46 protein-coding genes (1 of these 46 running past the window's edge) are annotated in these 56,752 nt (G+C 71.3%); 23 read left to right on the forward strand and 23 right to left on the reverse strand.

Annotated features, from left to right (window positions below):
• Nucleotides 1-504 precede the first annotated feature (504 nt).
• The gene (locus tag ISG29_RS09440) at nt 505-2,070 is read right to left on the reverse strand and encodes an HNH endonuclease signature motif containing protein (protein WP_194503159.1); all 1,566 of its coding nucleotides are present in this window, start codon (nt 2,068-2,070) and stop codon (nt 505-507) included.
• Nucleotides 2,071-2,440: 370 nt separating this feature from the next.
• Nucleotides 2,441-5,740, reverse strand: coding sequence for a hypothetical protein (locus ISG29_RS09445; RefSeq protein ID WP_194503160.1), 3,300 nt, complete (start codon nt 5,738-5,740; stop codon nt 2,441-2,443).
• 541 nt (nt 5,741-6,281) lie between these two features.
• Here ISG29_RS09445 and rpsA point away from each other — a divergent pair.
• Complete coding sequence (gene rpsA / locus ISG29_RS09450) at nt 6,282-7,775, forward strand: 30S ribosomal protein S1 (RefSeq protein ID WP_194503161.1); 1,494 nt, start codon at nt 6,282-6,284, stop codon at nt 7,773-7,775.
• A gap of 87 nt (nt 7,776-7,862) precedes the next feature.
• On the opposite strand, the gene ISG29_RS09455 is transcribed toward rpsA, so the two are convergent.
• Nucleotides 7,863-8,027: a hypothetical protein gene (locus ISG29_RS09455; protein ID WP_194503162.1), complete on the reverse strand. Its 165-nt coding sequence runs from the start codon at nt 8,025-8,027 to the stop codon at nt 7,863-7,865.
• Between the two features lie 94 nt (nt 8,028-8,121).
• On the opposite strand from ISG29_RS09455, the gene ISG29_RS09460 reads away from it, so the two are divergent.
• Entirely contained in the window at nt 8,122-9,081 is a 960-nt protein-coding gene (locus ISG29_RS09460) for a GlxA family transcriptional regulator (RefSeq protein ID WP_194503163.1), read from the forward strand.
• Between the two features lie 726 nt (nt 9,082-9,807).
• Here the strand turns inward: ISG29_RS09460 and ISG29_RS09465 are convergent.
• The 5 genes from ISG29_RS09465 to ISG29_RS09485 all read right to left on the reverse strand — a co-directional run bounded on the left by ISG29_RS09465 (nt 9,808) and on the right by ISG29_RS09485 (nt 15,277).
• On the reverse strand, nt 9,808-11,103 hold the full coding sequence (locus ISG29_RS09465; protein WP_328828590.1) for a class I adenylate-forming enzyme family protein: 1,296 nt from the start codon (nt 11,101-11,103) through the stop codon (nt 9,808-9,810).
• Complete coding sequence (locus ISG29_RS09470) at nt 11,100-12,251, reverse strand: DNA glycosylase AlkZ-like family protein (protein WP_194503164.1); 1,152 nt, start codon at nt 12,249-12,251, stop codon at nt 11,100-11,102. The genes ISG29_RS09465 and ISG29_RS09470 overlap by 4 nt, the downstream gene beginning before the upstream one ends.
• Nucleotides 12,239-12,742 carry an SRPBCC family protein gene (locus ISG29_RS09475; RefSeq protein ID WP_194503165.1) on the reverse strand — a complete coding sequence of 168 codons (504 nt, stop codon included), beginning with the start codon at nt 12,740-12,742 and terminating at the stop codon, nt 12,239-12,241. Before ISG29_RS09475 ends, ISG29_RS09470 begins: the two co-directional genes overlap by 13 nt.
• Nucleotides 12,743-12,777: 35 nt before the next feature.
• A complete protein-coding gene (locus ISG29_RS09480; RefSeq protein ID WP_194503166.1) occupies nt 12,778-13,173 on the reverse strand; it encodes a response regulator in 396 nt (131 codons plus the stop codon).
• A gap of 184 nt (nt 13,174-13,357) precedes the next feature.
• Nucleotides 13,358-15,277: a S8 family serine peptidase gene (locus tag ISG29_RS09485; RefSeq protein ID WP_194503167.1), complete on the reverse strand. Its 1,920-nt coding sequence runs from the start codon at nt 15,275-15,277 to the stop codon at nt 13,358-13,360.
• A 100-nt stretch (nt 15,278-15,377) separates the two neighbouring features.
• Between ISG29_RS09485 and ISG29_RS09490 the strand changes: the two genes are divergently transcribed.
• Entirely contained in the window at nt 15,378-16,148 is a 771-nt protein-coding gene (locus tag ISG29_RS09490; protein WP_194503168.1) for an endo alpha-1,4 polygalactosaminidase, read from the forward strand.
• A gap of 28 nt (nt 16,149-16,176) precedes the next feature.
• Here ISG29_RS09490 and ISG29_RS09495 read toward each other — a convergent pair whose 3' ends face one another.
• Complete coding sequence (locus ISG29_RS09495) at nt 16,177-16,713, reverse strand: CGNR zinc finger domain-containing protein (protein ID WP_194503169.1); 537 nt, start codon at nt 16,711-16,713, stop codon at nt 16,177-16,179.
• Nucleotides 16,714-16,751: 38 nt separating this feature from the next.
• Here ISG29_RS09495 and ISG29_RS09500 point away from each other — a divergent pair, with 38 nt between their 5' ends.
• Both ISG29_RS09500 and ISG29_RS09505 read left to right on the forward strand, forming a co-directional pair.
• Nucleotides 16,752-17,741: an EamA family transporter gene (locus tag ISG29_RS09500; protein ID WP_194503170.1), complete on the forward strand. Its 990-nt coding sequence runs from the start codon at nt 16,752-16,754 to the stop codon at nt 17,739-17,741.
• A 61-nt stretch (nt 17,742-17,802) separates the two neighbouring features.
• Nucleotides 17,803-18,201: a GNAT family N-acetyltransferase gene (locus tag ISG29_RS09505; RefSeq protein WP_194503171.1), complete on the forward strand. Its 399-nt coding sequence runs from the start codon at nt 17,803-17,805 to the stop codon at nt 18,199-18,201.
• Nucleotides 18,202-18,222: 21 nt separating this feature from the next.
• On the opposite strand, the gene ISG29_RS09510 is transcribed toward ISG29_RS09505, so the two are convergent.
• The 4 genes from ISG29_RS09510 to ISG29_RS09525 all read right to left on the reverse strand — a co-directional run bounded on the left by ISG29_RS09510 (nt 18,223) and on the right by ISG29_RS09525 (nt 23,181).
• Complete coding sequence (locus tag ISG29_RS09510) at nt 18,223-19,407, reverse strand: AI-2E family transporter (RefSeq protein WP_194503172.1); 1,185 nt, start codon at nt 19,405-19,407, stop codon at nt 18,223-18,225.
• On the reverse strand, nt 19,404-20,690 hold the full coding sequence (locus ISG29_RS09515) for a coiled-coil domain-containing protein (protein WP_194503173.1): 1,287 nt from the start codon (nt 20,688-20,690) through the stop codon (nt 19,404-19,406). Before ISG29_RS09515 ends, ISG29_RS09510 begins: the two co-directional genes overlap by 4 nt.
• Before the next feature lie 230 nt (nt 20,691-20,920).
• Entirely contained in the window at nt 20,921-22,261 is a 1,341-nt protein-coding gene (gene ccrA / locus ISG29_RS09520; RefSeq protein ID WP_194503174.1) for a crotonyl-CoA carboxylase/reductase, read from the reverse strand.
• A 215-nt stretch (nt 22,262-22,476) separates the two neighbouring features.
• Entirely contained in the window at nt 22,477-23,181 is a 705-nt protein-coding gene (locus tag ISG29_RS09525; protein WP_194503175.1) for a GntR family transcriptional regulator, read from the reverse strand.
• A 72-nt stretch (nt 23,182-23,253) separates the two neighbouring features.
• Here ISG29_RS09525 and ISG29_RS09530 point away from each other — a divergent pair, with 72 nt between their 5' ends.
• The 9 genes from ISG29_RS09530 to ISG29_RS09570 all read left to right on the forward strand — a co-directional run bounded on the left by ISG29_RS09530 (nt 23,254) and on the right by ISG29_RS09570 (nt 31,430).
• On the forward strand, nt 23,254-24,498 hold the full coding sequence (locus ISG29_RS09530) for an NRAMP family divalent metal transporter (RefSeq protein WP_194503176.1): 1,245 nt from the start codon (nt 23,254-23,256) through the stop codon (nt 24,496-24,498).
• Nucleotides 24,499-24,545: 47 nt separating this feature from the next.
• The gene (locus ISG29_RS09535; RefSeq protein WP_194503177.1) at nt 24,546-25,313 is read left to right on the forward strand and encodes a LamB/YcsF family protein; all 768 of its coding nucleotides are present in this window, start codon (nt 24,546-24,548) and stop codon (nt 25,311-25,313) included.
• On the forward strand, nt 25,310-25,945 hold the full coding sequence (gene pxpB, locus ISG29_RS09540) for a 5-oxoprolinase subunit PxpB (protein ID WP_194503178.1): 636 nt from the start codon (nt 25,310-25,312) through the stop codon (nt 25,943-25,945). Before ISG29_RS09535 ends, pxpB begins: the two co-directional genes overlap by 4 nt.
• The gene (locus tag ISG29_RS09545) at nt 25,942-26,808 is read left to right on the forward strand and encodes a 5-oxoprolinase subunit C family protein (RefSeq protein ID WP_194503179.1); all 867 of its coding nucleotides are present in this window, start codon (nt 25,942-25,944) and stop codon (nt 26,806-26,808) included. Before pxpB ends, ISG29_RS09545 begins: the two co-directional genes overlap by 4 nt.
• A complete protein-coding gene (locus tag ISG29_RS09550) occupies nt 26,805-27,590 on the forward strand; it encodes a putative hydro-lyase (protein WP_194503180.1) in 786 nt (261 codons plus the stop codon). The genes ISG29_RS09545 and ISG29_RS09550 overlap by 4 nt, the downstream gene beginning before the upstream one ends.
• A 191-nt stretch (nt 27,591-27,781) precedes the next feature.
• Nucleotides 27,782-28,873 carry an ABC transporter ATP-binding protein gene (locus ISG29_RS09555; protein ID WP_194503181.1) on the forward strand — a complete coding sequence of 364 codons (1,092 nt, stop codon included), beginning with the start codon at nt 27,782-27,784 and terminating at the stop codon, nt 28,871-28,873.
• Nucleotides 28,870-29,706: an ABC transporter permease gene (locus ISG29_RS09560; RefSeq protein WP_235958906.1), complete on the forward strand. Its 837-nt coding sequence runs from the start codon at nt 28,870-28,872 to the stop codon at nt 29,704-29,706. Before ISG29_RS09555 ends, ISG29_RS09560 begins: the two co-directional genes overlap by 4 nt.
• Entirely contained in the window at nt 29,643-30,803 is a 1,161-nt protein-coding gene (locus ISG29_RS09565; RefSeq protein ID WP_194503182.1) for a sensor histidine kinase, read from the forward strand. The genes ISG29_RS09560 and ISG29_RS09565 overlap by 64 nt, the downstream gene beginning before the upstream one ends.
• 18 nt (nt 30,804-30,821) lie before the next feature.
• Nucleotides 30,822-31,430, forward strand: a complete 609-nt coding sequence (locus ISG29_RS09570) for a response regulator transcription factor (protein ID WP_328828607.1) — start codon at nt 30,822-30,824, stop codon at nt 31,428-31,430.
• A 121-nt stretch (nt 31,431-31,551) separates the two neighbouring features.
• Here ISG29_RS09570 and mce read toward each other — a convergent pair whose 3' ends face one another.
• Nucleotides 31,552-31,995 carry a methylmalonyl-CoA epimerase gene (gene mce, locus ISG29_RS09575; protein ID WP_194503183.1) on the reverse strand — a complete coding sequence of 148 codons (444 nt, stop codon included), beginning with the start codon at nt 31,993-31,995 and terminating at the stop codon, nt 31,552-31,554.
• A gap of 213 nt (nt 31,996-32,208) precedes the next feature.
• On the opposite strand from mce, the gene ISG29_RS09580 reads away from it, so the two are divergent.
• The 6 genes from ISG29_RS09580 (at nt 32,209) to ISG29_RS09600 (ending at nt 36,974) form a co-directional block, all read left to right on the forward strand.
• Nucleotides 32,209-33,399 carry an acetyl-CoA C-acetyltransferase gene (locus ISG29_RS09580; RefSeq protein WP_194503184.1) on the forward strand — a complete coding sequence of 397 codons (1,191 nt, stop codon included), beginning with the start codon at nt 32,209-32,211 and terminating at the stop codon, nt 33,397-33,399.
• Entirely contained in the window at nt 33,383-34,354 is a 972-nt protein-coding gene (meaB, locus tag ISG29_RS09585; protein ID WP_194503185.1) for a methylmalonyl Co-A mutase-associated GTPase MeaB, read from the forward strand. The genes ISG29_RS09580 and meaB overlap by 17 nt, the downstream gene beginning before the upstream one ends.
• Before the next feature lie 186 nt (nt 34,355-34,540).
• Entirely contained in the window at nt 34,541-34,705 is a 165-nt protein-coding gene (locus ISG29_RS20805; RefSeq protein WP_235958915.1) for a hypothetical protein, read from the forward strand.
• Nucleotides 34,706-34,724: 19 nt separating this feature from the next.
• On the forward strand, nt 34,725-35,246 hold the full coding sequence (locus ISG29_RS09590) for a PH domain-containing protein (RefSeq protein WP_328828611.1): 522 nt from the start codon (nt 34,725-34,727) through the stop codon (nt 35,244-35,246).
• A gap of 28 nt (nt 35,247-35,274) precedes the next feature.
• Nucleotides 35,275-36,213, forward strand: coding sequence for a co-chaperone YbbN (locus ISG29_RS09595; RefSeq protein ID WP_194503187.1), 939 nt, complete (start codon nt 35,275-35,277; stop codon nt 36,211-36,213).
• Between the two features lie 2 nt (nt 36,214-36,215).
• On the forward strand, nt 36,216-36,974 hold the full coding sequence (locus ISG29_RS09600; RefSeq protein ID WP_194503188.1) for an EI24 domain-containing protein: 759 nt from the start codon (nt 36,216-36,218) through the stop codon (nt 36,972-36,974).
• Between the two features lie 3 nt (nt 36,975-36,977).
• On the opposite strand, the gene ISG29_RS09605 is transcribed toward ISG29_RS09600, so the two are convergent.
• Nucleotides 36,978-37,868 carry a LysR family transcriptional regulator gene (locus ISG29_RS09605; RefSeq protein WP_194503189.1) on the reverse strand — a complete coding sequence of 297 codons (891 nt, stop codon included), beginning with the start codon at nt 37,866-37,868 and terminating at the stop codon, nt 36,978-36,980.
• Between the two features lie 72 nt (nt 37,869-37,940).
• Between ISG29_RS09605 and ISG29_RS09610 the strand changes: the two genes are divergently transcribed.
• Nucleotides 37,941-38,831, forward strand: coding sequence for an EamA family transporter (locus tag ISG29_RS09610; protein WP_194503190.1), 891 nt, complete (start codon nt 37,941-37,943; stop codon nt 38,829-38,831).
• 34 nt (nt 38,832-38,865) lie between these two features.
• Here ISG29_RS09610 and ISG29_RS09615 read toward each other — a convergent pair whose 3' ends face one another.
• Entirely contained in the window at nt 38,866-39,255 is a 390-nt protein-coding gene (locus ISG29_RS09615; protein WP_194503191.1) for a hypothetical protein, read from the reverse strand.
• A 226-nt stretch (nt 39,256-39,481) separates the two neighbouring features.
• Here ISG29_RS09615 and ISG29_RS09620 point away from each other — a divergent pair, with 226 nt between their 5' ends.
• The gene (locus tag ISG29_RS09620; RefSeq protein ID WP_194503192.1) at nt 39,482-39,733 is read left to right on the forward strand and encodes a hypothetical protein; all 252 of its coding nucleotides are present in this window, start codon (nt 39,482-39,484) and stop codon (nt 39,731-39,733) included.
• Between the two features lie 38 nt (nt 39,734-39,771).
• Here ISG29_RS09620 and ISG29_RS09625 read toward each other — a convergent pair whose 3' ends face one another.
• The 6 genes from ISG29_RS09625 to ISG29_RS09650 all read right to left on the reverse strand — a co-directional run bounded on the left by ISG29_RS09625 (nt 39,772) and on the right by ISG29_RS09650 (nt 51,867).
• Nucleotides 39,772-40,539, reverse strand: coding sequence for an NUDIX hydrolase (locus ISG29_RS09625; protein WP_194503193.1), 768 nt, complete (start codon nt 40,537-40,539; stop codon nt 39,772-39,774).
• Nucleotides 40,540-40,554: 15 nt separating this feature from the next.
• Nucleotides 40,555-42,759: a 1,4-alpha-glucan branching protein GlgB gene (gene glgB, locus ISG29_RS09630; protein ID WP_194503194.1), complete on the reverse strand. Its 2,205-nt coding sequence runs from the start codon at nt 42,757-42,759 to the stop codon at nt 40,555-40,557.
• A complete protein-coding gene (locus ISG29_RS09635) occupies nt 42,756-44,204 on the reverse strand; it encodes a maltokinase N-terminal cap-like domain-containing protein (RefSeq protein ID WP_194503195.1) in 1,449 nt (482 codons plus the stop codon). The genes glgB and ISG29_RS09635 overlap by 4 nt, the downstream gene beginning before the upstream one ends.
• On the reverse strand, nt 44,201-45,973 hold the full coding sequence (treS, locus tag ISG29_RS09640; RefSeq protein WP_194503196.1) for a maltose alpha-D-glucosyltransferase: 1,773 nt from the start codon (nt 45,971-45,973) through the stop codon (nt 44,201-44,203). Before treS ends, ISG29_RS09635 begins: the two co-directional genes overlap by 4 nt.
• The gene (locus tag ISG29_RS09645) at nt 45,970-47,958 is read right to left on the reverse strand and encodes an alpha-1,4-glucan--maltose-1-phosphate maltosyltransferase (protein ID WP_194503197.1); all 1,989 of its coding nucleotides are present in this window, start codon (nt 47,956-47,958) and stop codon (nt 45,970-45,972) included. Before ISG29_RS09645 ends, treS begins: the two co-directional genes overlap by 4 nt.
• A gap of 447 nt (nt 47,959-48,405) precedes the next feature.
• Nucleotides 48,406-51,867, reverse strand: a complete 3,462-nt coding sequence (locus ISG29_RS09650) for a M36 family metallopeptidase (RefSeq protein WP_194503198.1) — start codon at nt 51,865-51,867, stop codon at nt 48,406-48,408.
• A 149-nt stretch (nt 51,868-52,016) separates the two neighbouring features.
• On the opposite strand from ISG29_RS09650, the gene glgP reads away from it, so the two are divergent.
• Nucleotides 52,017-54,617 (forward strand): alpha-glucan family phosphorylase, encoded by a 2,601-nt coding sequence (glgP, locus tag ISG29_RS09655; protein ID WP_194503199.1) that lies wholly within the window; start codon nt 52,017-52,019, stop codon nt 54,615-54,617.
• A 112-nt stretch (nt 54,618-54,729) separates the two neighbouring features.
• Here the strand turns inward: glgP and glgX are convergent, their stop codons facing one another.
• On the reverse strand, nt 54,730-56,752 hold the 3' portion of the coding sequence (glgX, locus tag ISG29_RS09660; RefSeq protein ID WP_194503200.1) for a glycogen debranching protein GlgX. It continues 206 nt past the right edge of the window; 2,023 of the gene's 2,229 nt are visible here — the last part of the coding sequence; the start codon falls outside the window, past its right edge; its stop codon occupies nt 54,730-54,732.

A 56,752-nucleotide genomic window follows, 5' to 3' on the forward strand; every position in this document is an offset into this window, starting at 1 on the left:
CGGCCTCACGGCTCAACCACCGGGGCCATCACGGTGGTTGAGCCGGGCGAGGCGCTAGCCGAGTCCTGTGCTCCGGTGGTTGAGCCGGGCGAGGCGCTAGCCGAGTCCCGTGTCGAAACCTGGTGAGGTGGAAAGCAGCGTCGCCTTCACAGTCGCCGGGTTTCGACGCGCTCGGCCGTGGACGGCCTCACGGCTCAACCACCGGGGCCATCACGGTGGTTGAGCCGGGCGAGGCGCTAGCCGAGTCCTGTGCTCCGGTGGTTGAGCCGGGCGAGGCGCTAGCCGAGTCCCGTGTCGAAACCTGGTGAGATGGAAAGCAGCGTCGCCTTCACAGTTGCCGGGTTTCGACGCGCTCGTCGCTAGCGCTCCTCACGGCTCAACCACCAGCGGACGCGCTCGTCGATTTCGACACGCCTTCGCCTTCGGCATCCGGCGGCTCAATTCACCGGCTGGCGCTCCTCACGGCTCAACCACCGCCGGGCACGCTCGACCACCGCAGGGCGGTCAGGTGAGGTGTTCGGTGCCTTCGGGGTCGACGAGGAAGGTCCGGCCGTGGGGTGAGGTCCAGAGATAGAGGCCGAGGCGGATGCGGCGGTACCGCCAGCGTTTCTGGTTCTGGCTGGGGTGGGTCTTCGCTCTGTGGTGGGTGCGGCACAGCGGCGCGAGGGTGTCGGTGCTGGTCTGGCCGGGTGGCCCGCCTTCTGATGGTGGGACGTATTCGTCGATGTGATCCAGATCGGCACGCATCGCTGACCTGGTGCAGAAGGGGAAGGCGCAGGTCTGGCGTTGCTCACGGACTCGGTAGGCGATGCGGTCGGGGATCTCGTAGGCATCCACCGCGACCGTGTCGGCCAGATCCACGATCGGCTTCACGACGACCTTCGTGTCGGGGTTGCCGACCCAGGCAGCGACCTGGTCCGCGGTCACAGTCGCTCGGTGAGTGCCGGTGTGGGTGGAGACGCGGGCGAGGTGGATGCCCAGTGCGCCGGTGGCGGGATCGACGGATGGTGTGCCGGTGATGGCCTCGCCGGAGAGGCGCACGTGCAACACGAGTTGGCGCGCGGGGATCGTGGTGGGTGGGGGTGGTTTCGACACGCCTTCGCCTTCGGCATCCGGCGGCTCAACCACCAGCGGGGCCGGTGGTTGAGCCGTGAGGCCGTTCACCACCGGTGAGGCTGGTGGTTGAGCCGTGAGGCCGTTCACGGCCGAGCGCGTCGAAACCACACCACCGCTCACCTGACCAGCGAGGTCGAACATCGTCTGGCTCCGCGCGAGCTGCCCCAGGGCGGCGGCACGGCGTTCGCCGAGGTCCAGCGGTGAGCCGAGCGCGGACTGCTCGGCGGCGAGGTGGCGGAGGGCGTGGTCGAGGTCTTCGGCGTCAGCGCGGTCGAGGAGTCCGTCGAGGCGCACGAGGCCGTCGAACGCGCAGATTGCGCCCTGGCCGGGCTGGTCGAGCTCCAGGGTGACGTGCCGTTGTGCGTGGGCGTCGGCGATGTCGGCCTCAGTGGTTTCGGGTTCGTAGCGGGCGATGGCGTCGGCGACGAGGCCGTCGAGGGCGCGAAGGCCGGTCTTGTGCGCGACCGGGGTGATCATCCGGTCCACGAACTCAGCAGCCTCAGGCCCGAGGCGCATGGTCTCTTCGGCGATGCGTCGCACTCGCCAGGGTGCGACGCGCCCGGAGGTCATGGCCTCCCACAGCAGCGGGAGGCGGAAGCGGGCCTCCATCACCGCGCCCACGAACGCCCGACCCGACGCATCCGATCGCCCGAGTGCGGTGGCGAGTTCGATGATCGCGAACTGAGCCACCAGCGGCGTCCCCGGGCCACCGGCACCGATGAGCCGGTCACCACCCTCGACGTCATAGGCGGCCAGCAGCTCGTCGGTCACCACACCCAGCGGACCACCGGCGACACAGTCCGGCACGTGGCCCTCGGCGTGGGCGGTGCACCAGTCAGCGGCCGCCTCCCACATCCGCACCTCGGCGGCTTGAGCTTCGCGTTGCGCGGTGACCGCCGCAGCCAACGCACCATGGGGCAGCCCGTGGGGCTGGGGTGCGGAAGCCGTGGTCATGACCCGATTCTAGTCGAACATCAGTTCGTACGGAAGGTGTGACGGGGATCTGTGGAGGAGATGTTGCCTTGCCCGTTGCGGGGTTTCGACGCGCTCGTCGCTGGCGCTCCTCACGGCTCAACCACCGGTGCGACAGCGTCGTGCGGGGTTTCGACGCGCTCGTCGCTGGCGCTCCTCACGGCTCAACCAGCGGTGCGTCAGCGCTGCACGCCGATTCGCTGCTCAACCGCCGGGAGACGCTCGACCGCCGGCGAAAGGAACGGCGGGTGCGGACCCTGGTGTGGGTCCGCACCCGCCTACCGCCCCGCCATGGTGCGGCCTCGGCCGGACCCGCCACCTGGCTCGAGGCAGGTGGCGGGCCCGGTGTCCATCAGCCCGTCGGTCCGGTGATCCGGCCGGAGGGGCGTGGGTTCTTCGGCGTCGAGTGCGGGTCGAGCGGGTCGGATCCCGCCTTCACCTCGTTGCCGTCGCTGGCACCGCCGTGGTCGGTGTCCCGGTCGCACGGGTTGGTGTGGTAGCGCTTGATCTCCTGCTTGTCGCTCAGCCCGTCGCGGTCGGTGTCCTTGCGCTTGGGGTTGGTCGGGCAGTTGTCGTAGCGCTTGTTCGCCCAGCCCTTGATCTCCGTCTTGTCGGGGAGACCGTCGCGGTCGGTGTCCTTGCGCTTGGGGTTGGTCTTGTACTTCTTGACCTCGACCCGATCATTGAGACGGTCACCGTCGGTGTCGCGCTTCTTCGGGTTGGTCTTGTACTTCTTGACCTCCACCCCGTCGGAGAGCCCGTCGCCGTCGGTGTCCTTCTCCAGCGGGTCGGTCTTGAGGCTGTTGACCTCGCGGCCGTCGCCCAGCCCGTCGTCATCGGTGTCGGTGTCGAGCGGGTCGGTCTCGTAGACCTTCACCTCGTCACCGTCGGTGAGCTGGTCGCCGTCGGTGTCGGCGTCGAGCGGGTCGGTGTCGTAGGTGTCGACCTCTTCGCCGTCGAGCAGCAGGTCGCCGTCGGTGTCGGGGTTGCGCGGATCGGTGCCGAGGGCGATCTCCTGGGCGTTGGTGAGCCCGTCGTTGTCGTAGTCCTCGTCGGCCGGCAGGGTGCCGCCGTCGTCGGTGCCGTCGTTCGGGTCGGTGCCGTTGCCGATCTCGTCGCCGTCGTCGACGCCGCCGTTGTCGGTGTCGGAGTCGTTCGGGTCGGTCGGCTCGCCGTTGTTCTGCGAACCGGTGACCTCCTCGCCATCGGTGAGGCCGTCGTCGTCGCTGTCGGCGTCGGTGGGGTCGGTGGGGTCGTTGCCGAAGGCGGTGTTCTGCGAGCCGCTGAACTCCTCGAGGTTGGTGAGGCCGTCGGCATCGGCGTCCTCGTCGGCGTCGGAGGTGCCGTCGCCGTCGGTGTCGGGGTTGGTCGGGTCGGTGCCGACGATGGCTTCCTGGTCGTTGGTCAGGCCGTCACCGTCGTCGTCGGCGTCACCCGGACCGGTGCCGGAGTCGTCGTCGGCGCCGTTGTTGGGGTCGGTGCCGTTCGCGACCTCGTCGCCGTCGTTGACGCCGCCGTCGTCGGAGTCGGCATCGGTCGGGTCGGTGGCCTCGCCGTTGTTCTCGGAGCCGGTGACCTCCTGGCCGTTGGTGAGGCCGTCGGAGTCGGCGTCCTCGTCGAAGTCGGAGGTGCCGTCGCCGTCGGTGTCGGGGTCGTTCGGGTCGGTACCGATGACGATCTCGTCGCCGTCGCTGAGGCCGTCGTCGTCGGAGTCGGCGTCGGTGGGGTCGGTCGGCTCGTTGTCGTAGCCGGTGTTCTCCGAACCGCTCAGTTCCTGACCGTCGGTGAGGCCGTCGCCGTCGGAGTCCTCGTCGCCGTCGGGGGTTCCGTCGCCGTCGGTGTCGGGATTGTTCGGGTCGGTGCCGGTGATGTTGACCTCGTCGCCGTCGCTGAGGCCGTCGTCGTCGGAGTCGGCGTCGGTGGGGTCGGTCGGCTCGTTGTTGTAGCCGTCGTTCGCGGAGCCCGAGACCTCCTCGCCGTTGGTCAGGCCGTCACCGTCGTCGTCGCCACTCGGATCGAAGGTGTCGTCGGCGCCGTCGTTGGGGTCGGTGCCTGCCGAGATCTCGGCGCCGTCGCCGGTGCCCCCGTCGTCGGTGTCGCCGTCGGTGGGGTCGGTGGGCTCGTTGCCGTAGGCGACGTTCTCGGAGCCCGAGGTCTCCTGGCCGTCGGTCAGCCCGTCGCCGTCGGAGTCCGCGTTGCCCGGGTCGGTGGGTTCGTTGCCGAAGGCGGTGTTCTCCGAGCCGGTGACCTCCTGGCCGTTGGTGAGGCCGTCGGAGTCGGCGTCCTCGTCGAAGTCGGAGGTGCCGTCGCCGTCGGTGTCGGGGTCGTTCGGGTCGGTACCGATCGCGACCTCGGTGCCGTCGCTGAGCCCGTCGCTGTCGCTGTCGGCGTCGGTGGGGTCGGTGGGTTCGTTGCCGAACGCGGTGTTCTCCGAGCCGGTGACCTCTTCGCCGTTGGTGAGGCCGTCGGAGTCGGCGTCCTCGTCGAAGTCGGAGGTGCCGTCGCCGTCGGTGTCGGGGTTGGTCGGGTCGGTACCGATGACCGCCTCGGCGTCGTCGGTGAGACCGTCGCCGTCGGTGTCGGTGCTCGGGTCGGTGCCGCACTCGATCGGGCCGCCGGACGGCGCACTCACGCTCGCGGTGAGCGGGAACAGGTCGACCGACGCGACGTCGATCAGGCCGCCCAGGGTGACCCTGACGTGGATCGCGGTCGCGCTCGCCGAGATGCTGGCCCCGGTCTTCTGCACGGCGTCGGTGCCCGCCGAGAGCTCCAGCAGCATGCCGGCCGCGGCCGGCACGCTCTGGGGACCGTCAGCCAGGTCGTAGGTCTGCCCACCGATCTCGACGAGCGGGGCCGTGAAGGTGCTCGTGGTGCCGGCCACCGTGCCGTCGGTCTCGGCGACCAGCTCCGGAGCCGAGAGCACCTTGACGAGCGGGCCGCCGGCGACCTGGAGGTCGGCTGTCGAACCGAGGGCGGTCGCGGTGAGGGTCCGGGCGCCATGGGCACCACCGTTCTCCACGAGGTCGGTGCGTTGGGCGGTCGACACCGTGCCCGGGATCGAGAGCAGGCCGCCGGGCACCAGCGCGCCCAGGAGGGTGACGTCGGCCGTCGACACGGTGCTCTTCGACAGCGGCACGGAAGCCGGCAGGCAGTAGCCGTCGCTGGTGTAGCGAGCCCGCGCCTCGGCATTCGAGACGCCCAGGTCGGCCAGCGGGTCCAGGGCGTCGAGCGCGCCGCCGTCCGCGGGGATGAGGGAGTCGCTGGCTGCATCGGGGGCGGTCGGGGGCGCGTCCTGGGAGGCGTCGGCCAGCAGTTGGTCGAGCAGCGCGGTGTCGAGGCCGAGCGCGGTGAGCAGGTCGTCGGTCGCCTCGAGGTTCACCCCCTCGGCGTGCACCGTGGCGGGCGTGCTCGTGTGCACGCTGCCGGCGGAGCGCGCGATGCCGAGGTCGGCGGCGCTGCCGAGGCCCGGCAGTGACAACAGGTTCACGTGGGCGACCTCACCGGTCGTCGTGGTGTCGATGGGTGCAGGCACCGGCTGGTAGGCGGCCTGCGCGGGGGCGGCCAGCGTGATGCTGGTCAGGGAGTAGAGGGCGGCTGTCGAGAGACTGGCGAAGAGGGCCAGGGGTCGACGGCCTACGGGGCGACGAGACATGGTCGGTCTCCTAGGAGGGGATGGCGGGAGGCAGGACACCGCGCTCCTTTGTCGGCGACCGCGGACGGGTACGTCCGCGCGACCCGACGACAAGGCCGTGCAGGGGTTGGGGGGGAGGACCAAGGGGTGGGCCGGGGGTGTGGGCCGGGGTGTGGCCCGCGGTGGCCCGGGTGGAGGGAGCGTGATGCGCGGAGCGAGGTGTCTCGCTCCTGGTGACCGGGCCGTACCCGCCGGGAGGCGTCCTATGCGCAGGGCTAGACCAGGAGCCCGCCGAGTAGCCTCGACTGCGGCCTCGTGCCGTGGAGAGACGGCTGCCTCGCCGGTTGGACGCCCCTGCACACCGCGGCGTAGTCTCGGGGCTGCGTGTGCGGTCTGCCGATGTCCCGGACAGAGCGGACCTGGCTCGCTCCCGGCGTCTGGCGTGCCGGCGTCCTGACTCGAAGGTGGGTCGGGCCCTCGTGTGCGACCGGCCAGCGGAGCGGAACGAAGGCCCCATGCGTGCCAGCACGATTTCTGCCCACCCCAAGGAAACCACCCTTCTATGACCACCCTCTCCACCCGCCCCGCCGAGATCGACTGGAACGTCGACGCCCCTCAGGTGGCCGTCAACGACATCGGCTCGGAGGAGGACTTCCTCGCCGCGGTCGACAAGACGATCAAGTACTTCAACGACGGCGACATCGTCGACGGCACCATCGTCAAGGTCGACCGTGACGAGGTGCTCCTCGACATCGGCTACAAGACCGAGGGCGTCATCCCCTCGCGCGAGCTCTCGATCAAGCACGACGTCGACCCCAACGAGGTCGTCAGCGTCGGCGACGCCGTCGAGGCACTCGTCCTCCAGAAGGAGGACAAGGAGGGTCGCCTGATCCTGTCCAAGAAGCGCGCCCAGTACGAGCGCGCCTGGGGCACGATCGAGCAGGTCAAGGAGGAGGACGGCGTCGTCGAGGGCGCGGTCATCGAGGTCGTCAAGGGCGGCTTGATCCTCGACATCGGCCTGCGCGGCTTCCTGCCCGCCTCCCTGGTCGAGATGCGCCGCGTGCGCGACCTGCAGCCCTACGTGGGTCAGACGCTCGAGGCGAAGATCATCGAGCTCGACAAGAACCGCAACAACGTCGTGCTCTCGCGCCGCGCGTGGCTGGAGCAGACCCAGTCCGAGGTGCGCCACGGCTTCCTCACCCAGCTCCAGAAGGGTCAGATCCGCAAGGGCGTCGTCTCCTCGATCGTCAACTTCGGTGCGTTCGTCGACCTCGGCGGCGTCGACGGTCTGGTGCACGTCTCCGAGCTCTCCTGGAAGCACATCGACCACCCGAGCGAGGTCGTGGCCGTCGGTGACGAGGTCACCGTCGAGGTGCTCGACGTCGACATGGACCGCGAGCGGGTCTCGCTGTCGCTCAAGGCGACGCAGGAGGACCCCTGGCAGCACTTCGCCCGCACCCACCAGATCGGTCAGATCGTGCCCGGAAAGGTCACCAAGCTGGTGCCCTTCGGCTCGTTCGTCCGCGTCGAGGAGGGCATCGAGGGCCTGGTGCACATCTCCGAGCTGGCCGAGCGCCACGTGGAGATCCCCGAGCAGGTCGTCCAGGTCAACGACGACGTCATGGTCAAGATCATCGACATCGACCTCGAGCGTCGCCGGATCTCGCTGTCGCTCAAGCAGGCCAACGACACCGCCGTCTCCACCGACGTCGACGAGTTCGACCCCACGCTCTACGGCATGACCGCCACCTACGACGAGCAGGGCAACTACGTCTACCCCGACGGCTTCGACTCCGAGACCGGCGAGTGGAAGGACGGCTTCGACGAGCAGCGCGCCGCCTGGGAAGAGGAGTACGCCAAGGCGCACGCCCGCTGGGAGGCCCACGTCAAGCAGCAGCAGGAGGCCGCCAAGGCCGAGGTCGAGGCCGGCGAGGCCACCTCGTACTCCAGCGGTGGCGGCTCGGCCGACTCCGACGCCGGCTCCGGCGATGGCGGTTCGCTGGCTTCCGACGAGGCCCTCCAGGCCCTGCGCGAGAAGCTCACCGGCGGTCAGTGAGCTGACCTTCTCGGTCGCCGGCTGACACCAGCATGCGAAGGCCCCGCCCGGATCATCCGGGCGGGGCCTTCGACGTCTCGTGCGACGTCAGCGGAAGCTCGAGCCGGTGCGCTCGAACGCGTCGGTGGGGTGGCTGCGCGGCGGGGTGTAGTCGTGCGACGCCCACGGGTCGTCGTCGGCGACGCGACGCAGCGTGACCAGCAGCCAGGTGAGGACTCCGACGATGGACCAGAAGAGGATGAGTGCGTTCATGGCAGTAACGATGCTTGCGTTGTGATCCTGCCACCAGTGGCTGAATTGCCACCTTGAGTCGATTTCCTGCCACGGCCGTGGCACGCTCCAGACCATGCAGTCCGTAGCAGTGATCGTGCAGGACGGCGCCGAGCCCTTCGGCCTGGGCGCTCTGGTCGAGGTCTGGGGCGAGCCGTGCCACCCTGGCGAGGATCTGCCCACCTTCGACTTCCGCGTCTGCACACCGCGTCCCGGTCGGGTGCGCGGGCGATCGGCGTTCGATCTGCACGTCGACCTCGGTCTCGACGCGGCCGCTGACGCCGACCTGGTGTGCATCAGTCCCACGTACGACTTCCTCGAGCACGACCCCGCGGTGATGGAGCTGATCCGTTCCACCCACGACCGCGGCGCCTATCTCTTCGCCCACTGCACCGCCTCCTTCGAACTCGCCGAGGCAGGGATCCTCGACGGGCGGGAGGCGACGACCCACTGGCGCCACACCGCCAAGATGGCACACCTCTACCCGCACGTGCTGGTGCGGCCCGACGTCCTCTACGTCCACGACGGCACCGTGCTCACGGGCGCCGGCAGTGCCGCCGCGCTCGACGCCTCGCTGCACCTGATGCGCGACGAGTTCGGCGCCCGCGCCGCAGCCGGCACCGCGCGCCGCATCGTCATCCCACCGCACCGCGACGGTGGGCAGGCGCAGTTCGTGGCCCGGCCGATCCCCGACTGCGAGGCGGAGACCCTCGGGCCGGTGCTCGCGTGGGCGGTCGAGCACCTGGCCGACGACCTCGGAGTCGAGGTGCTCGCGCGGCAGGCGCTCATGTCACCGCGCACCTTCGCCCGCCGCTTCCGCGACGAGACCGGCACCACCCCGCATGCCTGGGTCACCCGGCAGCGCGTCGCCGCTGCGGAGGAACTGCTCGAACAGACCGATCAGCCCGTGGAGTGGATCGCCCGCCGTGTCGGCTTCGGCCATGCCGCCACCCTGCGCCAGCACTTCGCGCGCGAGCGCGGCGTCAGTCCGCAGGCGTACCGGCGCCAGTTCTCCTGCGTCGAGGACGCCGGCTGATGGAGTCCCTCCCGTCCGGTGGTTGAGCCGGGCGAGGCGCTAGCCGAGTCCCGTGTCGAAACCGGGTGAGGCGGGAGGCGGCGTTGCTTTCAGAGTTGCTGGGTTTCGACGCGCTCGTCGATTTCGACACGCCTTCGCCTTCGGCATCCGGCGGCTCAATCCACCGGCTGGCGCTCCTCACGGCTCAACCAGCGGTCCGCCGCGGGTGGTTGAGCCGGGCGAGGCGCTAGCCGAGTCCCGTGTCGAAACCCGGTGAGGCGGGAGGCGGCGTTGCTTTCAGAGTTGCTGGGTTTCGACGCGCTCGTCGCTGGCGCTCCTCACGGCTCAACCACCGGCCGGGTGCGGGTGGTTGAGCCGGGCGAGGCGCTAGCCGAGTCCCGTGTCGAAACCCGGTGAGGCGGGAGGGGGCGCTGTCTTCAGAGTTGCTGGGTTTCGACGCGCTCGTCGATTTCGACACGCCTTCGCCTTCGGCATCCGGCGGCTCAATCCACCGGCTGGCGCTCCTCACGGCTCAACCACCGGTCCGCCGCGGGTGGTTGAGCCGGGCGAGGCGCTAGCCGAGTCCCGTGTCGAAACCGGGTGAGGCGGGAGGGGGCGCTGTCTTCAGAGTTGCTGGGTTTCGACGCGCTCGTCGCTGGCGCTCCTCACGGCTCAACCACCGGCGGGGTGCGGTCGCTGGCGCTCCTCACGGCTCAACCACCGGCGGGGTGCGGTCGCTGGCGCTCCTCACGGCTCAACCACCGGCACGAGCGCTCTCAGGTCGTCGCGCAGCACCTTGCCGGTCAGTGTGCGGGGCAGATCGTCGAGGTGCAGCCAGGTCTTGGGGCGCTTGGGTGGGGCGAGCCGCTCCCGGGCCCAGGCGTCCAGGGCATCGACGGCGGCTGTACCCACGACGGCCGCGCAGACGCGCTGACCCCAGCGGTCGTCGTCGACCCCGAACACGGCGACGTCGACCACGTCGTCGTGCTCGCGCAGGGTGTGCTCGACCTCGAGCGGGTAGACGTTGACGCCTCCGGAGATGATGAGATCCTCGCGGCGTCCGTCGAGGTAGAGGTAGCCGTCGTCGTCGAGTCGGCCGAGGTCGCCCACGGTGAAGGCCGGGCCGTCGTCGGTGTCGCGCCAGGCGGCCGCGGTCTTGTCGGGGGCACCGAAGTACTCGAAGCGGGCGTAGTCGGGCACCGCGCACCAGATGGTGCCGTCGTCGTCGGTGCTCAGGGTGCGGCCCGGGCGGGCCCGGCCCACCGTGCCGGGCCGCTCCAGCCACTCCTCGGAGCGGCAGGCGGTGAACTGGCCCTCGGTCGAGCCGTAGAACTCCCACGTCGAGCCGTCGGGGAAGGCCTCGATGAGCCGGCGCTTCACCTCGGCGGGGCACGGCGCGCCCGCGTGCGCGACCAGCCGGAACGAGGAGAGGTCGGGGGTGCCGGCGTCGTGCCAGTGAGTGAAGAGCCGTTGGAGGTGAGCCGGCACGCAGAACATCGACGTCGGCCGGTGCTCGACGATGGCCGCGGTGTGCCGCGCTGCGTCGAAGGTGCCCGGCAGCGCCACGCGCCCCCCGGCCAGCGCCGTGCCCATCGCGAACCGCAGCGGCGCGGAGTGGTACAGCGGACTCAGCACGAGGTTGACGTCGTCGGCGGCGAATCCCCACACCGCGCGCTCATCGGCGATGAGCGCTCGCGCCGAGGCATCGTCGAGCACTCCGCTGCTCACGCCCTTGGGTACGCCCGTGGTGCCGCTCGTGCAGTGCATCGGACGAGCACGGGGCAGCCAGGCGTCGGGGTGGGTCTGTGGGGTTCCGGTTGGTCGCACCCGCTCCGCCAGGGAGCCGAGCGCATCCTCGTCGGTGACCACGAGGGCGGGGTCGAGCGGGGTGAGGATGCGTGCGCGCTCGTGCGTGGTCAGCCGGGGGTCGAGGGGGATGGGGTACACGCCGCGTGCGAGCAGGGCCATCACCGTGTCGAGATAGGCCGCCGACGGCGCCACGAGCAGCGCGACCCGGTCGCCCTGCTCCAGTTCGATCCTCACGGCGCAGTCACCCCCGGCCCCAGCATCACCTCGACGCCCAGCCACGTGGCCAGGTCCTCCAGCTCGGTGTGGACGGCGCGGCGCACGGCCGCGCTCCACGGCTGGCCGCTCGGACCGCCCGCCGTCGCGGGGAGGCGATCCTCGTGCACGGCGTCGACGCGCAGCACGCCCTCGCCCACCTCGGCAGTGGCGTCGACCTTGCCGATGAGGTCGCACCCGTGCAAGACGGGCATCGCCCAGTAGCCGAAGCGGCGCTGGGCGACCGGCTTGTACATCTCGAGCTGGTAGTCGAACCCGAACAGCTGCTCCATGCGGGTGCGGTCGAAGAGCAGCTGGTCGAGCGGGGAGAGGATCGCGGTGCGGCCCTCGAAGGGGTCCGCGTGCTCGTCGAGGTAGCGCGGGTCGACCCGCCAGCGGCCCTTCACGCCCTCGACCACCGCGGGTTCGCCCACCTCGCCCACGTGGTTCGGCTCGACCGGCGTGGCCGCGGCCCTCGCGCGAGCGATGCCGAGCGCGGCCAGGCGGCGTCGTCCGCGCTCGGCGAGCGCCTCGGCCAGCGGCACCGGCTCGTCGTCGGGGAAGACGCGCTCGGCCAGATCCCACAACCGGTGTCGGCCCTCCCGGCCGACGACGGCCACCTCGCCCCGACCGGACATGAGGTCGAGCAGCTTGAGCACCGACTTGTCGTTGCTCCATCCCGAGGAGCGCCACGGGTTGACGATCGTGCGAGGCAGCGCGGAGGCCGGCAGCGGACCCTCTTGGCGCAGCGTCTCGAGCACGTCGCGCCGGCACGCGTCGTTGTCGTCGACCCAGGCGGCCAGCCGGTGCTGCCACTCCTTGCCGTCGTCGCCCGGCCAGGCCGCCATCTCGGCGGTGTAGAGCGCGAGGTCGGCCGCCGGGCGGGCTCGCATGTCGAGCTCGAGCAGGCGTCCGCTCTCGAGCAGGACCGCGAGCTCGTCGCGGTCGTAGACCGAGCCCAGTCGGCTCCACAGCAGCAGATCGGCGTGGGGTGCGATCACCTGGGTGGGGTCGAGCTGGAGCATCGTGAGGTGCTCGACCACGGCCTCGACGTCGGTGGGGCGGGGGTGGCACAGCAACTGGGCGCGCACGGCCACGCGACGTGCGTGCTCGGGGCTCAGCTCGTGCACGGTGCTGCTGCGCTGCGCGGGTAGCCGCGGCGCACGGTGCGGTCGAGGATGCCCAGCGTGCCGCGCAACGCGGCCTCGGAGACGACCGGGAAGATGCCGGATGCCGCCCAGTCGGGGTGGATCTCGGACCAGTCGTAGAACGACGTGACCAGCGTGCCGCCGTCCCGAGGCTCCAGGCGGTAGCCGTACACGTGGCCCAAAGGCGGGCGGATGGTGCCGAGGATGGTCCACGAGATGAGTCGATCCGCCTCGTAGTCGCCGATGACGACCTCGACGTCGTAGCGCCCCATCTGCGGCAGGTCGCCCAGAGACTCGCGATCCATGTGCACCACGAAGGTGTCGCCGACAGCCGAGACGCGCTCTCCGGAGGCGTCTTGGAGCATGCCCGTGGCGTCGATCGCGACGTGACCCTGGGGGTCGCGCAAGACCGCGAAGACGTCGTGCGGTTCGGCTTCGACGAGCCGACTGACCTCGATGCGGGACTCGCTCATCAGGCCATCATGCCGCGTGGTCCAGCGGCTCGACGTCAGCCCGTGGCGCCGTGTCCGCCGCGGCGGTGGGCGACGCTCGCGACGGCCGCCTCGAGCTGATCGGCGGTGAACGGCTTGGCGAGCACGTGGTCGACGCCGGCCTCGTGGGCGGGGTGGCGCTCGGGGGTGGCGGTCACCATCAGCACGGGCAGGTCGCTCAGGCCGAGGTCGTCGCGGATGCGGCGGGCGAGTCCGAGGCCGTCGAGGCGCGGCATCGCCCAGTCGAGCACCACGAGGTCGAAGCCCGGTGCCTGCGGCCGCGCCTCCTCGCGCAGGATCGCGATCGCTGCGAGCCCGTCGGGGGCCGGATGTGCCTCGTGCCCGGCGTCGCCGAGCACCAGGCACATGAGCATGCTGATGTCGGGATCGTCTTCCACGACCAGGATGCGCATGCCGGTACTCCCGCGAGTCGGGACGGGGGGACGAGGACTCGCGTCCCCAGTGTCCCACTCCGTCGCCGGTCGTGGTGTGAGGGAGCTGTGAGGAATCGGGGCGATCAGATCGCTCGGTCCTCGGTGCTGATCGGCCGGTCACCGCCTGAGGCTCGCGGTGACCGGCCGCGATCCGGACTCCGGGTCAGCGGCGTCGCACCGAGGTGGCGTCGAGGAACACCACGCGGCCGTTGACCGAGTCGCTGTCGATCGTGTCGGGGTCGCTCACCGAGTAGTCGCCGGTGACCTCGATCGTGTATCGACCGGGGGCGAGACCCTTGAGCAGTGCGGTGGCGGTGCCGTGGGCGTAGCCGACGTCGGTGGTGGTCGCACCGACCTCGCGCCCGTCGGCGTCGAACACCGTGGCGGTGTACCGGGCGAGGTTGGCCGCCGTGCCCGGGGTCGGGTAGACGAGCACGACCTTCAGGGCATCGGCACGACGTCCGACCCGCACGTCGTGCTGGGCGGTGTAGCTGCCGCCGAGGGTGACCGGGTCGGCGTCGCTCTGCCACTGGTCGGAGCGCAGCACGACCCAGGGATCCTGCCGCTGGAGGCGTTTCGTGGCGCGCGCGAAGGCACGGTGGATCGCCGTGCTCAACCGCTGCCCTTGCTTGCCTCGCACCAGCGACACCGCCCGGTCGAGGTTCACGTGGCCGTAGCCGACCTGATAGGAGTTCAGCCGCTTGCCGTCGGCCAGCACCGGGCTCGCGGTGGCCTTGAGGGCGTCGATGACCTGGCGGGCGGTGAGCCGCTTGTTGGCCTGCTTCAGCACGGCGGCCGCGCCGGCGATGTGCGGAGAGGCCATGGAGGTGCCGGACGCCGAGGTGTTGCCGTGGTCGGGGCAGGGGCCGATGACCGTGCCCGTGGAGTCGCAACTGGAGGAGATGTCGACGCCGGGAGCCATGATGTCGGGCTGCGTCAGGCCGACGCGGTCGCCGCGGAAGACGGTGTGGCCGTCGTCGCCGATGGGTCGTGCGGTGCCGTTGTCGAAGAGCAGGCCGTTGGAGGAGAAGTCGCCCCGCACGCGGTCGACGCTGCCGGCGGCCACCGAGATCACCCACGGCGCCTGGTTGAAGGGGCTCACGCTGGCCTCGGCGTCACCGGAGCCGGAGTTCCCGGCGGCGAAGACGACCACGACGCCCCGCTTCGCGACGGCCTTGGTCGCCACGTTGACGGGGTCGAGCGGGTCGTACTGCCGGAAGCTGTTGCCCCACGAGTTGTTGATGACGTCGATGCCGAGCAGGTCGGGCTGGTCGAGGATGTAGTCGAACGCCGTGACCACGGCCGTGGTGGTGATGACCGCGCCGATCGCGAAGCAGGCGAGGTCGGCATCGGGCGCGACGCCGAGCTGGTCGGGGCTCTCGGTGCCGTCGGCCGCGATGATGCCGGCGACGTGCGTGCCGTGCCCGCTGCCGAGGTCGGTGTTGTCGTAGGGGGTGTCCGAGACGGGAACCTCGATCGTCGGGTCGGTGCCCGCGTTGACGTACTCGGGGCTGACCAGGGTGACGTTGTGCACGACGTGGTCGGCGAGGTCGGGGTGGGTGGCGTCGCAACCGGAGTCGATGACGCCGACGGTGACGCCCTGGCCGGTCAGGCCTCGGCTGCGCAGCCCCTCGGCCGCCTTCGTCGACGACGACACGGCGTTGGACGACGTGGTGTCCTCGTAGCGCAGCACCTCGTCGGGGTAGACGTCGAGGCCGACGCCGCTCGTGACCACGCGGGTCATGGCGGCGACCGGTCCCTCGACGACGGCCAGCGGCAGCGCGTCCATCGGGTCCACCTTCAGCCCCAGCGCCTCGAGGGCGTCGACCTGGCTGGTGGTCGGCACGGAGTCCAGGCGCACGATCGCCCGGCCGGTCTCGGTGCCCGAGGCCAGGAGTCGGGAGAGGCCCGGAAGGCCGGCGGTGTCGACGCGCGCGGCGCCGGACCCGGCTGCGGACCAGGCTGCGGGGCTGGCGGTCGGCAGGGCTGTCGCGTTGGCGGCACCGAGGGTGGAGGTGCCCACGAGCGCGGCGGTGGCCAGGCCTGCGCAGGTCAGCGAGGCGAGGCGGCGGAGCGAGGTCATGGTGGCCTAACGGTCGGGGAGGGGAACGTTTGGCCTAACGCTCGTCCCCGCGGGAGGGTTACGGCGTTCCTGACCACTGCTGCGGTGGCATCCTGGCGCCATGCGCAGGAGGGCGATGCAGATCGCGATCGGGATGACCGCCGTGGTGGCGCTGGCCTGGAGCGGGTCGGCGTCCGCACTGGAGGCGTTGCCGTCAGACACGAACGTCGACTACCAGCTCGGCGGTGCCGCCGGACCCGACGACGGCGTCGGCATCGTCGTTCGCGACCGCTCGGAGGCGCCGGCCGACGGTCTGGTCAACGTCTGCTACGTCAACGGCTTCCAGACCCAACCCGACCAGAAGCGGTTCTGGCGGCACCGGTGGAGCCTCGTGCTGAAGAGGGACGGCAAGCCGGTCGTCGACTCCGCATGGGGCGAGTGGCTGCTCGACCTGCGCACGGAGAAGAAGCGGCAGCGCCTGGCCGCGATCATGGGCGGCTGGACCCAGGGCTGCGCCGACGATGGCTACGACGCGGTCGAGTACGACAACCTCGACTCCTACTCGCGCAGCCACGGCCTGCTCACCCCTCGTCAGGCCAAGAGGTACGCGCACCTGCTCGTCGACGGCGCACACGACGCGGGACTGCTCGCCGGGCAGAAGAACCGGGCCGGCTGGGACGGCACCGTGGTCGGCTACGACTTCGCCGTGGCCGAGGAGTGCGGACGCTACGACGAGTGCACCGACTACACCGACCACTACGGCGACCAGGTGCTCGCCGTCGAGTACCGGCGCCCGGACTTCACGAGAACCTGCGATGCCATCGGCGCCGACGTGCCCGTCGTCCTGCGCGACCGCGACCTCACCCCCGACGGCGTCCACGCCTACTGCTGAGGCACTCTCGTGATGGGGATTGCTCGGCCTAGGACGACGACTGCCGGGCGCGGTAGGCGGCCACGGCGTTGCGATTGCCGCAGGTGACCGAGCAGAACCGTCGTGACCGGTTGCGACTGAGGTCGAGCACGATGCCGTCGCAGTCGTCGTCGGCGCACACCCCGAGACGCGACATCTCGTCGATGCGGATGACGTCGATCATGGCCATCGCGGTCTCGACCAGGATGCGGGTGGAGAGTGGGGCCTCGGCGGGAACGGCGTGCACGTGCCAGTCGAAGTCGCCGTGCCGGACCAGCTGAGGCACCGCCTGCGCCTCGGCGAGCATCTCGTTGACCAGGACGACCGCCTCGTCGCGGTCGGCACGGAGCAGGGCGTCGAGGCGGCCGCGGAGGCCGCGGATCTCGGCCAACTCCTCGTCGGTGCGGTCGTGACGACCGGAGTAGCTGAAGCGAGAGTAGAAGTCGGCCAGATCGTCGGGGGTGGTGAGGCTGTCGGGATCCTGAGCGGTGTTGGCCAGGTCGACCGCGGCCTGGAGCCCCACCTCGACGTCATGGGCGAATACCATGTTGACAGGTTACTACGACTCTCGTAGTGTCACATGCCATGAGCACTATGACCCATGACAACCGTGAGGGGGTGCCTGCTGTGACTCCCCGCGCCAGCCTGGCCACCGGCCTCGGCATCGCCGTCGTCTCGGCCCTCTCGTTCGGGCTGAGCGGCCCCTTGGGTCGCGGTCTGCTCGACACCGGGTGGAGCCCCGGTGCGGCGGTGCTCGTGCGGGTGCTGGTCGCAGCGGTCGTCGTGCTGCCGCTCGGGCTGGTCGCCCTGCGTGGTCGCTGGCACCTGCTGCGCGACAACGCGGGCCTCGTGCTGCTCTACGGCGGTCTGGCCGTCGCCGGCGCGCAGGTGTGCTTCTTCTCCGCAGTGCAGTACATGCAGGTCGGTCCGGCGCTGCTCATCGAGTACACCGCCCCGGCCGCGGTCGTCTCGTGGCTGTGGCTGCGCCACGGTCAGCGTCCGACCCTGCTGACCGTCGTAGGCGCAGGACTCGCGGCGCTGGGCCTCGTGCTGGTGCTCGACGTCACCGGTGGCGCCGAGGTCAGCGTGCCCGGTGTGCTCTGGGCGCTGGGGGCCATGGTCGGTCTGGCCGTGTACTTCCTCATCTCCGCCGACGACGACAACGGCCTGCCCCCGTTGACGCTCGCGGCCGGTGGCCTCGTCTCCGGCGGCGCGATCATCGCGGTCCTCGGCGTGGCCGGTGTGCTGCCGCTCACCGCCTCCACCGCTCCCGCCGTCTACGACGGTCGTGAGCTGCCCTGGTGGGGAGCCGCGCTGCTGTTGGCCCTCGTGACGGCCGCCTTCTCCTACGTCACCGGTATCGAGGCCGGGCGACGCCTCGGCTCACGTCTCGCCTCCTTCGTCGGGCTCACCGAGGTGCTGGCCGCCATCGGGTTCGCATGGCTGCTGCTCGGCGAGCTGCCCCGCGGCGTCCAGTTGCTCGGCGGGCTGGCCATCCTGGCCGGCGTCGTGTGCGTGCGGCTGGGCGAGCCGCGCGTCGACGAGGCGGCGACGACGGAGATCCCGACACCCTGAGCGCGGCGCCTCGAGGGCGGCGCCCCGAGCCCGACGCGGTGGCGCCGGTACCGTGCGCGCCATGGCCGAGGTCGACGTCCGCCCGTTCGAGGAAGACGGTGACGACGCCGTCGGCATCGCCCGACTCGCGACCACCGTGCAGTGGCCCTCGCTCACGGACGCCGAGGTGGTGCGGCGCGTGTGCACCGCGCCCGGATCGGTGGCCTACGTCGCGCGCAGCCAGGGTGCGCTCGTGGGCTGGGCCCAGGCGCTGGGAGACGGGGTGCTCCAGTCGCATCTCTCGTTCGTGGCCGTGCACCCCGGCCATCGCGGTCGAGGCCTCGCGCGCCTGCTGGTGCAGGCTACGTTCCAGGCGACCGGAACCCTGCGGATGGATCTCGTCACCGACGGCGCCGAGGGCTTCTACGCAGGCTTCGACCACCAGCCGATGAGCGGGTTCCGGATCTATCCCGGTAGATGAGTCCGCCCGAACAGGTGCTGGTCAGGCGAGATCCTGGCGGCGCACGAACACCTCGCGCGTGAGCATGAGGATCGCCGCGGCGGTGGGGATCGCCAGGAGTGCGCCCACGACTCCGAGCAGGGCCGTGCCGACCAGTGCGGCGATCACGATGACGGCGCCGGGCAGCTCGACCGAGCGCGCCATCACGCGGGGGTAGACCAGGTAGTTCTCGACCTGCTGGTAGATGAGGAAGAAGATCACGCAGGCGATGCCGATGTGCACGTCCTCGGCGAAACCGATGGCCGAGACGACCACGGCCCCGATCGTGGCGCCGATCATCGGGATCACGTCGAGCAGGGCGACGACGAAGGCCAACGCGACGGCGTACTGACCGAGCCCCACGACCAGCAAGAACACCAGTGAGCTCAGCCCGGCGCACAGCGCGACCAGTAACGCTCCGGAGACGTAGCCGCCGACGCTGAGGATGATGCGGTCGCCGAGCCGGCCGACCCGGTCGCGCCGCGAGGCCGGTGCGAGCCGGTAGAGGCCGGCCTTGGTGCTCTCGAGCGAGGCGAGGAAGTACAGCGTGAGCACGAGCACGATCAGGCCGTTGACCACCGCGCCGAGGAGCGCGAGACCGAAACCGAGCACCCCGCCGAAGAGGTTGCCGAGGAAGTCGCCGTCGGTCACGTAGGCCTGGATCTTGTCGACGACCTGGTAGTCGTCGTTGAGCTCGGCGACGCGGTCGTTGCGCTGCAGAGCCGCGAACCAGTCGGGCGCCTGCTTGGTGATGGCGGCGACCTGGTCGCCGATCACGGGGCCGATCGCGACGACGAACAGCGCCAGCACGCCGAGCACCATGAGCACCACGGTGAGCACCGCCAGCGAGCGCCGCAGGCCGCGCCGCTCGAGGAACAGCACCAGGGGGTGCAGCGCCGCCGCGAGGAACATCGAGACCACGATGAGCACCAGCGTGGCTCCGATGGCCTGCACGGCGTTGAACAGCCACCAGGCGGTGAAGAGCCCCAGTCCGCCGAAGAACCCCCAGTAGAAGGGGGCCTTGCGGTCCAGCGGGGGTCCGGGCGTGCCCAGGTGCGCCGGACCGCCGACCAGTCCGGCGGGATCATGCCGACCCTCGGTCTCGTCCGGCTGGTCGTCCGGCTGCTCGTCCGGCTGGTCGTCGACGTCGGACGGCGTGGGCTCACCGTCGACGTGCGCCTCGGTCATGCGGTCTCGTCGGAGGAGTCGCTCGTCTCGTCGGAGTCGGAGTCGTCGGGCTCGTCACGCAGACCGCCGACGATGTCGGCGAGCGAGGCGAGCTGGGCGGTGATGCCGTCGCGGCGCTTGACCAGCCGCCCGACCTCGGCGCGCACCTTGGCCAGCTCGCGCTCGGCCTCGGCCACTCCGGCGTGGGAGAGGGACTCGGCGTTGCTCTGCGCGGTGTTGACGATCTGCTCGGCCTCGCGGCGGGCGCGCTGGAGCAGGGCGTCGGCCTCGGTCTGCACCTGCTCGCGGTGTGCGGTGGCCTGCGAGGTGGCCTGCTGGGCTCGCTCCTCGGCGGCGTTGGCGCGCTGCTCCGCCTCGGCGACCAGACGCTGGGTCTCGGCCATCGCGCTCTCGTGGTGGTCGGAGGCCTCGCGGGCGAGTCGCTCCTTCTCCACGGCGAGAGTGCGGCGCGCCTCGGTGACCTCGCGATCGGCTGCGGCGCGAGCCTTCTCGACCTCGCGCTGGGCGCCGGTGCGCATCTCGGTGGTCTCCTGCTGGGCGGCGAGTCGCAGCTGGTCGGCCTCGCGCTTGGCGGAGGCACGCAGATCCTCGGCCTCACTGCGGGCGAGGGTGCGCTCCTGCTCGGCGTCGGCCACGGTGCGGGCCCGGTGCTCGTCGAGCTCCTTGAGCTGGACGATGCGCATGTCCTCGGCCTCGCGGGTGGCCTCGGCCTTGATCGAGGCGGCATCGCGGGTCGCCTGGTCGCGGATCTCGTCGGCTTCGCGGGTGGCGGCCATGCGGATCTCTGCGGCCTCCTCCTCGGCGAGTCGCAGCATCGCCGACGCACGGCCTCCGAGGCCCGCATAGGACGGAGTCTGGTTCTCGGCGAGCTCGGCGCGGGCCTTCTGGAGCTCCGCCTCGAGCTCGGTGACCCGGCGCTCGGAGACGCTGAGGCTCTGGGAGAGGCCCGACTTCTCAGCGAGGATCTGGCGTACCCGGGTGTCGACCACGGCCTGGTCGTAACCGCCGCGTCGCACGCTCGGGAACGACACGGAGTCGCTGCTGGAGGCGGGGCGGCCAGGGGAGGACGCCGCGGGCCGGGCGGCCTGCGCCGGCGGCACGGCCGGCTGCTGGCCCGTGCCGGTGGGGCCTGCGGGCGACCTCTGGCCCGCGCCGGTGGGGCTCGCGGGCGGCTTCTGGCCCGGCTTCTGGGTGGGGATCACCTGGGTCTTCTCGGCGTCCGGATCGGACGCACCCGGCCCGTTCGGCTCGTCGTCGAAGATGGACAGACCCTGGTCGCTCATCGCTGGCTCAGCTCACTTCCGCACGTCATGGGGGGCAGGCACCATCTTGACCGATGGTGGCCCGTCGTCCCAGCCCGAAACTCCGTGCCCAGCATGCCGTGAAGATCACGTGAACCGAACCCGCCGGTGCCCGGCGCCGTCACCCATCGCCCGCCGAAAGGTCTGGATGCGACCTCTCGGCGGGCGGTGGGTGACTCCTCGAGGGTCGATACGCGACCCCCCGCGGATCCTCAGACGCCGCGGAAGCGGTTAATCGCGTCGAGATGCTTCTCGCGCATCTCGTGGTTGCGCACGCCCAGCCCCTCCTCGGGGGAGAGGCAGAGCACGCCGACCTTGCCCTGGTGCTTGTTGTGATGCACGTCGAGGGCGGCCTGGCCGGTCTCCTCGAGGGTGTAGGTGCGCGAGAGGGTCGGGTGGATCTTGCCCTGCGCGATGAGACGGTTGGCCTCCCAGCTCTCGCGATAGTTGGCGAAGTGGCTGGAGACGATGCGCTTGAGGTTCATCCACAGATAGCGGTTGTCGTACTCGTGCATGAAGCCGGTGGTCGAGGCGCACGTGGTGATGGTGCCGCCCTTGCGCGTGACGTAGACCGAGGCGCCGAAGGTCTCGCGGCCGGGGTGTTCGAAGACGATGTCGATGTCCTCGCCGCCCGTGAGCTCGCGGATCCTCTTGCCCAGCCGCTGCCACTCCCGCGGATTCTGCTCGGTGCCTTCCTCGTTCCAGAACTGCCAGTTCTCCTCGGAGCGGTTGATGATCATCTCCGCACCCATCGAGCGGCAGATGTCGGCCTTCTCGTCGTTGGAGACCACGCAGATCGGGTTGGCGCCGCCGTTGAGGGCGTACTGCGTGGCGAAGCCGCCCAGACCGCCCGAGGCGCCCCAGATCAGCACGTTGTCGCCCTGCTTCATGTTGCCGCCGTTGTGCGAGACGAGCTGGCGGTAGGCGGTGCAGTTGACCAGGCCGGGGGAGGCGGCTTCCTCCCAGGTGAGGTGCTCGGGCTTGGGCATGAGCTGGTTCGCCTTGACCATCGCGACGTCTGCGAGGCCTCCGAAGTTGGTCTCAAAACCCCAGATGCGCTGCTGGGGGTCCATCATCGCGTCGTCGTGGCCCTGCGGATCCTCGAGCTCCACGGAGAGGCAGTGGGCGACCACGCGGTCGCCCGGGTTCCACTTGGTCACGCCGGGGCCGACGGCCAGCACGACGCCGGAGAGGTCGGAACCGACGATGTGGTAGGGCAGGTCGTGGCGCTTGGTGAGGCCCGAGAGACGGCCGTAGCGCTCGAGGAACCCGAAGGTCGAGACCGGCTCGAAGATCGAGGTCCACACGGTGTTGTAGTTGATCGCCGAGGCCATGACGGCCACGAACGCCTCGCCGGGGCCGAGCTCGGGCAACGCCACCTCGTCGACGTGCAGGCTCTTGCGGGGATCCTTCTCCTTCGAGGGCACGCCCTCGAACATGGCGACCTCGTCCTTGTGCACCGTCACGGCCCGGTAGGACTCCGGCATGGTGAGCGAGGCGAAGTCTTCCTTCGTGGCCTCGTCGGAGGAGATGGCATCGAGAATGTTCTGCACGAACGGCTCCTAGATGGGGGTCGGTCGCGGCGCGCGCGGGCGCGCGCAGCCGGGTCGGCGCGAAGATTACCCAGCGGTAATCGGACTGTCATTCGAGTGTGACCCATCTGTCGTCGCCGGGCTCGGTGGTCACCGCCCAGGGACCGTCGGATGTCGGCGGCGGCGATGCCGCGCGGACGCACGTGGATGCCGCCGGAGATGCCGGCGACCAGGTGCTACGTGAGCGCGAATCCGCCGAGCAGCTGCTCGCGCGCGTCGGTGAGGTAGGTCGTGAGGTGCTCGGCGGCGTCGCTCCAGCGGCCGGCCTCGGCGAGGTCGCAGATCGCGGCGTTGGCGGCGAGGTAGGGCTCGTGGAAGGTGCGCGGGTCGCCCATGGCGTGGAAGAAGAGCCGCATCTCGGCGAGCAGCAGGTCCATCTGCGCGTCGAGCCGGTCGCTGCCGGCGAGGGCGACGACGGCATGGTGGAAGTGCTGGTTCGCCCCACCCACGGCCTCGTGGTCGCCCGCCTCGAGCGCCGCCTGCCCCTCCTCGACGGCGGCGCGCAGCGCCGCCACCCGGGCGGCGGGCGCGTGCTCTCCCTGCCGGAGGGCGCCGGGCTCGAGAGCCAGTCGGGCGGCGTAGACGTCGCGCACGTCGTCGGCGTCCGGGGTGGAGACCACCACGCCGCGGTGTGCCTCGCGCACGAGGATCCGCTCGGCCACGAGCTGGCCCAGAGCCTCGCGCAGGGTGTTGCGGGAGACGCCGAGAGCGGCGGCGAGACGCTCCTCGGGGAGCTTGGTGCCCGAGCGCAGGTGGCCCTCGGCGACCTGCTCGCGCAGCTGGCCGGCCACGCGGTCGGCCGTCGTGCTCATCACGGTGCGGCGGGCGCGGCGCTCGGCATCCAGGGTCGAGAGGACGTCGTCGAACGCACCGGTGCTCATGGGGCGAAGCGTAACCAGAATGTTTGATTGAGGTATTGCAGGATTGTTGAACAATCGGCAAGGTGAGGCCGTATGAGCCACGACACACCCGAGAACACCAGTCAGAGCACGCCACCCAGCACCGGCCAGGCGGTGAAGGACGCCGCCGGGCGCTCGGCCGTGCTCGGCGCGATCTTCTTGATGGCCACCAGCGCCATCGGCCCGGGCTTCCTCACCCAGACCGCGCAGTTCACCGGTGCGATGGGCGCGGCCTTCGCCTGCGCGATCCTGATCTCGATCGTCGTCGACGTCGCCGTGCAGATGAACGTGTGGCGCGTCGTCGGTGTCTCCGGCCTGCGAGCCCACGAGCTCGGCAACCGGCTGCTGCCCGGGGCGGGCTACGCGCTGGCGGCCTTGGTGGTGCTCGGTGGGCTGGTGTTCAACATCGGCAACGTCGCCGGCTCCGGCATCGGCCTCGACGCACTGCTCGGCCTCGAGCCGAGGATCGGCGGCGCGCTCTCCGCGCTCGTGGCCATCGGCATCTTCCTCTCGCGGCGTGCCGGGTTGGCGCTGGACCGGATCGTGGTCGCTCTGGGCGTGCTGATGATCGTCGCCACACTGGTCATGGTCTTCACCTCCAGCCCGCCGGTGGGCGAGGCGCTGCGCAGCACGGTGGCCCCCGACACCTTCGACGCCAAGACCGTCACCACCATCATCGGCGGCACCGTGGGCGGCTACATCACCTACGCCGGTGCGCACCGTCTCATCGACTCCGGGCGCACGGGGGTCGAGCACGTCGCCGACATCACGCGCTCCTCGGTCATCAGCATCCTGCTCACCGGCGTGATGCGGATCCTGCTGTTCCTGGCCATCCTCGGCGTGGTCGCCGGCGGCGTGACCCTGGCCGCCGACGACCCGGCCGGCTCGGCCTTCAAGGCCGCCGCGGGAGAGGCGGGCTTGAGGATGTTCGGCCTGGTCCTCTGGGCCGCCGCGCTCACCTCCGTGATCGGTGCCGCCTACACCTCGGTCTCCTTCCTCACCACCCAGCGCACGCCCGAGAAGGTGCGGACCGCGATCACCGTCGGCTTCATCGTGCTCACCGCCGGCATCTTCGTGGTCATCGAGCAGGCCCCGGCCAAGCTGCTGATCTTCGCCGGCACCTTCAACGGACTCATCCTGCCGCTGGGCTTCACCGTGCTGCTCGCGGTCGCCTGGTTCCGGCGCGACTTGCTGCACGGCTATCGCTACCCGATGTGGCTCAAGGTGATCGGTCTGCTGGCCTGGCTGCTGACCCTCTGGCTGGGGTGGCAGGCGCTCCAGGGTCTGGCCGACCTGTGAGGGGCCGACCTGTGAGGGGCCGACCTGTGAGGGGGCAGTCTGTGAGCATGCCGCGCATCGACCTGAACAGTGACGTCGGCGAGTCCTTCGGCCGCTGGCGACTCGGTGACGACGAGGCCGTGCTCGCGGTCGTGACGAGCGCCAACGTGGCCTGCGGGTTCCACGCCGGCGACCCGACGACCCTGCGCCGGTGCTGCGAGCTCGCGGCCGCGCACGGGGTGGCCGTCGGCGCCCAGGTGGGCTACCCGGATCTGGCGGGGTTCGGACGCCGGTTCATCGACGTCGATCCGACCGAGCTGGCCGACGCCGTGACCTACCAGATCGGTGCGCTCGACGCGATGGCGCGCGCAGCCGGCACCCGGGTCTCCTACGTCAAGCCGCACGGTGCGCTCTACCACGCGACCATCGACCACGAGGGCCAGGCTCGAGCCGTGATCGACGCCGTGCGGGGCTACGACGACACCTTCCCCGTGCTCGGCCTGCCCGGCTCGCTGCTGCTGCGCTACGCCGACGACGCCGGCCTGCGGGGCGTGCGCGAGGCGTTCGCCGACCGCGGCTACACCGGCGAGGGCCGCCTCGTGCCCCGGTCGCAGCCGGGAGCCCTGCTCGACGACGCCGCCGACGTCGCGCGCCGCGTCGTCCGGCTGGTCACCGAGGGTGTCGTGGCCTCCGTCGACGGGTCCGACGTGGCGGTCGACGCGGAGTCGGTGTGCCTGCACGGCGATACCCCCGGTGCCGTCGAGATGGCACGGGCGGTGGCCGCGGCGCTGGCCGACGCGGGCGTCGAGCTCGGGTCGTTCGCGGGGCGGGCATGAGGCTGCTCGCGTACGGCGACCGGGCGGTGCTGGTCGAGCTCGCCGAGGGCGTCGAGGGCGCAGAGCGAGGAGGGGGAGCGCTCGGCTACGCCGAGGCGCTGCGCCGCGAGGCGCCGCCTGAGGTGGGTGAGGTGGTTCCGGCGGCGTGCACGGTGCTCGTGGTGGCTGCCGACAAGGTGCCCCTCGCCGACCTGCGGCGGGTGCTGGAGGACGTTCGGCCGGTCGCTCTCGAGGCGGATCGAGGACCCGAGGCCGTGGAGATCCCGGTCGTCTACGACGGGCAGGATCTCGACGACGTCGCAGCGCTGACCGGTCTCTCGCGCGAGGAGGTCGTGGCGGCGCACACGGAGCAGACCTGGCGGGTCGCCTTCGGCGGTTTCGCGCCCGGCTTCGGCTATCTCGCGGGCGAGGACGACCGGCTGCACGTGCCACGCCGCGAGGAGTCGCGCACGAGGGTGCCGGCAGGGTCGGTCGGACTGGCGGGGGAGTACGCCGGCGTCTACCCCCGGGAGTCGCCGGGCGGTTGGCAGCTCATCGGCCGCACCGAGGTCGACCTCTTCGACCTCGACCGCGACCCACCCGCGTTGCTGCGCCCCGGCGTGGCCGTGCGCTTCGTCGAGGTGCGCCGGTGACCCGCACGCTGACGCTGCACGCCACCGGCCCGCTCACCACTGTGCAGGATCTCGGCCGCCCCGGGTACGCCGGTATCGGCGTCGGGCGCTCGGGGGCCGCGGATCGCGGGGCGCTGCGCCAGGGCAACCGAGCGCTGGGCAATCCCGAGGGCGCGGCTGGGCTGGAGATCACCCTCGGCGGGCTCGATGTCGAGGTGGGCGACGAGGCGTTGTGGCTCTGCGTCACCGGCGCGGTGTGCGACCTCACGGTCGACGGCCGCGGTATGGGCTCGCACGCTCCGGTGCGGGTCGAGGCAGGAGCGCGGGTGCGGGTCGGGTCGCCGTCGGTGGGTCTGCGGTCCTACCTCTGCGTGCGCGGCGGTGTCGACGCCGACCTGGTGCTCGGCTCTCGGTCGCGTGACCTGCTGGCCGGGCTCGGACCGGAGATCGACGCGGGCACCGTGCTGCCCGTGGGCGAGCCGGCGGGGGCGATGCCGGGCATCGACCACCTGCCCTGGCCGCGGGTCTCGGCGGACGAGCCCGTGGTGCTGCGTGCGGTGCGCGGGCCGCGCGCGGACTGGGTCGCCGACCCCGACCTGCTCACCGCCACGACGTGGACCGCGACCGACCGCAGCAACCGGGTCGGTGCTCGCCTCGACGGCGCCCGCTTCGAGCACGCCCGCGACCGGCAGTTGCCCAGTGAGGGCGCATGGCGTGGCGCTGTCCAGGTGCCGCCGTCCGGCCAGCCCGTGCTGTTCCTCGCCGACCACCCCGTGACCGGGGGCTACCCCGTGGTGGCCGTGGTGGTCGTCGACGATGTCGACCTCGCCGCGCAGGTGCGGCCGGGTCAGAGCTTGAGATTCCGATGGGTGGAGGCACCATGACCTTGACCGACGCGGCGGCGCTGTCGCCGGCAGAGGCGCGCGCCAGGTTCCGCGACGGCCTGGTGACCCCGACGTCCGGCTGGTGCGACGGCTACACCCAGGCCAACCTGATGGTGCTGCCGCGCGAGCAGGCCTTCGACTTCTTGCTGTTCGCCCAGCGCAACCCCAAGCCGTGCCCGGTGCTCGACGTGCTCGAGCCCGGTGCCGTCGCCGGGCCGCTGCTTCACGGCGACGTGCGCACCGACGTGCCCGCCTACCGCGTGTACGTCGACGGCGAACTGGTCGAGGAGACGCCGGAGGTCAGGCGCTGGTGGCGCGAGGACCTGGTCAGCTTCCTCATCGGGTGCAGCTTCACGTTCGAGTCGGCGTTGGCCCAGGCGAGCGTGCCCGTGCGGCACCTCGAGGCCGGCTGCAACGTGCCGATGTACCGCACCACCACCCGGTGTCGCTCGGCCGGCGCGATGGGCGGCCCGCTGGTGGTGTCGATGCGGCCCGTGCCGGCGGCGCAGGTGGCCGACGCCGTACGCGTCACCGCCCGCTACCCGGCCGTGCACGGCGCCCCGGTGCACGTGGGCGATCCGGCCGCCCTCGGCATCACCGACCTCGACGCCCCCGACTTCGGCGACGCGGTCGAGGTGCGCCCGGGGGAGGTGCCGGTGTTCTGGGCCTGCGGCGTGACGCCCCAGGCGGCGGTCATGGAGTCGCGACCACCGCTGGCCATCGCCCACGCCCCCGGCCACATGCTCATCACCGACGCCCGCGACTCCGACTACCTCATGTGACCCGCGAGGGGTCGCGAATCGTCCCGCGAGGGGTCGCGAATCGTCCCGCGAGGGGTCGCGAATCGTCCCGCGAGGGGTCGCGGATCGTGCCGCGAGGGGTCGCGAATCGTCCCTCGAGGATGACAGGTGTCACGGGCGGTTCGTGACAGCGCGCAGGTCCGGACACCGCGCCCCACGGCGAAGGTGGCGTCATGACGATCACCCCGCCCCGGTACCGCCCGCACGACCTGCCGTCCAGCATCCCGTCGGCACCGGCACCGGCACCGGCACCGGCACCGGCGCCGACGCGCCGCGCACCTGCGACCCTCCCGCTCGAGGGGTCCGCCGCGCACACTCCGTTCGCCGTCCGCCTGGCGGGTCTGCGGCGCACGTTCGGTGCGCGGTCCGGAGAGGTGGTGGCGGTCGACCACGTCGACCTGACCGTCGAGCCGGGCGAGATCGTGGCGCTGCTCGGGCCAAACGGTGCCGGCAAGAGCACCACCCTCGACGTCGTCCTGGGCCTGATCGAGGCGACGGCAGGGGAGGCAGCGGTCTTCGGCATGCGGCCGCGCTCCGCCGTCGAGGCGGGTCTGGTCGCGGGGGTGCTCCAGACCGGTGGTCTGCTGCCCGACCTGCGGGTCGGCGAGGTCGTCGAGTACGTGGCCGCCGCCTACCGCCGGCTGCCCCACGCGGGCGTCGACGACGTCCTCGAGCGGGCCGGCATCACGCACCTGGCCGCTCGACGTGTCTCGAAGTGCTCCGGGGGTGAGCAGCAGCGGCTGCGCTTCGCCCTGGCCCTGCTGCCCGACCCGCGCCTGCTCGTGCTCGACGAGCCCACCGCCGGGATGGACGTGACCGCCCGTCGCGAGTTCTGGGCCACGATGCACGAGGAGGCCGAGCGCGGTCGCACGGTCGTCTTCGCGACGCACTACCTCGAGGAGGCCGACAGCTTCGCCGACCGCATCGTCCTCGTCGCAGGAGGCCGCGTGGTGGCCGACGGCAGCACCGAGGAGATCCGCTCTCGCGCCGCCGGCAAGGTCGTGTCGGCCCGGGTGCTCGACCCCGCCGCGGCCTCCCGCCGGCTGACCGCGCTCGACCTGCCCGGCGACGTCCGGCTCGAGACTCAGGGTCACCGCGTGCTCGTGCACGTGCGGGACGTCGAGGCGGCCGACGCCGCCGCCATCACCCTGCTCACGGCCTGCGACGGCCGCGACCTGACCGTCGTCCCCGCCTCGCTCGACGAGGCCTTCGTCGCCCTCACCAGCCAAACCACCAGCCAGACCATGCACCAGGAGATCCGATGAGCACCTCGACCCTCGCACCGTCCGCCGTCGACCCGGGCCACCGCACCCCGACACGTCTCCACCTCGCGGGTCTCCTGCCGGACCCCACCATGCTCCGTCTCGAGGCGCGCCGGGTGCTGCGCGACCCGATCACCTTGCTGTTCACCGTGGCGTTGCCGGGCTTCATGTTCCTGGTGTTCGGAAGCTCGCAGGACTACGCCGGCGACGCCGTGGGCAACGGCAACGTCGCGATGGCCATCATGATCGCGATGGCCGGCTACGGCGCGGTGACGGCGACCGTCGGGCTCGGTGCCTCCGCCGCGGTCGAGCGCTCCCACGGCTGGGGTCGCCAGCTCGGCATGACCCCGCAGCGCGACATCGGGTACGCGGCGGTCAAGGCGAGCCTCGCGGTGCTCGTGGCCCTGCTGCCCGCACTCGTGGTGTTCGCGCTGGGGCTGCTCACCGGGGCAGAAGGTGCCGTCCGCGCGTGGGCGCTCAGCTTCGTGGTCGTGGCCGCGGGGGCCGTCGTCTTCGCCCTCTATGGTCTGTGCTTCGGCCTGCGGTTCCCCTCGGAGGGTGCGGCGACGGCCGCGAGCCTCTCGGTGGTACTGCTCTCCTTCCTCGGCAACATCTTCTTCCCGCTCTCCGGCGCCCTGCTGACCATTGCGAAGTTCACGCCCCTCTACGGCTACGTCGCGCTGGCGCGCTACCCGCTCACCGAGGGCTGGGTCATCACCGGTGGCGACCTGGTGCACGAGTCGCTGTGGGTGCCGCTCACTAACGTGGTGGCATGGACGGCGGTGCTGGCGGTGGCGGCGACGCTGCTGGTACGCCGCTCGCGCGCCCGGCAGTGAACGGATCCTCCGCGGAGCCCACGGTGCAACCCGCCTTCGAGCTGCGTGATCCGTGGCTGCGCTACGGCTGGTTGCTGTGGACGGCCTGGCTGATCTTCCTCGCCTTCCCGGTGCTGGAGTCGCTCGCCGAGCCGACGACGGCGCGGCGGGTCGGCGGGCTCGTGGGCACGGCCGTCTTCGGCGTGCTCTACGCCCTGGCCTTCACGGTGGGCGGCGCGATGGATCCAGACGGTGCGCGACGGGGGCCGGCGTTCCTGGTGGCGCTGAGCGCCGTCACCGTGGTCACGGCCCTGCCGATCGGTCTGGGCGTGCTGTCGTTCGTGCCGTTCCTCATCGCCCTGGGCGTGTTCGTGCTGGTGCGTCCGTGGTGCTGGTGGTGGCCGACTGCGCTCATCGCTTCGTGCCTCGCGCTCGAGCTCCTCCTGGACCCCTCGACCGGGTGGCTGTTCTTGGACTTCACGCTCGTGGCCGTGGCCATCGGCTGCGGTGCCGGGCGGTTCCTGGCCGGGCAGGGCGACGCCCACGCTCGGGCGCAGGAGGAGTTGCGCGTCGGAGCCGAGCGCGACCGGGTGGCGCGCGACGTGCACGACGTGCTCGGCCACAGCCTCACGGTGGTCTCGGTCAAGGCGCAGCTCGCGGAGCGGCTGGTCGAGGCCGATCCCCAGCGGGCGAGAGCCGAGCTGGTGGAGATCCAGCAGCTGACCCGGCAGGCCCTCGCCGAGGTGCGGGCCACGGTCGGTGGCCTGCGTGCCGCCCGACTCGACGACGAGATCGACGCCGCCCGCCGGGCCCTCGAGGCGGCCGGCGTGGCGTCGTCCCTGCCCGAGGATCTCGACGTGCTCGACCCCCGCTACCGCACCGTGGTGGCGTGGGCGCTGCGCGAGGCGGTCACCAACGTCGTGCGTCACGCCCGAGCGACCCACTGCACCGTCGAGTTGCTCGGGTCGGGTCTCCGCGTGGTCGACGACGGCTGCGGGCCGCCGACCTCGGAGGGCAACGGCCTGCGGGGTCTGCGCGAGCGGGTGGCGGCTGGCGGGGGAGCGGTGCGCCTCGGCCCAGCTGCCGGAGGCGGAACGACACTCGAGGTGACGTGGTGAGGGCACGGTGAGGGCACGGTGACCCCGATCAGACTGCTCCTGGCCGACGACCAGGCGATGGTGCGCGGGGCCCTCGCGGCGCTGCTCGACCTCGAGTCCGACCTCGAGGTCGTGGCGCAGGTGGGCCGAGGCGACGAGGTGCTGGCGGCACTCGAGGCGTCGGCCCCCGACGTGTGCCTGCTCGACATCGAGATGCCCGGCCTCGACGGCATCGAGGCCACTCGCGCGGTGCGGGCGGCCGGGCGGGCCCGGGTGCTGGTGGTCACGACCTTCGGGCGGCCGGGCTACCTGCGCCGCGCGCTCGACGCCGGGGCGAGCGGCTTCGTCGTCAAGGACACCCCGGCCCACGAGCTGGCCGACGCCGTCCGCCGGGTGCACGCGGGGCTGCGCGTGGTCGACCCGGCACTGGCCACCGAGTCACTGCTCGACGGCACCAGCCCGCTCACCGATCGCGAGGCCGACGTCTTGAGAGCGGCCCTCGACGGCGGCCCGGTCGCCGCCATCGCCGCCCACCTGCACCTCTCGCCGGGCACCGTGCGCAACCATCTCTCGGCCGCGATCGGCAAGACCGGCACCCGCACGCGGGCCGAGGCAGCGCGCACCGCCCGCGACCGCGGCTGGATCTGACCAGTCGGCTCCGCCCCCACGGGGGCTTCGTGCCCGTGGGCCGCCGAACGGCGCGGAGCTCGCTGCGCTCGACGGTGCCGCGAGCTGCTGAGGCAGCCCTGCCGGGGGACGGTGGGCGGCCTCAGCGGGACGCGGCCGGCTGGACGAGCTCGACCAGCACGCCGCCGGCGTCCTTGGGGTGCACGAAGTTGATGCGGGAGTCCGACGTGCCGCGCTTGGGGGCGTCGTAGAGCAGGCGGACGCCGCGCTCGCGCAGGATCGCGCTGACCTGCTCGACATCGGTGACCCGGTAGGCGACCTGCTGGCAGCCGGGGCCGTTGCGATCGATGAACTTCGCGATCGTCGAGGCCTCGGAGAGCGGCGCGAGCAACTGCACGTGGGAGCCGGAGTCGCCGACCGCCATCATCGCCTCGCGCACGCCCTGCTCCTCGTTGGTCTCCTCGTGGGCCAGTGTCATGCCGAAGGTGTCGCGGTAGAACGCGATGGCCGCATCGAGGTCAGGCACCGCCATGCCGACGTGGTCGATGGCGGTGAAGAGGTGCTGGGGGATCTCCAGGTTCGACATGCGCGCATCGTCGTACGCCCCGCCCGTCGGCGTCCACCACCAGCCGGATCGGTGTGACGATCGCCTCATGCCGGGCCATGGACGCCTCTCGCCGCCCATGTGACCAACGAGTAACCTTCGGGTCGAGTCGTACCCTGCGCCATCGGAGCCCCCGCGCCGGGCCCCGCCGCCAGCCAGACTCACTCACATCTGCCGAACACGTGGAGGAAGCCCATGTCCGGAACCGTCATCGTCGCCGGGGCGCGCACCCCCATCGGTCGCCTCATGGGCGGCCTTTCCGGCCTCTCCGCCGCCGAGCTCGGTGGCGTCGCCATCCAGGGCGCCCTGGAGAAGGCCGGGGTCGCAGCCGACGCGGTCGACTACCTGATCATGGGCCAGGTGATCCTGGCCGGCGCCGGCCAGAACCCCGCCCGCACCGCCGGTCTGAAGGCCGGCCTCCCGGCGAACGTGCCGTCGATCACCATCAACAAGGTGTGCCTCTCGGGCCTCAATGCCATCGCCACCGCCGACCAGATGATCCGCGCGGGCGAGGCCGACGTCATCGTGGCCGGTGGCATGGAGTCGATGAGCCTCGCGCCCCACCTGCTGCCCAAGTCGCGCACCGGGTTCAAGTACGGCGACACCACGCTGGTCGACTCGATGGCCTACGACGCCCTCTTCGACCAGGCCACCCAGCAGGCCATGGGCGGGCTCACCGAGTCGTGCAACGCGCAGGGCACCAGCCTGACCCGCGCGGAGCAGGACGAGTTCTCCGCCCGCTCGCACCAGCTGGCCGCGGCCGCGCAGAAGAACGGCGTGTTCGACGACGAGATCGTCCCGGTGTCGATCCCGCAGCGCAAGGGCGACCCGATCGTCGTCTCCGCCGACGAGGGTGTGCGTGGCGAGACCACCGCCGAGTCGCTGGGCAACCTGCGTCCGGCGTTCTCCAAGGACGGCACCATCACCGCCGGCTCGTCGTCCCAGATCTCCGACGGTGCCTGCGCCGTGGTCGTGATGAGCAAGGCCAAGGCCGAGGAACTGGGCCTGGCCTGGCTCGCCGAGATCGGTGCGCACGGCATGGTCGCCGGCCCGGACTCCACCCTCCAGATGCAGCCGGCCAACGCCACTGCCAAGGCCTGCGCCAAAGAGGGCATCGAGCCGAAGGATCTCGACCTGGTCGAGTTCAACGAGGCATTCGCCGCGGTCGGCATCGAGTCGGCTCGCAGCCTGGGCCTGGACCAGGACAAGGTCAACGTCAACGGCGGCGCCATCGCGCTGGGTCACCCGGTCGGCATGTCCGGTGCCCGGGTCGTGTTGCACCTCGCGCTGGAGCTGCAGCGCCGCGGTGGCGGCGTCGGCGCGGCCGCGCTGTGCGGCGGCGGCGGCCAGGGCGACGCCCTGATCGTGCGTGTCCCGAAGAGCTGACACCGATGTCGCGGACCTGGTCGAGCGCGCCCGCGCCGGCCAGGCCCGCGCCGTCGCACGCCTGATCTCGCTGGTCGAGGACGCCTCACCGCTCCTGCGCGAGGTCATGGCCGCGCTGGCTCCACACACCGGTCGCGCCCACGTCGTGGGGCTGACCGGTGCCCCGGGCGTCGGCAAGTCGACGACCACCAATGCGCTGATCCGTGAGCTGCGTGAGTCGGGACGCCGGGTAGGAGTGCTCGCCGTAGACCCCTCCTCGCCCTTCTCGGGCGGGGCCCTGCTGGGCGACCGCATCCGCATGGGCGACCACGCCGAGGACGACGGCGTCTACATCCGCTCGATGGCCTCGCGCGGCCACCTGGGCGGCCTTTCGGCCACCACGCCGCAGGCGGCGCGGGTACTCGACGCCGCCGGCTGCGACGTCGTCCTCGTCGAGACCGTCGGGGTCGGACAGAGCGAGGTCGAGGTGGCCGGGCTCGCCGACACCACCATGGTGCTGCTCGCGCCCGGGATGGGCGACGGCATCCAGGCCGCCAAGGCGGGCATCCTCGAGGTCGGTGACCTCTACGTCGTGAACAAGGCCGACCGCGACGGCGCCGAGAAGCTGCGACGCGACCTGCGCTCGGCCCTGCGTCTGGGCGCTTCGTGGGCCGACCGCGCCGAGGGCGACTGGGAGCCGCCGGTGCTCGGCGCCGTCGCCCAGTCGGGTCGGGGCATCCCCGAGGTCGTCACCGCCCTCGACGAGCACCACGCCTGGCTGTCCGGTGGCGAGGGTCTGGCGCTGCGTCGCACCCGCCGCGCCCGCGCGGAGGTCGAGGCCATCGCCGTCGCGGCCCTGCGCGCCCAGTGGGACGACGTCGGGGCGCGCGGCGCCGACCTCGACTCCCTCGCGGCCGCCGTCGCGGCCGGGGAGTCGGATCCCTACGCCGCCGCTGATCGCCTGGTGGGGCGCTGATTTCTTTACTGTCGTTTGATCCCAATCGTGGGCAAAACGGCCCCACAGAATGCAGTTTTCGACCAAACGTGGGTCGGCCGGCCGGCCCCCCGAGGCGTCGCTACGGCGCGTCGACTCGCGTAACGGGAGTGACTGCTGGTACAGATGTTTCCGGAGTCCTGCCCACTTCCCCGAGGACGGTCCGTGATGAAGAAGGCGATCCCCGCACTGCTGGCGGTGTTCGTGCTGTTCTGGCTGTTCACCGACCCCAAGGGGCTGGCCGATGTTGCGAGCAGGGGTGGCTCCGCCGGCCTCAGCTTCGCCAGCGACATGGGCACCGCGGTCATCGACTTCGTCGACGAGCTCGCCTGAGGCCGACGGTGAACCACCGGTGAGCGTGCTGACGCGCGTCACCGACCCCCACATCGGGCGGCACCTGCTGCGCGACGAGGGCGAGGTGATCGTCGACGAGGTGATGCACCACTGGGTCGCCTACGTGCGTCCGGCGTGCGAGGCGATCGTGGCGTTGGCGGTGCTCGTCGCCGTGCCCTGGCTCCCGGTCGACCTGGCCTGGCTGCCGATGCTCGTGGTGTTCGCCCTGGCCGCCCACGCCGCGTGGAAGGCGGTCGACGCCAAGCGCGACCGGTTCGTCATCACGAACATGCGGGTCTTCCGGGTGCACGGTGTGTTCGCGACGCAGCTGTCGACGATGCCGCTGACCCGCATCCTCGACATCACGGTCGCCAAGCCCCTGCACGGCCGGCTGCTCGGCTTCGGCCACTTCGTGTTCGAGTCCGCCGCGCAAGAGCAGGGGCTGCGCGACGTCCGGTACGTCTCGCGCCCCGACGAGCGCGATCTCACGATCCAGCGGGTCGTGCAGCGCGCCGGGCTGCGTGGCCCACGCGTGAACTGATCGGCAGCGCCTTCCTAGGATGGGCCGCATGACGCAGCAGCCGTTCTCCCGCCCAGGCGCCCTCGACCTCTCCGCGCTCAAGCGGCCCGCTCCCAGCCAGCCCGCGCCCGGGGCGCCGGGTAGTGGCGCCCCCGCAGGCGGGTCGGCCTACTCGCTGGCCGTCGACGAGCAGAACTTCCAGGAGGTCGTCGAGGCGTCGATGACCGCGCCCGTGCTGCTCGCCTTCTATTCGGCGAGCCGGATGCCGGAGAGCAAGCAGATGGCCGACGACCTCGCCACGGTCGCCGGCGAGTACGACGGGCGCTTCCTCGCTGGTCTCGTCGACGTCGACGCCGCGCCGGCCATCGCACAGGCCGTGCAGTTGCCGTCGGTGCCCTACGTGCTGGCCGTGCTCGACGGTCGCCCGCAGCCGCTGCTCCAAGACGCACTCGGCCTCGACGAGCTGCGCTCGGTGCTCAACCAGGTGATGCAGCAGCTCACCACGCAGGGCATCACCGGCCGGCACCAGCCACGCGGCGCCGCTCCCGCAGAGGGCGCGGACGACGAGCCGGGCGTCGACCCGCGTTACGCCCCCGCGCAGGACGCCCTCGAGGCGGGTGACATCGACGCTGCGGTCGCCGAGTACCACAAGCTCGTCGACGCCAACCCGGCCGACGTCGAGGCCGCCGCGGGCCTGGCGATGGCGAAGGTGCTCCAGCGCACCCAGGGCGTCGACTTGAACACCGCCCGCGAGGCGGCGGCGGCCAACCCCGACGACGTCGACGCCCAGACCCTGGTGGCCGACCTCGACATGCTCGGCGGCCACGTCGACGACGCCTTCAACCGACTGGTCGACCTGGTCCGCCGAACCTCCGACAAGGAGCGCACCCGGGCCCGCGAGCACCTGCTCGGCCTCTTCGCTGCCGTCGGCAACGACGATCCGCGGGTGCTCAGGGGCCGGCAGAACCTCGCCTCGGCGCTGTTTTGACCATGCCCGAGCCGATGACCGAGCGCGGCGTCGCCCTGGGCGTGCGCCGCCTGGCGGACGGCGCGTCGTCGTGGCGCACCCGGCCGCGGTTGATGGTGCTCGGCCTCGTGCCGGCACTGATCGTGCTGGTCATCGTGCTGGCCTCATTCGTGGCGCTCCTGCTCAACCTCACGGGGCTGGCGGACTGGCTCACCCCCTTCGCCGACGATTGGGGTGCCTCGATGCGCGGCGTCGTCCGGGTCGGCGTGGCGCTGGTGCTGCTGGTGGGCTTCATCGTGATCGCCTCGGTCACCTTCACCGGCCTCACGCTCGCCGTGGGCGACCCGTTCTACGAGCGCATCTGGCGGGCCACCGAGGCCGACCTAGGTGGCCCGGTGCCCGACGACGGCCCGAGCTGGTGGCGTTCGGTGCTCGATGCCTGCGTGCTCATGGCCATCGGCCTGGCGTTGACCCTGCTGGTGGTGCTGCTGGGCCTGCTGCCGTTCGTCGGTGCGGTGGCCGGGGCCGTGCTCGGTACGGCGATCTCGGGTCGGCTGCTCGCGGGAGAGCTGCTCTCACGGCCCCTGGCGGCCCGGGGCCTGGACCGCAGGGCGCAAGCCGAGGTGCTGCGCCGCGACCGGGGCGCCGTGCTGGGCTTCGGCGTCGCCACCCAGGCCTGCTTCCTCATCCCGCTGGGCGGCATCGCGATCATGCCGGTGGCCGTCGTCGGCGCCACCCGGCTGGCCCGCGACCTGCTCGGCGAGGCGCCGCTCAAGAGCTGAACCTCAACTCACCAGCAACGCCTCGAGCAGCGCCGTGAGGCCGGGGGAGTCGGTCAGGCCGGCCCGGTGCACCGCGATCACCTCGCGGGTCGGCTCGGGGTCGGTGAGGCGGACCGCGACCAGGTCGTCGCCGAGGTCGGCGCGGCCCAGCCGTGGCACCAGGGCGATACCGAGACCGGCCCGCACCAGCGCGAGGTGGGAGTCGAACTCCATGGACTCGTGGGCGATGCGCGGCAGCCGCCCAGTGCCGTCGAACATCCGGCGCAGCCACTGCCGGCAGATGGAGTCGGCAGGCGTCGCGATCCAGCCCTCGTCGACCAGGTCCGCCACCCGCAGCACCCCGGCGTCCGCCAGGTGGTGCCCACGCGGCACCACGACGTCGGCCAGGTCGAGGCAGATGCGCCGCTGTACGAGGTGGTCGGGCACGTCGAGCGGGACGTCGCCCCACCGGTGCACGATGCCGAGGTCGCACTGTCCGGCGGCGACGAGGTCGACGGTGTCCCACGGCTCGCGATCGCGCAGGCTGATCCGCAAGCCGGGGTGCTCGCGTTGGAGGCGTCCGACGACCGGTCCGATGAGGCCACGCGTCGCGGTCGAGAACGCGGCCACGCGCAGCGAGCCCGCCACTGCGCCGGCGCGGGCATGCAGGTCGGACTCCAGGCGCTCGAGGTCGTCGAGCAACACCGACCCCGACTCCACCAGGTATCGACCGTGCTGGGTCAGGATCACTCCGCGGCCCAGCCGCTCCAACAGCGCGACGCCGGCCTGACGCTCGAGCCGTTTGACCTGCTGGCTCACGGCGCTCGGGGTGTAGCCCAACGCCTCCGCGGCGGCGACCACGCTGCCGGTGGCGGCGACGGCGCGGAGGGAGGAGACGGCAGCCAGGTCGAGCATGCAGCAAAGCTACATCGTGACGCCCAGCATCATTCGCTGGTGCTTCACGTTTTTCGGCGGCACGCTGGAGCCGTGCCCGTTCGCGACAACGTCCTCGCCGCCCTCGTCGCAACAGTGTGGGGGCTGAACTTCCTCGCCATCGACCGCGGGATGGGTGACGTACCGCCGTTGCTGTTCCTCGCCGTCCGCTTCGTGCTCGTGGCCTTCCCGGCCGTGTTCTGCGTGCCGCGGCCGGCCGTGTCGTGGCGAGTGCTGGCAGCCGTGGGACTGTTCATGTCGGTGGGCCAGTTCGGGTTCCTCTACACCGCCATCGCGGCGGGCCTCGCCCCCGGCATCGCGGCCCTGGTACTCCAGGCCCAGGTCGTGTTCACGATCGTCATCGCCGCCGGCGTGCTGCGGGAGCGGCCGACGCGCGCCCAGGTCGTCGGAGTCTTGCTGGGTGTCGGGGGCCTGACGACGGTCGCCCTCGGCCGGGGTGGCGACGTGCCGCCGGTCGCGCTGCTGCTGTGCCTGCTCGGCGCCCTCTCGTGGGGCATCGGCAACGTGGTCGCCCGGGCCGCGGCGGTGCCCGGGGGACTGGGGCTGACCGTGTGGTCGGGCCTCGTGGTGCCCGTGCCGGCCCTCGGTCTCGGCGTGCTGCTCGACGGCCCGTCGGCGATGCTCGACGGCGTGTCGGCGTTCGGGTGGCAGGCGCTCCTCGCCACCGTCTACACCGCCGTACTCGCCTCACTGGTCGGGTACGGCATCTTCAACTCGCTGCTCGCACGGCACCCCTCGGCCGCGGTGGTGCCGTGGATCCTGCTCGCCCCTGCTGCGGCCATGACGGCGGCCGCGGTGCTGCTCGGCCAGGTACCGACCCCCGGCGAGGCCGCGGGCGGCGTCCTACTGTTGCTCGGGGTGCTCGTGTGCACTCGGGGCCTGCCGTCCCTCCGGTTGCAGCGGCGAGAAGGTGCGCGGATCTGACGCACCGAGGACGTCGGACCCGCGCATGTCCGGCTCAGGCCGCCTCGCGGCGTCTGCTGCTCCGCGGCAGGGCGCCGCTCCAGCCGCCCTGCCGCAGCATCATCGCCACGGCGCTGGCCGTGGCACACGGTTCCCTCATCATCCGCGCGTAACCCAGGCGCTCCGTGCGGGCCGAGCGGTGGACGGCGATCGCGAGGTCGCGCCGGAGGTCGCGGACGCGGGCCGCGACGCCCTGGCGGAAAAGTCTCCCGTCGAGCTCGACGATCGGGCCGTAGCCCTCGTACAGCGCATCGCGCGTGGGATCGTCGGCGCACGGCCCCGGCCAGGCGTTCGGAGCGGGTCTGGCCCGTGCCGCATGCCGTGGCCAGCACGGCGAAGGCGGCCGCGCCGTCGACGGCGGAGTCCGCGAGATCCACCAGCGCATCCTCCACACGCACTCGCAACGGCCGCGCTGAGGGATGGGGCCGCGCGGTGAGGTGCGCGACCCGCCGGATGTGCACGCCAGGCAGGCGCCGCACCGTACGCCGGGCATCGATCGCGATCTCGACCCTTCCCTCCGGGGGTCGGGCAGGGCCGACCGGCCGCCGAGGGCGCCGTCGACGGCGAGCGTGGCCGCCCAGGCCCGCTGGCGCCAGGGGAAGAGGACCGGTGTGGTCGACGAACACCCCGTCGTGCACACGGGCCAGCGCGCGACGCCGCAGCAGACGCCCGAGGTCGTGGGCGGCGACTCCCATCGCGCGCAGCTGTCGCCGGGTGACCACGCCGTCCCGGTCGGCTGCGAGGAGGCCCAGCGCGGCGAGGGGCGGCGGGTTCGGCATGCCGTCACGGTGCCCGATGGTGGTCCTGGGACGCACCCGGTGGATCCCGTGCCTGCGTACGAACCCGGACCCACGTGGATCTGACGCACTGGGTACGACAGATCCACGCCCGATGGTGAGCCTCAGCCCCGGCCGGACTCGGTGTAGGCCGAGCCGCCGGAGTCGACGGCCGCCAGGGCCGCGCGGATGCGGCGAGCGGTGAAGTCGGCGCAGCGTTCGTCGACCTGCTCGAGGGTGCAGAACTGCGCCGAGCGGATCTCACGGGCCTGCTTGACCACCCCGTCGAGCAGGGACGCCGGGTGCTCGCCGCCGTCGAAGACCAGGCAGAGGGCGTCGTCCCAGCCACCCCAGGGCGGCAGCCAGTCGGTGAGCAGCAGTCGCTCCGCGGGGAGCTCGAGCGCCAGTTCCTCGGCGACCTCGCGCACCACCGCGGTCTGCGGTGACTCGCCGACCTCGACGACCCCGCCGGGCAGATCCCAGTCGGTCTTGTAGGTGAGCTGGCACAGCAGCACGCGCGGCTGGTCACCCCCGGTACGGCGCACCAGCAGCTGGGAGATGGCCCGCTTGCGCGGCAGGAAGGAGTTGAGCAGGGCCCGGAATGCCCCGGGCTCGTCGACGGGACGGTCGGAGGCCAGCCGTGCGTAGACGATGCGGTCCTCCGGCTCGCCGCTGACGCTGACCCCGCGCATGACGCCCTCGCGCTGCATGCCCGCCCAGGTGGCGGTGCGCTGGCCGTCGGCGTCGTGGGGGTCGACGTGAGCCTCGACCCGGTGGTGGTCGACCAGGGCGCGGGCGACCTCGCGGCGCACGTTGTCGATCGGCTCGCCGGGCCGCCAGGCGATGCGGGCCACTCCGTCGTCCACGGTGCGGGCGGCGGCCTGGTCAGTCACGGCTCCACCCTAGGTTCAACGCGCAGCTCGGAACCACACCGTGCCCAGCGGCGGCACCGAGATGTCGGCGTGCGCCGGCATCGAGCCCGCGCCGCCCTCGACCGCGGTGATCTCGCCGAGGTTGCCGACGCCGGAGCCGGTGTAGGCCGAGGCATCGGAGTTGAGCACCTCGCGCCAGGCTCCCAGCGCAGGGAGCCCCAGTCGGTAGCCGTGGTGCGGCACGGCGGCGAAGTTCGCCACGCACACCAGGTCGGGCTCGCCGGAGGAGCGGCGCACGAAGGAGAAGACGTTGCGGCCGGCGTCGTTGGCGTCGATCCACTCGAAACCCTCGGGGCTGTGGTCGAGACCCCACAGCGCGGGCGAGGCGCGGTAGACGCCGTTGAGGTCGCGCACCAGATCGTGCACGCCGCGGTGCTCGGGGTGGTCGAGCAGCCACCAGTCGAGCTCTCGGGCCTCGGCCCACTCCGACTCCTGGCCGAGCTCGCAGCCCATGAACAACAGCTGCTTGCCGGGATGAGCCCACATGAAGGCCAGGTAGGCGCGCAGGGTGGCCAGCTGCTGCCACCGGTCGCCCGGCATCTTGCGCAGCAGCGAGCCCTTGCCGTGCACGACCTCGTCGTGGCTGATCGGCAGCACGTAGTTCTCCGACCACGCATAGACCAGCGAGAACGTCATCGCACCGTGATGGTGAGCGCGATGCACCGGCTCGTGCGCCAGGTAGTCCAGCGAGTCGTGCATCCAGCCCATGTTCCACTTGAAGCCGAACCCGAGACCGTCGCTGTTCGTGGGGCGGGTGACCCCTGGCCACGACGTCGACTCCTCGGCGATCGTGACCACGCCGGGCACGCGCCGGTAGACCACCGCGTTCATCTCCTGCAGGAACTGCACCGCCTCGAGGTTCTGGTGGCCGCCGTACTTGTTCGGCGTCCACTCGCCCTCCTTGCGGGCGTAGTCGAGGTAGAGCATCGAGGCGACGCCGTCGACGCGCAGGCCGTCGGCGTGGAACTGCTCGCACCAGTACACGGCGTTGGCGAAGAGGAAGTTGCGCACCTCGTGGCGGCCGAAGTTGAAGATGTAGGAACCCCACTCGGCGTGCCAGCCGCGCTGCGGGTTGGGATCCTCGTACAGCGGCGTGCCGTCGAAGCGGGCCAGCGCCCACTCGTCGGTGGCGAAGTGGCCGGGCACCCAGTCGAGGATCACGCCGATGCCGGCCTGGTGCAGCCGGTCGACGAGCAGCCGGAACCCGTCGGGGTCGCCGAAGCGGGCGTCGGGGGCGAAGTAGCCGGTCACGTGGTAGCCCCACGAGCCGCCGAACGGGTGCTGCATCACCGGCATCAGCTCGACGTGGGTGAAATCGAGTTCCTGCACGTAGCCGACCAGGTCGTCGGCGAGCTGCTCCCAGGTCCAGTGCGTGCCGTCGGGGTTCTTCTTCCACGAGGCCAGGTGCACCTCGTAGATGCTCATCGGCTCCTCGACGGCGCGCTCCTGCGCGCGGGCATGCATCCACGCCGCGTCGCCCCACTCGTAGGTCGACTCGAAGACCCGCGAGGCGGTGCTGGCGGGCTTCTCGGCCCACTGCGCCAGCGGGTCGGCCTTCTCGCGCCAGGTGGCGTCTTGGCCCAGCACGGCGTACTTGTACGACGCGCCGACGCCGACGCCGGGCACGAACAGCTCCCAGACACCTGAGGTGCCGAGCTGGCGCATCGGGTGCTCGCGGCCGTCCCAGGAGTTGAAGTCGGCCTTGAGCCGGACGGCGCGCGCGTTCGGCGCCCACACCGCGAACGACGTCCCGCTCACCACGCCGCCGCCCGGGGTCTCGTAGTGGTGCACACGAGCGCCGAGCACCTCCCACAGCTGCTCGTGGCGACCCTCGTTGATGAGGTGGAGATCCATCTCGCCCAGGGTCGGCAGGAAGCGGTAGGGGTCGTCGGACTCGACCGGCGCGCCGTCGTAGGCCACGAGCAGCCGGTAGTCGGGCACGTCGGCGACCGGTAGCACCCCGGCCCACACACCCTCGTGCTCGTGGGCCAGCTCGGTCGCACCGAAGGAGCCGGTGACGACCACGGACGATGCCAGGGGGCGCAGGACACGCACGGTCACCGCCCCGTCGTGCGGGTGCGCCCCGAGCACGGAGTGCGGGTGGCCGTGCTCGCCGCGCACGAGCTGGTCGAGCTCCTCGGTGCCGACGGGCAGCACTCCGGGCGTCTGTGGGCTGGTCATGGTGCTCCGATCTCCGCGACGGCTTGGAGCGGGATGTCGACCCAGGTCGGACGGTTGCGGGTCTCGTAGACGGTCTCGTACACGGCCTTGTCGGCGACGTAGGCGTCGAGCAGCACCTTGTCGGTCTCGCTCATGGCGCCGTCGCTGTAGGCGACCAGGAAGTGGTTCTTGGCGCGGTTGGCCCACTCCTGCGCCTGGTGGGCGCGCACCTCGGACCCCTCAGGGTCATCGGCCCAGCTGCGCTCGACGACCCGGCTGGCGTAGTCGAAGGAGCGCAGCATGCCGGCGACGTCGCGCCAGGGGGAGTCGGGCAGCACCCGGTCGGCCAGTGGTCTGGCGGGCTCGCCCTCGAAGTCCACGATCTTCCAGCCCAGCGAGGTGCGCAGTGTCTGGCCGAGGTGCAGGTCGCCGTGCACGCGCTGCACGGGCAGCTCACCCAGCGCCGCGACGCGACCGAAGAGGGCGGTCAGCCCGGCCTCGTACGGCGCCAGATCGGACGCCGCCGCGACCGCGGGCGTCAGGCGGGCCGCCATGAGACCGGCGAGCTCGCGACTCGGCGTCGTACCGGTGCCGACGTGCTCGGCCAGCAGCGCGTGGATGCCGCGCAGTGTCAGCCCCAGACGCGTCGCCTCGCCGGCGAAGTCGCCGCCGGACTGCGCGGCGTGCGTCTCGGGGTCGGAGAAGAGCGTGCGCACGCTGGCCAGGGCCAGCTCCCAGCCGTCCGAGGCGGTGCGCAGGAACTGCTGGAGCATCGCGAGATCCCAGACCTCGCCCCCACCTTCGGCTTCGGAGTCGACCCATTCGACCCACCCGTACAGCGACGCGACGTCGTCGGAGTTCGCACGGGTCAGCACGTCGTGGATCGCGATGTCGGGGTTGGCACCGGGTGTCACCTTGCGGAACACCTTCATCAGGGCGTCCTCGCCGTAGGCGACCGAGGAGTTCGACTGCTCTCCCGAGAACAGCGTTGCGCGGGCCTGGAGGTCGAGGTCGTGCCCGGGCAGCCGGTGGAAGGTCAGGCCGCTGTCGGCGTCGACCAGGACGCCCTCGGGCGCCGTGGCGGCCGCGTGCAGCGTGCGCTGCCAGCAGGCCATGGCCTCCCGGTCGTGCAGTGCGTCGTAGGCGTGCACCCAGCCGAGCTCGGGCTCCTCCCACCAGCCGAGGAACGCGTGGTCGAGCCGGGTTTGCGCCTGCGCGTAGCAGGCCAGCGGCACCTGGTAGTGCTCGACGCGGTCGGCGGCGTCGCCGGGCACGTCGGAATAGGTGACCTCGACCAGTTGGAGCAGCACCGTCGGGCCGCCCTCGACCGTACCGGGCACCGCGCCGATGCGGCGCACGGCGCTGACCGCGAACGGTCGGCCCTTGCCGCCGAACCAGCGCGTGCGGCCGAGGTAGTCGACCAGGGTCTGCGGGTCGATGGGCGGGATGGCGGGGGGCGTGGTCACAGCAGCTGGCCCTCCTCGTGCTCCTCGGGCGCCGTGAGGCGGAACCAGTAGAAGCCGTAGCCGGCCAGCGTGAGCAGGTAGGGGAGCTCGCCGATCACCGGAAACCGCACGTTGCCGAGCAGCTCGACGGGCCGGCGTCCCTCGAAGCGGCGCAGGTCGAGCTCGACGGGCTGGGGGAACCGGGAGAGGTTGTTGACGCAGAGGATCACGTCGTCGGCGCCGGTCTCGGGGTCGGTGTGCTCGCGCACGTAGGAGAGCACGCACGAGTTCGAGCCGCCGAGGTCACCGAAGGTGCCGAGCCCGAACGCCGGGTGGTTGCGGCGGCTGCTGAGCATCCGCCGGGTCCAGTGCAGCAACGAGGAGGCGTTCTCCATCTGGGCCTCGACGTTGACCGACTCATAACCGTAGATGGCGTCCTGCACCACCGGCAGGTCGAGCCGGCCGGGGTTGGCCTGGGAGAAGCCCGCGTTGCGGTCGCCGGTCCACTGCATCGGAGTGCGCACGCCGTCGCGGTCACCGAGCCAGATGTTGTCGCCCATGCCGATCTCGTCGCCGTAGTAGAGCACCGGGCTGCCGGGCAGGGAGAGCAGCAGCGCATTGAAGAGCTCGATCTGGTTGGTGTCGTTCTCCAGCAGCGGGGCCAGTCGCCGGCGGATGCCGATGTTGGCCTTCATGCGCGGATCCTTCGCATACTCCGACCACATGTAGTCGCGGTCGTCGTCGGTGACCATCTCGAGCGTCAGCTCGTCGTGGTTGCGCAAGAAGATGCCCCACTGGCAGTTGTCGGGGATCGCGGGCGTCTGCTCGAGGATCTCCGAGATCGGGTAGCGCGACTCCCGGCGCACCGCCATGAAGATCCGCGGCATGACCGGGAAGTGGAAGGCCATGTGGCACTCGTCGCCGCCGGCCTCGAAGTCGCCGAAGTACTCCACGACGTCTTGGGGCCACTGGTTGGCCTCGCACAGCAGCACCCGGCCGGGGTAGTGCTCGTCGACGAACGCGCGCACCTTGCGCAGGAACTCGTGGGTCTCGGGCAGGTTCTCGCCGTTGGTGCCCTCGCGCACGTAGAGATAGGGCACGGCGTCGAGGCGGAACCCGTCGAGGCCCATGTCGAGCCAGAAGGCCAGCGCCTCGATCATCGCGTCGTGCACGGCCGGGTTCTCGTAGTTGAGGTCGGGCTGATGGGAGAAGAACCGGTGCCAGAAGTACTGGCCACGCACGTTGTCCCAGGTCCAGTTCGACGGCTCGGTGTCGACGAAGATGATGCGGGCATCGGAGTACGCCTCGTCGGTGTCGGACCACACGTAGAAGTCGCCGAACGGGCCGTCGGGATCCTTGCGGCTGGCCTGGAACCACGGGTGCTGGTCGCTGGTGTGGTTCATGACCATGTCGATGATGACCCGGATGCCGCGCTGGTGGGCCTCGTCGAGGAAGTAGCGGAAGTCGTCGATCGTGCCGATCGCGGGCAGGACGCCGTTGTAGTCGGCTACGTCGTAGCCGCCGTCGCGCAGGGGCGAGGGGAAGAAGGGGGGCACCCAGAGGCAGTCGACGCCGAGCCAGGCGAGGTAGTCGAGCTTCTCGACCAGGCCGCGGAAGTCGCCGGTGCCGTCGCCGTTGGAGTCGCGGAACGAGCGCACCAGCACCTCGTAGAACACCGCGGTCTTGAACCAGTCGGGCTGGACGCGGCCGGCCTCGTCGGCGGCGACGCCGGAGTCGGTCTGGCCGTCGATCACGGGGTCGTCGGACAGCTCGTGGCGGGTCTCGCTCATCGGGGGCTCCTCACGGTCAGCACGTGCGCCGGCTCGTGGTAGGGGTCCAGGCGCACGTAGTCGTGCGCGCCCCAGCTCCACTCCTGCCCCGTGATCTCGTCGTGCACGACGAACCCGTCGCCCCAACCGAGGCCGAGTGCGGGCAGGTCGAGGTGCACCGTGGTCTCGCGGGTGGCGTGCGGGTCCAGGTTGATCACCACGATCACGGTGTCGGACGACGGGTCGCCCGGGACGGCCTGCTTGGAGAAGACCAGCACGTTCTCGTCGTCGCTGGAGTGCACGTGCAGGGTGCGCAGCAACTGCAGCGACCGGTGTTCGCGGCGGATTTCGTTGAGCCGCGTGAGGTACGGCGCCAGCGTGCGGCCCTCGGCCGCTGCGCCCTCCCAGTCGCGCACGCGCACCTGGTACTTCTCCGAGTCCAGGTACTCCTCGCTGCCGGGGCGCACCGCGACGTGCTCGAACAGTTCGTAGCCGGAGTACACGCCCCACGTGGGGGAGCCGGTGGCAGCGAGCACGGCACGGATCTTGAACATCGCCGGACCGCCGTACTGCAGGCTCGCATGCAGGATGTCGGGGGTGTTGACGAAGAAGTTCGGACGCATCAGGTGCGCGGTCTCGGCGGTCAGCTCGCGCAGGTAGTCCTCGATCTCCCACTTCGCCGTGCGCCAGGTGAAGTAGGTGTAGCTCTGCTGGAAGCCCACGGCGCCCAGGCCGTGCATCATGGCGGGCTTGGTGAACGCCTCGGCCAGGAACAGCACGTCGGGGTCGGTGCGGCGGATCTCGGCCAGCAGCCACTCCCAGAACGCCACCGGCTTGGTGTGGGGGTTGTCGACGCGGAAGATGCGCACGCCCTTGCTCATCCACAGCTTCACGACCCGCAGCACCTCGCGGCAGATGCCGGTGGGGTCGTTGTCGAAGTTGATCGGGTAGATGTCCTGGTACTTCTTCGGTGGGTTCTCGGCGTAGGCGATGGTGCCGTCGGCGCGGGTGGTGAAGAACGCCGGATTCGTCGTGACCCAAGGGTGGTCCGGCGCCGCCTGCAGCGCGAGATCGAGCGCGACCTCCAGGCCCAGGTCGGCGGCGTGCGCGACGAACGCCTCGAAGTCGGCCATGGTGCCCAGGTCAGGGTGGATCGCGTCGTGCCCGCCGTCCTTGCTGCCGATCGCCCACGGGCTGCCGGGGTCGAGCGGGCCGGGGTCGAGCGTGTTGTTGGGGCCCTTGCGATTGACCTCGCCGATCGGGTGGATCGGCGGCAGGTACACGACGTCGAAGCCCATCGCCTTCGCCCGGTCGAGGCCGGCCACCGCCGTGCCGAACGTGCCCGAGACGACCTCGCCGGTGAGCGGATCCTTCGTGGCGCCCTCCGAGCGTGGGAAGAACTCGTACCAGGAGCCGTACAGCGCGCGCTCCCGGTCGGCGAAGAGGCGATAGGGGCCTTCGATCGTGACCAGCTCGCGCAGCGGGTGCTCGAGCAGGACGCCGCGCAGGTCGTCGTCGAGCAGGGCGGCGAGGCGGGCGGCGGGCGGTCGGGCGTCGTCCGCGGCGGCGGCGAGGCCGGCCTCGAGGGTCGCGCGCTCCGCCCTCAGGGTGGGGTCGAGATCGGCGAGCACCCGCTCGAGCAGCATCCGGGCTTCGGTGAACATCAGGTCGACGTCGACGCCGGCCTCGATCTTCAGCGGCGCGTCGTGCTGCCAGGTGGCGATGGGGTCCGACCAGGCCTGCACCTCGAAGGTCCAGGCGCCCTCGGCGTCGGGGGTGACCCAGGCGCGGTAGTCGTTGGGCTCCTCGGTGTGCAGCGCCATGCGCACGGGGGCGCGGCGCACCCCGTCGGGCCCGGTCAGCACCACCTCGGCCGCCAACTGGTCGTGACCCTCGCGGAACACCGTGGCGGTGACCGGCAAGGGCTCGCCGATGGTGGCCTTGGCCGGCTGGCGACCGAGGTCGACCAGCGGCATCACGTTCATGACGGGGATGCGTCCGACCATGCTCTCCACCCAACCGGGCGGGGGATCAGCCTGCAAGTCACCCGAGGGGTGGAACGATCAAATGCCCCCTGACCTGCATTGCCGCGAGGTTAAAACTGCGAGGGCCCGCGGCCGTCGTCCATGTAACGCGGTGTTGCGCGGCCGTCGTCCATGTAACGCGGTGTTGCGCGGCCGTCGTCCATGTAACGCGGTGTTGCGCGGCCGTCGTCCATGTAACGCGGTGTTGCGCGGTCGTCGTCCATGTAACGCGGTGTTGCGTCACTCGCGCGGTGTTCGGGTGACTGGTCACGCTGTAGAGCACCGCACCAGTCCGTGCAACACCGCGTTACATGTGCAACACCGCGTTACACGCCGCACCGCGGTACATGTGCAACACCGCGTTACATGCGCCACGGCCCCGCCCGGAACGAGTCCGGGCGGGGCCGTGGGTGGGTGGTGCGGGTGTGACTACCGGCCGAAGACCTGGAGCTCGGCCGCGTGCACGATGGTGCCCCGGTCGGAGCCGGTCGCGCAGTCGGTCGGGTTGAGCGGGTCGTTGTCGAGCTCCCCGCCCTTCGGGTCGGCGTAGCCGGCGAAACCGGTGCACTGGTTGTTCAGCACGACCAGTCGGACGGCGGCGGCCCGGGTCCGCTTGAAGCGGAAGGACCGCATCGTCTCGTCGGGGGCCACCGGGCGAGGCCGGACCGCCGGGAAGGCGTTCGACTTCGAGGTGAGCACCCGCTTCCAGGTAGCCGAGGCCGAGCCGCAGTTCGAGCGGCAGACCTCGATCGCGAACTGGCGCAGCGCGGTGAACCGCGAGGCGGAGTCCTGGTCGGGGTCGGTGTCGCCGTCGACCGGGTTGAGCAGGGCGCTGACCTGCACCCGTCCGATCCGCGGCTTGGCGCCCGAGAGGTCGACGGCCACGAACGGCTTGGACTCGTCGACGTTGGCCTCGGTCACGCCGGCCCAGTTGGTGTCCTCGGTGCCGTCGATGAGCGAGTCGACGTTGATCGAGCCGTCGGTCGAGCCGATCACCTTGGCACCGTTGGCCGCCGCCGCGTAGTTCTTGCGGTTCTTGACTCTGACCGTCTTGGACTGACCGCCCTTGACGGTCATGGTGAACCGCTCGAAGCCGCCCTTCTTCGACGCGAAGAGCATCTTGTAGGTGCCGGGTGCGAACTGCGCGGTCGGCTTGAGCTTCGACGTCGCGATCGTGTCGGCGATCGGGGTCACGCGAGCCTCGTAGTGGCCCACGAACACCTGGCCGGGGTAGCGGGTCTTGAAGGTGACCTTGCCGTTCTTGCCGCGCGGGGTGGCGAAGGACGGCGTCGGGTTGGTGTCGTCGGCGTTCTTCACCGACGCGCCCTGGCCCATGCCGCGCTGGGCGAAGGCCTTCCACATCACGGCCTGGTCCTTGCCGCCGAAGCGCATCCGGTCGGCGGCGATCATGGCGTCACGGGCGTCGAGCATCGACGTCGCACCCTGCTGGAGCAGGAACGAGTCGAACACCAGCTGGACCCAGCGACGGTTGCCCGGGCACAGCTGCGGCGGGCGTGGCGAGGTGCTGGCACCCGGCTGGGCGCAGCGCAACTGCAGGCGCTTGTCGTTGTAGGGGTACTGACGGTTGTACTTGCCCACCAGCGCCTGGCGCACCGACCACTGGGTGCCGTTCCAGATCTCGCCGTCGGCGTGCACCTCCGGGCCAGGGGTGTCGAAGCCGTAGTTGGAGTAGTTCAACGGGTTCTTGTTGAGGGCGTAGTCGCGGATGGCGACCTTCTTGTTGCCGGTGGCGTAGACGCCCACGGCCCAGCGGTTGCCGTCGGTGGGGTAGCCGTGGCTGAACATGTACTCCGCGGCCACCTGGTCGCTCCACGACTCACCCATCGCACCTCCCTGCTCCGAGGTCAGACCCTCGTCGGGGCCGCCGACCATGCGGTTGCTGATGGCGTGGGTGTACTCGTGGCCCACGATGCCCATGTCGAGGGCGCCGTCGGTGCACGGTGCGTAGAACGCGCCGGCGATGGGCTGGAAGAGGTACTGGTTCGTGATGCCGGGAATGCCGTCTTGCAGCGCGATCTGGTTGGCGTTGTCACGACCCAGCAGCAGCGGTTGGCCACCGGTGAGCGCGCCGGCCTGCACGTTGCCGACCTCCTGGTCGCCGCCGGCACCCCCACGGCCGTAGTTCTCGGCCTGGAGGTTGTAGTTCTTCTCCGTGAAGCCGAGGAAGTAGGAGTAGTCGTGCATCCGGTTGTGCGACACGAACAAGTTGCCGACCGAGAAGTCGATGTCGTTGCCGCCGGGCACCAGGTTCGTCGGGTCGCACTTGGAGTTGTTCCAGGCGTCGGTGAACTCTGCTGTGTACTCGCGGGTGGGCGAGTACGGCGCTTGCGCGAGACCGCCGGGGGTCAGCGGGCTGCCCCAGGCCTCGTGGGTGTTGGCGTTGTTGCCCACCGTGGTCATGGTCGGCGCCGTGCCGGAGGCCAGGGTGTCCCAGGGGCCGGTGTTCGCGAGGTTCTCGAAGGGTCCGCTCGGCGTGGTGCAGTCGGGGCCCTTGACCCAGCAGCCGATCTCGTTGTTGGTCGGGACGGCGTCGGAATAGGTCGACTTCAGCGACGGCGCGGCCGGGAAGTAGTTCCACTGCGGGTCGAAGCCCGAGCTGCCGGTGTCCGGCCCGGCGGAGTCGCTGGTCGAGATCGCGAGGGCGTACTGGCCCACGACCACCGAGGCGGAGTCGAACGGGCAGACCTGCGCGTTGTAGACGCCGGCCTTGAGCGCGGTCGGCGAGGTGTAGACCGTGGCCTCGGGGCTGGTGAGCAGATCCTGGTTGAACAGCAGGTTGTTGTCCGGGTCGAAGACCTTGATGGTGATGTCGTCGGCGGGCAGCGCGATGGCCGCAGCGGCGATCGTGCGGGTCAGGTCGTCGGTGAGCTCGAAGGGGTGCTTCGGGCCGCACGAGTTGGCGGTCACGGACCCGGAGAACACGTTGTTGTACATGTCGTTGTCGACCTGGTTGTGCCGGTAGAGCACCGACCCGTCGAGGGCGTCGACCACCACGGTGTGGGCCAGCGAGCTGCCGCCCTGCACGTCGACGACGTTGGCCTCGATGGCCGGACGCACGGCGCCGTCGGCAGTGACGAACGCGCGCGGACGCGCCTGCTGCTCCTGCGCGATGCCCGGGACGACGAGCCGGGTCCAGCCGTCGCTCTGCTCGCTGCGGATCTTGGAGATGTCGACGGCGTCGACCTTGCGCCCCACGTTCGCCGCGGCCTTGAGGTAGCCCATGAGCGGCGACATCCGGGTGCCGGCCGCGGGAGCGGCGGTGGTACGGGCGAGGGAGGAGGAGACGTAGGTGATCTCGCCGTTCGCGACCCCGACCGTCACCAGGCCGCCCACGGCGGGGGTGAGACCGTCGAAGGACTGACGGAAGAGGACGGCGTGTCCGGCTGGCGCCTGGGCCTTGCCGTCGGCGTCGGGGTAGGAGGCGAGCTCCTGGTCGTTGACGAGCTCGAGGGAGTCCATCGCGGAGCCGCTCAGGCCGAAGACCGCGGCGTTGGCGCGCAGCCAGGCGCGAGCCGCAGTCACCGGCTTGGTGCTGGTCGCCTTCGCGAGCGCACCCGAGCGGGGCAGCAGCGACGAGGGTGTGCCGTAACCGTTCCAGCGCACGTCGAGGGCCGGCAGCCGGCTCGCCGCCGCGCGTTGCGCCGCGGTGGGCAACACCGACCCGGTGGTGTCGATGTCGGCGGGGCCGCTGACGGCGTCACCGATGGTCACCAGGTCGTCGGGGTCGATCGCCGGATCGGCCGAGGCCATCGGGCGGGTGGCCGTGTCGGCCAGGGCGGGGATCTGCGCGAGTCCGGGCGCCAGGGTGGCGGCAGCCAGGGCGAGGATGGCCGTCGTGCGGCGTCCGCGGCGCGTGGATGGGGTTGACATGGTTCTCCCAACGGCTCGCCCTACCTGAGCGTTATGCCGGTTACCTGAAAGTTACATAGGAGAGGACGGCCTGAGGGGCGGTTTCGAGCTCTCGACGGGATCGACGCGATCCCTTGGATCGTTCCAGAGAGTCGTCGTACCGTTCTTCCGTGCGTGCCATCCGACGGTTCACCGTCCGCCCCGTCCTGCCCGAGCCGCTTGCCCCGCTCGGCGAACTCGTCGACAACCTGCGCTGGTCGTGGCACCCCGAGACCCAAGACGTCTTCGCCGCGGTCGACCCCGACCTGTGGGCGGCCACCGGGCACGACCCGGTGCGGTTGCTCGGCGCCGTCAGCCGGGCGCGCCTCGACGAGCTGGCCGGCGACGAGGCGTTCCTGGCCCGGCTCGGCGCCTCGCACGCCGATCTCGCCTCCTACCTCGGAGGTGAGCGCTGGTACCAGCGTGCCGCGGCCACCGGCGCGGCGGCCGGCGAGGCGTGGCCGGCGTCCATCGCCTACTTCTCCCCGGAGTTCGGCATCACCGCGGTGCTGCCGCAGTACTCCGGTGGCCTGGGCATCCTCGCCGGCGACCACCTCAAGGCCGCCAGCGACCTCGGGGCGCCGATCATCGGCGTCGGGCTGCTGTACCGGCACGGCTACTTCAAGCAGTCGCTCTCGCGAGAGGGCTGGCAGCAGGAGACCTACCCGTTGCTCGATCCCGACGAGCTGCCGATCTCGCTGCTGCGCGAGCCCAGCGGCGAGCGTGCCACGATCTCGATCGCGATGCCCGGTGGGCCCGACCTGGTGGCCCGCATCTGGGTCGCGAGCGTGGGCCGGGTGCCGCTGCTCATGCTCGACACCGACGTCGAGGGCAACCCGCAGGCCTACGTCGACGTCACCGACCGACTCTACGGCGGCACCACCGAGCACCGGCTGCGCCAGGAGCTGCTGCTCGGCGTCGGTGGCGTCAAGGCGCTGCGCGTCTACTGCCGTATCACCGGCCACCCCGCGCCCGAGGTGTTCCACACCAACGAGGGTCACGCGGGCTTCCTCGGTCTCGAGCGGGTGCGCGAGCTGACTGCCGACCCGACCGGCCCGGGTCTCGACCTCGACACCGCGCTCGAGGTCGGGCGCGCCTCGACCGTGTTCACCACGCACACCCCGGTGCCCGCCGGCATCGACCGCTTCCCACGCACACTGGTCGAGCAGTACTTCGGCGAGGGCGGCGCCGTGCCCGGCGTCCCGGTCGAGCGGGTACTCGCCCTGGGGGCCGAGGACTACGAGGGCGGCGACCCCGGCGTGTTCAACATGGCGGTCATGGGCTTTCGCCTCGCCCAGCGTGCCAACGGCGTCTCGCTGCTGCACGGCGAGGTCTCGCGCGGCATGTTCAACGGGCTCTGGCCGGCCTTCGACGAGGCCGAGGTGCCGATCACCTCGATCACCAACGGCGTCCACGCACCCACGTGGGTGGCGCGCGACGTCTTCGACCTCGCGGCCGGGCAGGGGGCGGCGAAGGACGGCGACGACGTCGACGCCTTCTGGCAGGCGGTCGACGCGGTGCCGGCGAGCGAGGTGTGGGCGGCCAAGCGGCGCATGCGCGAGGCGCTGGTGCTCGAGGCACGCACGCGGCTGCGCCGCTCCTGGGCCAGGCGTGGCGCCGCCGAGGCCGAGCTCGGCTGGGTCGACGACGCCCTCGACCCCGACGTCTTGACGATCGGCTTCGCGCGTCGGGTGCCGTCCTACAAGCGGCTCACGCTCATGCTGCGTGACCCCGAGCGGCTGCGGGCGCTGCTGCTGCACCCCGACCGCCCGGTGCAGCTGGTCATTGCCGGCAAGAGCCACCCGGCTGACGACGGCGGCAAGCGGCTGATCCAGGAGCTGGTGCGCTTCGCCGACGCTGCCGACGTCCGGCACCGCATCGTGTTCCTGCCCAACTACGACATCGCGATGGCCCAGCCGCTCTACCCCGGCTGCGACGTGTGGCTCAACAACCCGCTGCGGCCCTACGAGGCGTGCGGCACCTCCGGCATGAAGGCGGCCCTCAACGGCGGACTCAACCTCTCCATCCTCGACGGTTGGTGGGACGAGTGGTTCGACGGCGAGAACGGCTGGGCGATCCCGTCGGCCGACGGCGTCGAGGATCCCGATCGCCGCGACGACCTCGAGGCCACCGCGCTCTACGACCTGATCGAGACCCAGGTCGCCCCCCGCTTCTACGACGTCGACGCCGACGGTGTGCCCACGAGGTGGGTCGAGATGCTGCGGCACACGCTGAAGTCGCTCGGCCCGAAGGTGCTCGCGACGCGCATGGTGCGCGACTACGTGCGCCGCCTCTACATGCCCGCCACCGAGGTGGCCCGGGCGCTCAACGCCGACTACGCGGGCGCGGTGTCGCTGGCGCAGTGGAAGGGCCGCGTGCGCACGGGATGGGGCGGGGTGCGCGTCGAGCACGTGGAGTCCAGCGGCGTGGGGGATGCCCCCGAGGTCGGGGCGGTGCTCTCGGTGCGCGCCTTCGTGGCGCTCGGCTCGCTCGCGCCCGACGACGTCTCGGTGCAGCTGGTGCACGGCCGTGCCGGCGCCGACGACTCGCTGCGGCAACCCGTGGTCACCACGCTGTCGGTGAGCGAGACCTACGAGGGCGGGCGCTTCTGCTTCGCCGGCTCCGTCACCCTCGACGCTGCCGGACCCTTCGGCTACACCGTGCGCGTCGTCCCCCACCACGACCTGCTGGCCTCGGACGCCGAGCTCGGCGTGGTCGCGTACCCGGCGTAATCACCCGCGAGGGGCCGCAAATTGTCCCGCGAGGGGTCGCAAATCGTCCCGCGAGGGGTCACGCCACCAGCGATTTGCGACCCCTCGGCCAACGATTTGCGACCCCTCGCGGTTAACGGGCCTCGCGCAGGACGACGACGGTGCGGCGTCCGAGGCTCATCCGGTCGCCCGCCTCCACCCGCGCACCGACCGAGAGGCGGGGGTCGGTGGAGAGCACGACCTCACCGGCCTGCACCCAGTCGTTCTCGGGCAGGTGGATGCGCTGGGGCTCCCAGCTGGCGTTGAACCACAGCATGAACGAGGAGTCGAGCTGCTGCTCGCCGCGCGGGCCGGGGGAGCGCAGGGGGCCGCCGGAGACGAACATGCCGAGGGTGCGCAGCTCGGGGTTCCACCAGTCGGCGTCGGTCATCTCGCGACCGGACGGGTGCAGCCAGGCGAGATCCTTCGCGCCCCCGACCATGGTGGGGCTGCCCTCGAACCAGTGCCGCTGCCGCAGCGCAGGGTGATCGCGTCGCAGCCGCAGCGCCGTCTTGGTGGTCTCGTAGACGTCGAGCCAGGCGTCGTCGGCGCTCCAGTCGATCCACGAGGTCGGGTTGTCCTGGCAGTAGGCGTTGTTGTTGCCGCCCTGGGTGCGGCCGCGCTCGTCGCCCGCGGTGATCATCGGCACGCCGTTGGAGAGGCACAGCGTGACCATCAGGTTGGCCGCCTGGCGACGCCGTAGCGCGCGGATCTCGGGGTCGTCGGTCTCGCCCTCGACCCCGTGGTTCCATGACCGGTTGTTGTCGGTGCCGTCGCGGTTGTCCTCGCCGTTGGCCTCGTTGTGCTTGTGGTCGTAGCTGACCAGGTCTCGCACGGTGAAGCCGTCGTGGGCGGTGACGAAGTTGATCGAGTTGTACGCCGACCGCCCGTCGTCGGCGTAGAGGTCGCTGGAGCCGGCGAGCCGGGTGGCGGCCGCGTGCGGACCGCTCACGTGGTTGCGCCAGAAGTCGCGCACCGTGTCGCGGAACTGATCGTTCCACTCCACCCACGGCGGCGGCATGCCGCCCACGAGGTAGCCGTCCATCGAGGCGTCCCACGGCTCGGCGATGAGCTTCACGTGCCGCAACACCGGATCCTGGCCGATCGCCACCAACAGGTCCGAGCCCATGTCGATGTCGTAGCCGGTGCGCGTGAGCGCCGACATCAGGTCGAACCGGAACCCGTCGACGTGCATCTCGGTCACCCAGTACCGCAGCGAGTCGAGGATCAGTCGCAGCGCGGCCGGCTGGCCCGAGTCGACCGTATTGCCGCAGCCCGTGACGTCCCAGTACGTGTCACGCCACGGCTCGTGGACGCCGCCCTCGTCGCCGGCGCCCGGCTCGCCGTCCGGTTCGACGTCGACGGGCGGGGTGACCCGCTTGTAGTAGCCGAGGTCGTCGAAGCCGCGGAAGCTGAGGGTGGGGCCGAGCGGTCCGGCCTCGGCGGTGTGGTTGTAGACGACGTCGAGGATCACCTCGAGGCCGGCGCGGTGCAGCGCCTTGACCATCTCCTTGAACTCGCGCACCTGCTCGCCTCGGTCTCCGGCGGAGGAGTAGGCGTTGTGCGGCGCGAAGTAGCCGAGGCTGTTGTAGCCCCAGTAGTTGGAGGAGTCGCGTTCGGTGAGCCCCGGCTCGGAGACGAACTGATGCACCGGCAGCAGTTCGACGGCCGTGACTCCGAGGTCGGTGAGGTACTGCGTCACGGCGGGGTCGGCCAGGCCCGCGTACGTGCCGCGCAGGTGCTCGGGCACCCGGTCGTGCAGCGCCGTCATGCCCTTGACGTGGCACTCGTAGATCACGGTGTCGCGCCAGCGCCGCTGCATGGGGCGCTCGCCCTCCCAGTCGAAGCCGTCGTCGGCGCCCTGGCCGTCGGCCACCACGACCGAGCGGGGTACGAACGGCGCGGAGTCGAGGTCGGAGCGCTTCTCCGGCTCGCCGATCACGTAACCGAAGGTGGCGGGGTCGGGAGTGAACGACCCCGACACGGCGCGGGCGTAGGGGTCGAGCAGCAGCTTGTCGGGGTTGAACCGCAGTCCCGCGTCGGGATCCCACGTGCCCTCCACCCGGTACCCGTAGCGGGTGCCGGGCGCGATGTCGGGCAGCGCGCCGTGCCAGATA

It is taken from the genome of Nocardioides acrostichi, from assembly GCF_015319165.1.
Taxonomy (GTDB): Bacteria; Actinomycetota; Actinomycetes; order Propionibacteriales; family Nocardioidaceae; genus Nocardioides; species Nocardioides acrostichi.

What these genes read in the sequence shown, in the direction of transcription:
- ISG29_RS09510 (WP_194503172.1), bottom strand. Translation starts at nt 19,407, where the DNA reads ATGACCGAGGCGCACGTCGACGGTGAGCCCACGCCGTCCGACGTCGAC.
- ISG29_RS09525 (WP_194503175.1), bottom strand. Translation starts at nt 23,181, where the DNA reads ATGAGCACCGGTGCGTTCGACGACGTCCTCTCGACCCTGGATGCCGAG.
- ISG29_RS09550 (WP_194503180.1), top strand. Translation starts at nt 26,805, where the DNA reads ATGACCTTGACCGACGCGGCGGCGCTGTCGCCGGCAGAGGCGCGCGCC.
- ISG29_RS09455 (WP_194503162.1), bottom strand. Translation starts at nt 8,027, where the DNA reads ATGAACGCACTCATCCTCTTCTGGTCCATCGTCGGAGTCCTCACCTGG.
- ISG29_RS09555 (WP_194503181.1), top strand. Translation starts at nt 27,782, where the DNA reads ATGACGATCACCCCGCCCCGGTACCGCCCGCACGACCTGCCGTCCAGC.
- ISG29_RS09580 (WP_194503184.1), top strand. Translation starts at nt 32,209, where the DNA reads ATGTCCGGAACCGTCATCGTCGCCGGGGCGCGCACCCCCATCGGTCGC.
- ISG29_RS09505 (WP_194503171.1), top strand. Translation starts at nt 17,803, where the DNA reads ATGGCCGAGGTCGACGTCCGCCCGTTCGAGGAAGACGGTGACGACGCC.
- rpsA (WP_194503161.1), top strand. Translation starts at nt 6,282, where the DNA reads ATGACCACCCTCTCCACCCGCCCCGCCGAGATCGACTGGAACGTCGAC.
- ISG29_RS09515 (WP_194503173.1), bottom strand. Translation starts at nt 20,690, where the DNA reads ATGAGCGACCAGGGTCTGTCCATCTTCGACGACGAGCCGAACGGGCCG.
- ISG29_RS09500 (WP_194503170.1), top strand. Translation starts at nt 16,752, where the DNA reads ATGAGCACTATGACCCATGACAACCGTGAGGGGGTGCCTGCTGTGACT.
- ISG29_RS09615 (WP_194503191.1), bottom strand. Translation starts at nt 39,255, where the DNA reads ATGCGCTGGTGGATCTCGCGGACTCCGCCGTCGACGGCGCGGCCGCCT.
- ISG29_RS09535 (WP_194503177.1), top strand. Translation starts at nt 24,546, where the DNA reads ATGCCGCGCATCGACCTGAACAGTGACGTCGGCGAGTCCTTCGGCCGC.
- ISG29_RS09495 (WP_194503169.1), bottom strand. Translation starts at nt 16,713, where the DNA reads ATGGTATTCGCCCATGACGTCGAGGTGGGGCTCCAGGCCGCGGTCGAC.
- ISG29_RS09475 (WP_194503165.1), bottom strand. Translation starts at nt 12,742, where the DNA reads ATGAGCGAGTCCCGCATCGAGGTCAGTCGGCTCGTCGAAGCCGAACCG.
- ISG29_RS09560 (WP_235958906.1), top strand. Translation starts at nt 28,870, where the DNA reads ATGAGCACCTCGACCCTCGCACCGTCCGCCGTCGACCCGGGCCACCGC.
- ISG29_RS09460 (WP_194503163.1), top strand. Translation starts at nt 8,122, where the DNA reads ATGCAGTCCGTAGCAGTGATCGTGCAGGACGGCGCCGAGCCCTTCGGC.
- treS (WP_194503196.1), bottom strand. Translation starts at nt 45,973, where the DNA reads ATGAGCGAGACCCGCCACGAGCTGTCCGACGACCCCGTGATCGACGGC.
- glgB (WP_194503194.1), bottom strand. Translation starts at nt 42,759, where the DNA reads ATGACCAGCCCACAGACGCCCGGAGTGCTGCCCGTCGGCACCGAGGAG.
- ISG29_RS09530 (WP_194503176.1), top strand. Translation starts at nt 23,254, where the DNA reads ATGAGCCACGACACACCCGAGAACACCAGTCAGAGCACGCCACCCAGC.
- ISG29_RS09440 (WP_194503159.1), bottom strand. Translation starts at nt 2,070, where the DNA reads ATGACCACGGCTTCCGCACCCCAGCCCCACGGGCTGCCCCATGGTGCG.
- pxpB (WP_194503178.1), top strand. Translation starts at nt 25,310, where the DNA reads ATGAGGCTGCTCGCGTACGGCGACCGGGCGGTGCTGGTCGAGCTCGCC.
- ISG29_RS09480 (WP_194503166.1), bottom strand. Translation starts at nt 13,173, where the DNA reads ATGCGCATCCTGGTCGTGGAAGACGATCCCGACATCAGCATGCTCATG.
- ISG29_RS09605 (WP_194503189.1), bottom strand. Translation starts at nt 37,868, where the DNA reads ATGCTCGACCTGGCTGCCGTCTCCTCCCTCCGCGCCGTCGCCGCCACC.
- ISG29_RS09650 (WP_194503198.1), bottom strand. Translation starts at nt 51,867, where the DNA reads ATGTCAACCCCATCCACGCGCCGCGGACGCCGCACGACGGCCATCCTC.
- ISG29_RS09565 (WP_194503182.1), top strand. Translation starts at nt 29,643, where the DNA reads ATGGACGGCGGTGCTGGCGGTGGCGGCGACGCTGCTGGTACGCCGCTC.
- ISG29_RS09445 (WP_194503160.1), bottom strand. Translation starts at nt 5,740, where the DNA reads ATGTCTCGTCGCCCCGTAGGCCGTCGACCCCTGGCCCTCTTCGCCAGT.
- ISG29_RS09485 (WP_194503167.1), bottom strand. Translation starts at nt 15,277, where the DNA reads ATGACCTCGCTCCGCCGCCTCGCCTCGCTGACCTGCGCAGGCCTGGCC.
- ISG29_RS09645 (WP_194503197.1), bottom strand. Translation starts at nt 47,958, where the DNA reads ATGGTCGGACGCATCCCCGTCATGAACGTGATGCCGCTGGTCGACCTC.
- ISG29_RS09600 (WP_194503188.1), top strand. Translation starts at nt 36,216, where the DNA reads ATGCCCGAGCCGATGACCGAGCGCGGCGTCGCCCTGGGCGTGCGCCGC.
- ISG29_RS09595 (WP_194503187.1), top strand. Translation starts at nt 35,275, where the DNA reads ATGACGCAGCAGCCGTTCTCCCGCCCAGGCGCCCTCGACCTCTCCGCG.
- ISG29_RS20805 (WP_235958915.1), top strand. Translation starts at nt 34,541, where the DNA reads ATGAAGAAGGCGATCCCCGCACTGCTGGCGGTGTTCGTGCTGTTCTGG.
- mce (WP_194503183.1), bottom strand. Translation starts at nt 31,995, where the DNA reads ATGTCGAACCTGGAGATCCCCCAGCACCTCTTCACCGCCATCGACCAC.
- ISG29_RS09490 (WP_194503168.1), top strand. Translation starts at nt 15,378, where the DNA reads ATGCGCAGGAGGGCGATGCAGATCGCGATCGGGATGACCGCCGTGGTG.